We start from the raw sequence: 43,809 nt of genomic DNA, 5'->3' as shown, positions 1-43,809 counted from the left end.
GTTGTCTTTCGGTATGCCTTACGGTTTTCCACAGCACCATAGCACCCCCCACCCCCCCCCCCCCCCCCCCCCCCCCCCCCTCCCTCCCCCCTCCCCCCCCCCCCCCCCCCCCCCCCCCACCGCGGGTGTCGACGGAACAGGGTTCAAAGGGCCCTGAGGCCGTCCAGGAGTTGCCGGCCGCCGGGGCTGCCGAAGCCGGTGCACGGGTCCCAGCCGGGGCCCGAGGCGAACGCGCCGTTGCTCCCGTTCGTGACGTCCCGCAGGACGCCCGACGCGAACTTCGCGTACAGCAGCGGGTTGAGGAAACCGACCTGGGCGCCGAGTCCCTGGTTGATGCGCGCGAGCAGGGCGGACCACATCGGGGCGGCGGCGCTGGTGCCGCCGATCTGGGTGAAGTTCACGCCGTCCACGCTCGGGATGACCACGCCGGTCTGGGGATCGGCCAGCGCGGACACGTCGGGCACACCACGCCCGCGCGCGTGGGGCGGGTTCACCGAGGGCGGTACGCCCGCGCCGGCCTGGTACGCCGGCATCGGGAACACCTTGCTGATGCCGCCGCCCGTCCGGCTGCCCGGGCCGTCGTCCCAGACGGTCTCGCTGACGACCTGCCCCTGGCTCGCCACCAGGCGGGTGCCGCCGACGCCGACCACGTGCGGGCTGGAGGCGGGGAAGTCGGCGTGGGCGCGCTCGTCGAAGGCCTGGTCGCGGGAGCCGTCGTCGCCCGAGGCGCAGCAGATGCTGATGTTCTTCTCGGCCGCGTTGGCGAATGCCGCGTCGACCCGGGAGATCGCCGCGTTGGTCCACCGGCTGCCGAGGGTCGGCTCGGCGTTGCCGTAGCTGGAGGAGATCACCGAGGGCTTGTTGACGGTGTCGTTGACGATCCGGGTGATCACGTCGACCCAGCCCTGCTCGGTGAACTTGCTGAAGTAGACGACGATCTTCGCCTTGGGTGCGAGCGCGCCGACGATCGCGAGGTCGAGCATGATCTCGCCCGTGGTGTCGGGGGTGGCGAAATCGGCGTCCTGGCCCGGCTCGTTCCCGGGTGTCCCGACGCCCGGGACCACCACGTTGGTGATGTCCGGCATGGGCCGGTGCAGGACGTTGACGAAGTAGTTGCGCAGCGCATCGAGTGAGTAACCGCCGGACGGGACGCCCGGTGTCGTCTCGCCGTTGAAGGCGAGGACGGCGATGCACTGGCCGGCCCCGTCGGTATCGGCGGGGTAGGCGTACGGTGCCTCGAGCTGGGGCGGGAGGAAGGCGCCCGGTTGGATCACCGGGGTGGTGTGGGCCACCGGGATCCGGTCGGCGGCCCGGCGGATCAGCAGGCGGGAGCCGATCGGCCGGTCGTCCAGGCCGAACACGCCGGTGATGATGTCGCGCATCTCCGCGGGCACGCAGATCATGCCCTCGCGGCCACGGTAGGTCCGGGGGTTCTGGTCGGCGTCCTGGTAGCGGTAGCGGGCGAGGGTGACCTGGAAGGCGTCCGCGACATCCTCGGTGGTGCCGGTCAGCTGGATGCTGCGGGCCAGCGGGTTCTCGTTGGAGACGGTGAGGCGGTGTTCGGCGGCGAACGCCTCGACCGCCTTGAGGTCGGTGTCCAGCCACCGGTGGGTCGCGGCGTACTGGTCCTCGGTGGGGACGGCGCGGCGGGTCGGCGGCTGAAGCGCCAACTCGTACACGTCGGGCCGGGGCGGCGCGTCGGGGTCGCGCCGCAGGTAGACGGTGACGGTCAGGGGGGTACGTGAATCGGCCGGTCCGATGGCCCGCGCCCCGCGGAGCGGAACGCGGGCGCTGTCCGGCAGCGCCACGTAGTGGCTGCTCGACATGATCGCTCCAGCGGTCGGGTCGGAGTTCGTGGAGCTCGGGAAGGGCGCGACAGGGGCCGCCACCCTTCGACTGTCTTGACGGTCTTTACGGCGCACATTTATGTCGTATACGTACACCGTCCCTCCTGGGCCTGCCCCGAGTCAAGGGAGCGCGGACGCGATCGCCGGCTGCGTCCGACTCGCCGGACGGGTAGGCGCCGAAGCGCCGGGCGTGCGCATCGGCGACCCAGGTAGGGGCGGAGAGCATCGACCGGGCATCGGCGGAGCCGGCACGCATGCGCCAGATGGAGGCGGGGCCGGCCGGGGCTGCAGTGGATCCCCCCGCGTGTACGGGTCGGTCGTAGGCCGTCGAAGGCATGGCCCGGCGACCCCGCGGAGCGTCTCTCCTGCCGGACCCTCCCGGTTCACCCGGGCAGAAGGAGTGCCGGCCGGCGCCTGGCTGCGCGGAACCGACGGGGCGGACCGAGCTTCTCCTGGCACGCTGCCGACCCCCAGCGCTCCACGTGGGACCTCCACAGGTGTTCGGACTCGCGCCGGCGGGGTTCGGCTGTCGCTTGGAAGCTCGGCGCTGGCCGCCACCGCCCGGACGGCCCCGCGCGGCCGCCGGTGGGGCGCCGTCGGCCGCGCGGGGTGTGGCCGTCGGTCAGCGGAGGACGCCGTGGACGGCCTCCGGGTCGGTGGGCGCGAGGGGGGTGACGGCGGTGGCGGTCTTGCCGGTGAGGGCCGGCGGCGGGGTCACGTACACGGGGTCGGGCTCGGGCTCGGGGGCACAGGTCTTGGCGATGCGGCCGCCGCCCTTGGGGAGGCTGCCGTCGCGGAGGTAGGCGGTGAAGGTGTCGTCCAGGCAGGCGTTGCCGTGGAAGAGGATCTCGTGGAAGCTGCCGCCGGTCTGGATGACCAGCTTCGAGCCGGGCAGCGCGTCGTGCATGGCGAGGCCGCCCTCGTACGGGGTGGCGGCGTCCTCGGTGGCCTGGAAGAGCAGGACGGGCGGCAGGCCCTTGCCGGTGATCTTCGTCCGGCCGGCCGGGTTGCCCTGGGAGGGCCAGAACATGCAGGCCGCGTTGTACCACATGTTGTTGTACGTGTAGAAGGGTGCGACGGCGTTGACCTTGGCCTGGTCCTTCTTCCAGAACTCCCAGTCGCGCGGCCAGGCGTTCTCGGTGCACTGCGCCGCGTTGTAGGCGGGGAAGGCGCCGTCGTCGCCGCCGGGCGCCGCGTAGCGGTTGTAGGCGATGTTCAGCGGCCGGGTGTCGTGCTGGGTGAGGTAGGCCGAGAGGACGGTGGCCATCCGGGGCCAGCGCAGGAAGTTGTAGCCGCCGCCGTAGAAGGTGTCCTCGAACTCGGCCGGGCCGATCTTCCCGGCGGCCGGGGCGGCGTCCACCGGGTCGGTGCGCAGGGCGGCCTCGACCTGGTCGTAGGCCTTCTTGACCGCGGCGGTGTCGGTGCCCAGGTGGTAGGTGGAGTCGGCCTTGGCCGTCCAGGCCGCGAAGGCGTCGAAGCGGCGCTGGTGTTCCTTGTCCTGAAGGATGTTGTGGTCGTACCAGCTGATGGTCGGGCCGACGATGCTGTCCAGCACCATCCGCCGCACGTGCGAGGGGAAGAGCTGGCCGTACGTGGAGCCCAGCGAGGTGCCCCAGGATCCGCCGTAGAAGTTGATCTGGCGGACGCCGAGAGCCCGCCGGATGCTGTCCATGTCGCGCGCGTTGTCGACGGTGGTCATGTGCGGCAGGAGCCACGACCAGTCGGCCGCGCAGTTGGCGGCGTACCCGGCCGCCTTCGCCAGCCAGGCCTTCGACGTGCCCTGGCTCGGCTGGTAGTCGGGGCGCTCGCCGTCGAAGTAGTGGGCGTCGCAGACGACATGGGGATCGCTGCCGTTGGTGCCGCGTGGGTCGAAGCCGATCCAGTCGTAGGTCGAGGCGACGTCCTGCGGGATCTGCCCGGAGATGTAGGCGGGCATCCACAGCCCGGAGTCCCCGGGGCCGCCGGGGTTGAGCAGGATCGGGCCCTGCTGCTTGTCCCGGGGTGCGGTGGCGGGGAGGCGGTTCACCTTGATCTTGATCTTGCGGCCGTGCGGGTCGGCGTAGTCCACCGGCACGTCGAGCATCGCGCACTGAAGCGCGGGCGTGGCGGCGTCGTTGCAGGAGCTCCAGACGAGCTTCCCCTGGCCGACGTCCTCGGGGGCGGGTGTGTCGGATGCGGCGCTGGCGGACGCTCCGCCGAAGGCGACGACGGCTGCGGCCGCCGAGAACAGGGCTACGGCTTTTCTCATGAGGAGCATAATGTGATATGTGCAATGGCACATCCAGGGGGCTGGCGGGACGTTACCAAGCTGTGACTGCGGGGGAGTCGGGGTGCCCGGGGTCGGGGCCCGGCCACCCCACGCCATGTCAGGCCGGAGTGCCGCAGGCGGTGGTGCCGCAGCAGGCGTCCGGAGCTGCGCCGCTCCTGCCGAGGGTGTCGGCGTCGGCCTTGACCACGTAGACCTCCCAGGGCTCCTGGCCGGGGCCGGTCACCCAGACCTTGTCCTGCAGCGCGAAGCAGCAGGAGGTGTCGGCCTCCTCGAAGGTGGCCAGGCCGGACTCCTTGAGCCGGGTGGCGGCGGCGGTGACGTGCCCGGTGCTCTCGACCTCGACGCCGAGGTGGTCGAGGCGGGTGTCCGCGCCGGCCTCGCCCTCGATGAGGACGAGCTTGAGCGGGGGCTCGGTGATGGCGAAGTTCGCGTAGCCGGGGCGGCGCTTGGCGGGCTCGGCGCCGAACAGCTTGGAGTAGAAGGCGACGGAGCCTTCGAGGTCGGCGACGCGCAGGGCGAGCTGAATGCGGGACATGGCGGTCTCCCTGATCGAGAGGTCTTGTTTCGACATCTGTCGATACAGCGAGCTTGCCTCTTCGCTTAGATGGCTGTCAACATAGACGCATGTCGAAATCAGAGCTGGTCGTCCTGGGGCAGGACGACACCGTTGCGTGCTGCTCGCCGATGGTCCGCGAGCCGCTGGGCGAGGAGGCCGCCGTCGACCTGGCGAAGACGTTCAAGGCACTCTCCGATCCGGTGCGGCTGCGGCTGCTGTCACTGATCGCCTCTCATGAGGGCGGCGAGGCCTGCGTCTGCGACCTGACCGGCCCGTTCGACGTGTCCCAGCCGACCATCTCCCACCACCTGAAGGTGCTGCGGGAAGCGGGTCTGGTGGGCTCCGAGCGGCGCGGGACGTGGGTCTACTACTGGGTGCTGCCCGCTGCCCTGGCCAAGCTGTCCTCCCTGCTCCAGGCCCCGGCCGGCAGCGCCGCCGTGGCCGCCGGGGAGGCGAGATGACGGGGACGGCGCCGCTGGGGCGCCGGGCCGCGGTCGAGTTCGTCGGCACCGGAGCGCTGGTCACCGTCGTGGTCGGCTCCGGTATCCAGGCCACCCGGCTGTCCCCGGACGTCGGCGTGCAGCTGCTCGCCAACTCCCTGGCCACCGTGTTCGGCCTGGGCGCGCTGATCGCCCTGCTCGGCCCCGTCTCCGGCGCTCACTTCAACCCCGCCGTCACCCTGGCCGCCTGGTGGGCCGGCCGGCGAAGCGGGGAGGGGCCGAGCCTGCGCGAGGCCGCCGCCTACGTCCCGGCGCAGGTCGCCGGGGCGGCCGGCGGAGCGGTGCTGGCCGACGCGATGTTCGCCGAGCCGCTGGTCCGCTGGTCCACCCACGACCGCTCGGACCCGCACCTCCTGCTGGGCGAGGTGGTGGCGACCGCCGGCCTGGTCCTGCTGATCTTCGGCCTGGCCCGCACCGGCCGCGCCCACTTCGCCCCGGTCGCGGTCGCCTCCTACATCGGCGCGGCGTACTGGTTCACCTCCTCCACCAGCTTCGCCAACCCGGCCGTGACGGTCGGCCGGGCCTTCACCGACACCTTCGCAGGCATCGCCCCCGCCTCGGTCCTGCCGTTCGTCGTCGCCCAGCTGGCCGGGCTGGCCGTCGGTGTCGCCCTGGTCGCCGTGCTGTTCGGCCGCCCCGTGCTCGTCGCTGTGGAGGACGTCGTCGTCCCGCACGGTGAGCACCACCCGGCCTCCTCCGGCCGCTGACCCGGCCCGCCCTCCTGCCCTCCCCCCGTTGAAGGGACCCGCTCGTGAGTACTCCCGCCGTCCCGTCCGTGCTGTTCGTCTGCGTGCACAACGCCGGCCGCTCCCAGATGGCCGCCGCCTTCCTCGCCCGTCTCGGCGGGGAGCGGGTCGAGGTCCGTTCGGCCGGCTCCGCCCCTGCCGACACCGTGAACCCGGCCGTGGTCGAAGCGATGCGCGAGGTCGGCATCGACATCTCCGCCGAGGTGCCCAAGGTCCTCACCGGCGAGGCGGTGCAGGCGGCCGACGTGGTGATCACCATGGGCTGCGGCGACGCCTGCCCGTACTTCCCCGGCAAGCGCTACCTGGACTGGGAGCTGGAGGATCCGGCGGGCCAGGGCGTGGACGCGGTCCGACCGATCCGCGACCGGATCGGGCAGCGCATCCGCGCCCTGCTGGCCGAGCTCGGCATCGAGGCCGCCGAGTGACGGGCGCACCGGTGACCGTCGCCGCGATGCTCCCCGCCCACGCCGAGCAGGTCCTGGCGATCTACCAGGCCGGGATCGACGGCGGCGACGCCACCTTCGAGACGACCGCCCCCAGCTGGGAGGTGTTCGACGCCGCCCGGCTCCCGGAGCACCGCCCGGCCGCCGTCGACGGTGGCGGCCGGGTGCTGGGCTGGGCCGCGGTGGTGCCGGTCTCCGGCCGGTGCGCGTACACCGGGGTGGTCGAGCACTCCGTCTACGTGCACCCCGAGGTCCGGGGCCGAGGCGTCGGCCTGGTCCTGCTGCGGGCGCTGCTGGCGTCCACCGACGCCGCCGGCATCTGGACCGTGCAGTCCGGCATCTTCCCGGAGAACACCGCCGGCCTCGCCCTGCACATCAGGGCCGGATTCCGCGTGGTCGGAACCCGCGAGCGTCTGGGCCGCCACCACGGCCGCTGGCGCGACGTCGTGCTGGTCGAGCGCCGCAGCCCGACCGTCGCCTGAGAACCCTCTACGGCTCGCCGTCATCCTCCTGGCGGATTCGGCACGGGATTTCGCCGGCCTTTCCGCCCGGTGGGTGCGGGGGTTCGCTTTCTTCGGTCGCGATCCGCGGGAACTCCGGCACCGTTCCGGTACGCAAGGTCTCCGGGATGGTGCGGCGGCGATGGGATCCGCCCGTGTTCCGGGAAATGCCGGGCCGGTCAATCGTATGCACACCATGGGGCGGGAAATCCTGCGCGGAAATCACTCTCCGTCGCCACGTGATTGCTCATCGAAGTCGCTGGAGTCGCAGGGGTCCGCCCTGCTGGACCTCGCCTCGTTCACATGTCAACCACACATCCTTGAAGCATCATCCTCAACATCCATTGTGGCTACGCATGTTCGAAGGTAGAGTCCCGGCTCGCCGAGCACCGACAAGGGCTCGCACGGCATTCTTTGGGGCGGGCATGACAAATAACCGCAACATCAACGGGGCCACTTCCGACCTGATTGACGCGTTCACGGAAACCGTGGGCCGATTTTCTGCACGACCGGCGATTGTCCACCACGGACACGTCCTGAGCTATCGCCAACTCGGCATGTTGGCGGGCGCGTTGGCCGAACGGCTGGGTGCCGCTCCGGGCGTGGTCGCCGTGCCGGCGGTCCACACACCGGCGACGGTGGTCGGGCTGCTCGGTGTGCTGGCGGCGGGCGGCGCGTACTGCCCGGTCGATCCGGCCATCCCGCCACAGCGCCGGCAGGCGATGCTGACGGCGGTGGGGTGCCGCACCGGACTGGCCGCCGCCACCGGCCCTGACGACCGGTACGGCCCGGACGGGCCGGCCCTGGCAGTGCCGCTTCTGGCGGGGCCGCTTCTGGACGGGTGGGGCCTGGAGCCGGGCCTGGACGGGCCGGCCCTGGGGCTGGTCGGTCTGCCGCGATTAGCCGGTCCCGACTCGGCGGATCCGATGGCCGGGCCGCCGGCGGGCGAGCCGCGCCGGATCGATCCGGAGCAGCCGGCCTATCTCCTGTTCACGTCGGGTTCGACCGGGCAGCCGAAACCCGTCGTGACGCCCCGCCGGGCGATCTCCGTGGCCGTGGCGTCCCTGCGCGAGCTGTTCGGGCTGACGCCGGACGACCGGGTGCTTCAGTTCGCCTCGCTGAACTGGGACACCTGCTTCGAGGAGATCCTCCCGACCCTCACCGCGGGTGCCACCCTCGTCCTCGACGCCGAGGCGCACTCCGGCTCGTTCCCCCGGTTCCTGCGGATGGTCGAGCGTGAGCGGATCACCGTCCTGGACCTGCCGACCGCGTTCTGGAACGAGCTGGTGCTCCACCTCACCGAGGAAGGGCAGGCGCTCCCCGGCTCCGTCCGGCTGGTGGTGATCGGCGGCGAGGCGGCCAACCCGGCCCGGCTCGCCGACTGGGCCGCCCTGGACACCGGCCGGATCCGGCTGCTCAACACCTACGGGTCCACCGAGACCACGCTGATCACCCATGCCGTCGACCTGCACGGGCCGCGGGCGGCCGAGCGGGCGCGGCCGTGGGCGGCCGGCGACCGGGTGCCGATCGGCCGGGCGCTCCCGCACATCCTGGAACGGATCGGCGAGCAGGACGAGTTGATCGTCGGCGGGCCCGCGGTGGCGCTCGGGTACCACGGGCTGCCGGAGGCCACCGGGGCGCGGTTCGCCGTCGTCGACGAGGTCCGCTGGTTCCGCACCGGCGACCGGGTGAGCCGCGCGCCGGACGGCGTGCTGACCCACCGGGGGAGGCTGGACGGCGAGCTGAAGGTCCGGGGCATCCGGGTGGACCCGGCCGAGGTCGAGGCGGAGATCGCCGGCCACCCGGGCGTCACCGCCGTCGCCGTGACCGGGGCGACGGTGGCCGGCCGATCGGTGCTGGTCGCGTACGTGGTGCCGCGTCCCGGCGCCACGGCCGGCACGCTCGACGCCGACGTCCGCGCCTACCTGCGCGGCCGGGTGCCGGGCCATCTCGTGCCCAGCCGGATCACCGTCGTCCCCGAACTGGTGCTCACCGCGAGCGGCAAGGTCGACCGGGCCGGCTCGCACCGCCGCCACGCGCCGCACGGACCGGGCTCCGGCCGGACACCCGGAGCCGCCCCGGTCCCGGCAGTTCCGTCGGTTCCGGCGGTCTCGTCGGTTCCGTCGCAGCACTAGCCAACGGGACGGGTTCGCCCCTGCCCGCCCCGACGCGGCCGGCCGGGGCCCGGTACGGGCGAGGGCGGGGCACGCCCCCCGCACGCCCCGGCCGGGCCTCTTGCCAGGCCACCACCAGGTGCCCCACGGGCGCACCCACAGGTCAAAGGAGAGCACTGATGACCAGCGTTGACACCACGTCCGCCGACGCGGAGGGCGTGGCGGTGATCTTCCGCCGCGTCCTGGAGAGCGCCGACGTCGCGGCGGACTCGGACTTCTTCCTCCTCGGCGGCGACTCCCTCATCGCCACCCGGGTGCTGAGCGCCGTCGCCCGCACCTACGGGGTCGAGCTGTCCTTCGAGGACTTCGTGCTCGCGCCGACCCCGGCCGGCCTGGCCGAGCTGATCGCGTCCGCCGGATGAGCGGCCGGAGACGCGCCACCGTCGCCTCCGCCGTCGTCGTCGGGGCCGGGCCGGCCGGGCTGACCGCCGCGGCCGGGCTCGCGGCCCGCGGGGTCGAGGTCACCGTGCTGGAGGCACGGGACCGGGTCGGCGGTCGGACGCACGGGATCGAGGTTTCCCCCGGCGCCTGGGTGGACGCCGGGGCCGCCTACCTCGGCGACCGGCACACCGAACTCCTCGCCCTCCTCAAGGAACTGGACCTCGGCACCACGCCGACCACGATGCTGGGCGCCAGCCGCTTCGCGCTCGGCAGCGACAGGGGCGGAGACCCGGGCGGCGACCGGGCCGGCGACCGGACCGGCGGCGGGCACGCCACCCGGGACGGCCGATTCCCGCCGCTCAACGCCGTGGCGCTCGGCGACCTCTTCGACCGGCTCGCCGAACTCACCGCCGCCGTACGGCCGGACGCGCCCTGGCTCACCCCGGACGCCGAGCGGCTGGACACCCTGACGGCCGCCGACTGGGCCGAGCGGGAGCTGTCCCACCCGGACGCCCGGCTCTTCTTCCCGCTCTTCCTGGGCGAGATGATGGCCGCCGACCCGGCCGACGTCTCCGTCCTGCACATGGCCTTCTACCTCCGCTCGGGCGGCGGTCTGCGGTATCTCAACGCCTTCGAGGGCGGCGCCCAGCAGGACCGGGTGGCCGGCGGCGCGCACCTGCTCTGCGAACGGCTGGCCGCCCGGCTGGTCTCCTCGCCCCGCGGGCGGCTGCGGCTCGGCGAGCCGGCCCTGACGGTCCGCCAGGTCGAGGACGGTGTCACCGTCCGTACGGCGCGGGGCGAGTACCGGGCGGACGTCGCGGTGGTCGCGCTGCCGCCGCTGCTCGCCGACGCGCTCGAACAGCACCCCGCGCCGGCCGCGCCCCGCTCCGGCGAACGGACCGGACGCGGCTGTGCGGTGAAGGTCCACCTGGTCTACCCGACGCCGCTCTGGCGCGAGCACGGGCTCTCCGGCTGGTCGGTCAACGCCGAGGGCCCGCTGCTCTCGACGGTCGACGACTCGCCGGCCGGAGCACCGACCGGCGTACTGACCGGCTTCGTCACCGGCGCCGAGGCGCACCGGTTCGCCGCCCTGGACGGGGCGGAGCAGCGCGCCGCGGCGGTCGCGCAGGCCGCCCGGCTCTTCCCGATGCTCCCCGATCCGATCGGCTTCCACGTCACCGACTGGGTCAACGAGCCGTACAGCATGGGGTGTTATGCGGCCCTCCTCGGGCCCGGTGACTGGCTGCGGCTCGGGCCGGCGCTGACCGCCCCGCACGGCCGGGTGCACTGGGCCGGCACCGAGACCAGCACCGAGTACTTCGGGCTGCTGGAGGGTGCGGTCCGCTCCGGGCGCCGCGTGGTCGCGGAGATCCTCGACTCCCAGGCCTGAGCACCTCGCCGACCGATCACCGCGGGCCGGTCACTGCCCGAGGCCCGATCACCGCGGGCCGGGTCGCAGCCCGCGGCCCGAGCATCCGCGGCCCGAGCACCCCCGGCCCGATCACGGCCCGGCCCGGTGGCCGTTCCGCTCGACCGCCCCGCGCCGCACCACCGTACGTCCGGGCAAGGACGGCGGAGCAGCAGTCCGGCACCACCACCGCACGAACCCGTCCGCCGAGCACCAGATCTCCCACACCACCAAGCCCGTCCGCCCGTTCCACGAGAACCCGGCCACGGGCCACCCCCCAGGAGACGCCATGAGCGACCAGAGTTCCCACCAGAGTCCCGTCGCGCCCCTCGCCGCCCGCGAGCGGCTGATGACCGAGCCCGACCTCGGCGCCGGCAACTTCCTCGACCACGCCATCGCGGTGAACCCCCACCGCGCCGTCCCGTTCGCCTACAGCCACCACACCGACCACCGCGGCGCCGTCGTGCTGCGCGGCCACAGCCTGCTCGACCTCGCCGCCCTGCGCGACCGGTACGCCGCCTGGTACCACGCCAACGGCGTGCGCCCCGGCGAGCCGGTGGCCGTGGTGATCGGCGAGGGGCTGGAGCCGCTGCTGCACTTCCTCGCGCTGAGCGCGCTGGGCGCCGTCCCGGCCCTGGTCAACGACGCGATGCGGCACGACGTGATGGTCCGCTACCTCAACCACGTGGGCGTGGTCGGCGTGGTCGCGGACGACACCACCCGCCTGGCCGCCGCCTACCGCCAGGACCCGCAGCGCCGGCCCCGGTTCCTCGCGCTCGCCGCCGAGGTGCAGGCCTTCGACGCGGACGCCTCCGGCGGGCTCCCGGCGGTGTACCCGTACCGGCACGCGGCGGACGACGTGGTCGCGCTGATCCACTCCTCCGGTACCACCGGCACGCCCAAGTCGACGATGCTGGCGCACCGCCAGTTCTGGGACGGCAAGCAGCCGCGCATGCTGCGGTTCCCGGCGGAGCCGTACGACCGGCTGATGTCGCTGATGCCCCACACCCACGCGGGCGGCCTGAGCTACTTCCTCACCGCGACGCTGCTCGGCCTGCCGACGGTGGTCATGGCCGACTGGCGGCGCTCGGTCGTCGAGCCGGTGATGGAGGCGTTCGAGCCGACCATGGTGGCCTCGTTCCCGCGCACCTTCGTCGAACTCGCCACCGGGGAGCTGCCGGTGAAGGGCGCCGCCAAGGTGCACTCCTGGTTCAACACCGGTGACAGCGCGCACTACGGGCACATCCGCCGGCTGGTCCGGCTGGGCGAGCGCCCGGCCGGGCTGATCCGGCCGTGGCTGCTGCCGAGCGAGAAGGCAGGGCAACCTGCCCTCCCCGGCTCGCAGTTCGTCGACGGGCTGGGCTCCTCCGAGATGGGCATGGCGCTGTTCGGCCAGGTGACCACGCCGGAGACCGTCCGGGACGACCGCTGTGTCGGCAAGCCGCTGGAGGTGGTCCGCCGGGCGGCCGTGCTGGACCAGGACGGCGAGGAGGTCCCGGACGGCGCGGTCGGGCTGCTCGCGGTGGACACGCCGTCCCGCACACCGGGCTACTGGAACAACGCCCGCCTCACCGGTAGCTTCGAGCTGGCCGGCTACTGGCTGACCGGGGACGTCGCCCGCCGCGACGCCGAGGGCCGGTTCTACCACCTCGACCGCACGGTGGACGTCATCGACACCGCGGCCGGGCCGGTCTACAGCCTGCCGATCGAGGAGGTGCTGCTCGCCGACTGCGCCGAGCTGGTGCGGGACTGCTCCGTGATCGGTGTGCCGGGCACGGCCGGCGAGGGCCAACGGCCCGTCGCGGTGGTCCAGTTGCAGGCGCAGGCCGAGGACGCGCGGGCCGAGGACGTCCTGGAGGCCGCCAACAAGGCGCTGGCCGGGGCCGGTCTGGTCGCGCTCGCCGCCGTCCGCATCGCCCGCACCGCGGAGGAGTTCCCGCTCGGGCCCACCGGCAAGGTGCTCAAGCGCGAGCTGCGCACCCGCTTCGCCACCCTCTTCACCGGCCAGTAGCCGCCCGGATGGACCGCCCCGAACCCCCGGTGCGCACCCCGCCGCAGCAGCCGTACCAGTACGTCCGGACGACGCCGGTCGAGCCGGACTGGCGCCGGCTGCCGGGCTGGCGCGACGTGACCGAGGCCCAGTGGCGCGACGCCCAGTGGCAGCGGGCGCACTGCGTCAAGAACGCCCGGCAGCTGCGGGCCGTCGCCGGCGAGCTGCTCACCGACGCCTTCTATGAGCAACTCGCCGCCGACCAGGCCGAGTTCGCGACCATGCCGATCCTGCTGCCGCCGCAGATGCTGAACACCATGGCGGCGCAGGCCCCGACCGAGCCGCACGCCTTCACCGAGGCCTTCCTGGCCGACCCGGTCCGCCGCTACATGCTGCCGGTGCACGCCGACCGGCACCCGCGGTGGCCCAGCCACCCGAAGGCCGAACGCGACTCGCTGCACGAGGCACAGATGTGGGTGGTGGAGGGCCTGACCCGCCGCTACCCCACCAAGGTGCTGGCCGAGCTGGTCTCCACCTGCCCGCAGTACTGCGGCCACTGCACCCGGATGGACCTGGTCGGAACCTCCACGCCCCAGGTCACCAAGGCCAGGCTGGTGCTCCGGCCGGCCCACCGCCAGGAGCAGATGCTCGACTACCTCAAGCGCACCCCGGCCGTGCGCGACGTGGTGGTCTCCGGCGGCGACCTCGCCAACGTGCCCTGGCCGCAACTGGAGTCGTTCCTGCTACGGCTGCTGGAGCTGGAGTCGGTCCGGGACATCCGGCTGGCCAGCAAGGCGGTGGTCGGCCTGCCGCAGCACTGGCTGCAGCCGCAGATCCTCGACGGCGTGCACCGGGTGGCCGCGCTGGCCGCCCGGCGCGCCGTCAACCTCGCCGTGCACACGCACGCCAACCACGTCCGGTCGGTGACCCCGCTGGTCGCCGAGGCGGCCCGGGCGCTGCTGGACGCGGGCGTGCGGGACGTCCGCAACCAGGGCGTGCTGATGCGCGGCGTCAACGCCACCCCCGAGGACCTGCTCGACCTCTGCTTCGCCCTCCAGGGGGAGGCGAACATCCTGCCCTACTACTTCTACCTCTGCGACATGATCCCCAACGCCGAGCACTGGCGCACCAGCGTGCACGAGGCGCAGCGGCTCCAGGAGGCGATCATGGGCTACCTGCCCGGCTACGCGACGCCGCGTCTGGTCTGCGACGTGCCGGACCTCGGCAAACGCTGGGTGCACCAGGCCGTCGGGTACGACCGCGAGCGCGGCATCTCGTACTGGACCAAGAACTACCGCACCGAGGCGGAGGTCCGCGAGCCCACCGGTGAGGACCGGCTCGGGCGCCGCCACCCGTACTACGACCCGGTGGACACCCTCCCGGAGGCCGGCCGCCGCTGGTGGGCCGACCTGGCCGGCCGGGCCGGCCCGGCCGCGCCCACCGGGTCCCCCGGAGCCAACGGCCCCACTACGCGCGCCGCACACCCGCCGACCCCACGGACCACCCCGGAAGGAGCACGGTGAACCCCACCGGCCTCGCGAACGACCCCGGCCCGCTGCGCCGGATGTGCTGGATCTTCCCCGACCGCGAGTCCACCCGGATGACGGCGACCTGGCACCACTTCTTCTGGGACCTCTACGCCGAGACCGCCGAGGAGCTGGGCCTCACCTGGTGCCGGCACGCGCCGGACGCGGTCACCGTGGACGCCACCGACCCGTCCCGGCCGCTGGTCTACGTCGACGAGGAGCCGGTGACCCCGCAGGACACCCTCTTCGTCACCGCGCTCTACTCGCTGCCGTACCAGTCGATGGACATCTTCAACCAGTACGCGCTCTACGCGGTGCTCGAACAGGCCGGTTTCTACCTGCCGTTCCCGCCGCAGGTGTCGCTGATCGGCAACGACAAGCTCGCCACCGTGCTGCACCTCGCCGACTCCCCGGTGCCGCCGATCCCGTCGGTCCGGATCGGCACCGGCCGGGACATCAGCAAGCACCAGTACGAGGTCGCCCTCGGCAACCTCACCTACCCGGCCATCGTCAAACCGGCCGGCTGGTGCGGCGGCGGCGGGATCAACCTGGCCCGCGGCCCGGAGGACATCCGGGGCCTGGCCAGCCTCGCCCAGGGCGGCGACACCACGCTGATCGCCCAGCCCTACCTCGGCGACGGCACCGTCGACTACCGGGTCTACGTGGTCGACGGCGAGCCGTACGCGGTGATGAAGCGGATCCCCGAGCCGGGCTCGCCGGTCGCCAACGCCAGCCGGGGCGGGGCGATGGAGTTCCCGCCCGTGCCCCCCGAACTGGCCGAGGCCACCGCCTACTTCGCGGAGAAGCTGGCGATCCCGTTCTTCTGCGTCGACTTCCTGTACGACGGAGAGCGGTACTGGTTCTCGGAGCTGGAGCCGGACGGCGTGATCGCCCCGGACTGGTCCGACCCGGACCGGACCCTCCAACGGGCCGTCACCCGCGCCCGGTTCACCGCCTACCGGGACGCCCACGCCAAGTGGCTCGCCAACCGCACCCCCACCACCCCACGGACGGACCCCCGATGACCGACACGTTCTCCCTGCCGCCCGGGGCCGCCGAGCCGCACCTGCCCGTCGCCGCCCGGGCTCTGGAGCGGCTGCGGACGGTGCCCGCGCTGGCCCCGCGCTACGCCGGCCTGCCCGGCACCATCGGCACCCTCGACGAGCTGGCCGCCCTCCCGCCGCTGCTCAAGGACGACCTGAACGTGGCCCTCGCCCACCTGGAGCCGCGCGCCGGGACGGGCGCCACGTGGCTGTTCCAGAGCGGTGGCTCCACCGGCGCCCCCAAGGTCGGCTACGCGCCCACCGGCTTCTACATGGCCGGGGTGCACGCGCACTGGCAGCCGCTCGACCGCGACGACACCTTCGTCAACGCCTGGGGCGCCGGCCGGATGTGGGGCGCGCACTTCCTCGCCGCCGCGCTGGCCGACCTGGCGGGCTGCCGGGTGATCGCGCTCGGCTCGGTCACCCGGGAGGAGTACGGGGACTGGCTGGGTTTCCTCGCCGACCGGCGGGTCACCGCCATCGGCGGGACGCCCAGCGTGCTGCGGCTCTGGTTCGCCCACGCCCGCTCCGCCGGGCTCGAGCTGCCGGCCCTGCGCAAGGTGCTCTGGCTCGGCGAGGCCTGGCAGCCGCAGCTGGCGGAGGACATCGCGGCCGTCGCGCCGCAGGCCCGCCGCTGGGGCATGTTCGGCTCCACCGAGACGTGGGTGGTCGCCACCAACACCCCGGACTGCCCGGCCGACACCTTCCACCCGCTGCCCGAGCAGCTGGTGCACGTGGGCCCGGACGGGGAGCTGGACTTCACCACCCTCAACCCCGAGATGCTCAACCCGGTGCTGCGCTACCGCACCGGCGACGCGGGCGAGCTGACCACCTGCCCGTGCGGGCGGCCTGGCCGGGCGATGCGGGTGCTGGGCCGCCGGGACAGCGTGGTCCAGGTGCGCGGCCTCGGCCTGCACGTGGACGAGCTGGTCGCCCGGGCGGAGCGCGAGCCGGGGGTCTCCCGGGCGCAGGTGGTGATCAGCGAGAACGGCGGCCGGGCCACCGGCGTCGACGTCCTGGTGCTCACCGGCCGGGGCGTCGCCGTGGACACCGACCGGCTGCGCGCGCAGCTCCTCTCGGCGACGTTCACGCTGAGCACCGCGTTCCAGCACGACCCGGAGAACCTCCGGGTCCGCGCGGTCGACGAGCTGGTCAGCAACGACCGCACCGGCAAGACGGCCGGCTTCGTGGTCCGCGCGGCCGACCAGGACGCCTCGTGAAAGCCCGGCGCCCGGCCGACCTGGGGAGCGGCTTCAACCTGTTCTGGGCCGGCCAGACGGTCAGCGTGGTCGGCGACCGGATCACCGTCTTCGTCGTGCCCACCCTGATGATCTTCGTCCTGCACGCCTCCGCCCTCCAGGTCGGTGTGGTGGCGATGGCCCAGTACCTGGGCATCCCGCTGCTCGGGCCGGTGGCCGGCGTGCTGGTCGACCGCTGGAACAAGCGCTGGACGATGCTGGTCTGCGACCTGGTCCGGCTGGCCGCCGTCGCGGTCATCCCGCTGGCCTACTGGCTGGACTTCCTCTCCACCCCGCTGCTGTTCGGCTGCGTCGCGATGATCAGCGGCGCGACCATCTTCTTCAACGTCGGCTATCTGATCGCCGTCCCCGCCGTGGTGAAGGAGGACCAGATGGTCCGCGCCTACTCCCGGCTGGAGGGCAGCGGCTCGGTCGCCGAGGTGGCCGGCCCCTCGATCGCGGCGGGCCTGTACGGCGCGCTCGGCGTGGCCGCGCTGCTGGTGGACGCGGCCAGCTACCTGGTCTCCGCCGCCTGCTTCCGGTCCATGAAGCCGTGGGGCGGGCGCACCGTGGTCGAGGGCACGGTCTGGGAGCGGCTGACCGCCGGCTTCCGGATGAACTGGGCCGACCCGGTGCTGCGCCGGGTGGTGCTGGCGGCCGTCACGCTCAACTCCGGCGGCCCGGTCTTCGTCACCGTGCTGCCGGTCCTCGCCTACCGCGGTCTGGACGTCTCGGTCGGCGTCCTCGGCGCGGCCATGTCGGTCGGCGCCGTGGGCGCGCTGGCCGGCGCCGTGGTCGCCCCGCGGATCAGCGAACGGTTCGGCCTGGGCCGCACGCTCGCCTGGTCGCTGCTGCTGCACTGCCTGGTCGGGCTCGGCGTCCTGGCCGCGCCCGCACTGCCGGCCGGGCCGGTGATCGCCGTGACCATGGGCTGCTACGGCTTCTTCATGTCCTGCATCAACGTGTGCAGCGCGCCCACCCGGCAGTCCCGGATGTCCGCCGAGCACCAGGGCGTGATGCACGCGGCGTTCCGCACCGTCACCTGGGGCGTGATCCCGCTGGCCGCGCTCGCCGGCGGTCTCGCTGTCTCGCTGCTCACCGGACCCCTGGGCATCCGGGACGCCGCGCGCTGGACCATGGTCGGCGGCACCCTGCTGGCGGCCTGCTCCTTCCTGCCCGCGCTCGGCATCCAGGCCCGGCTCGACGCGGCCGCCCGTGAGCAGAGGGAACCCTCCGACACGGCGCCGGAGTTGACGGAGACCGCGCGGTGAGCGGGCGCGTCGTCCTGATCACCGGCACCTCCTCCGGGATCGGCCTGGCCACCGCCGTCGCGGCCGCCCGGGCCGGGTTCACCACGGTGGCCACGCTGCGCGACCCGGCCCGTGGGCGGGCGCTCACCGAGGCGGCCGAGCGGGCCGGCGTGACCCTGGACGTCCGCCGGCTCGACGTCACCGACGCCGACTCCGTGACCGCCTGCGTGGACGGCGTGGCCGAGACCTACGGACGGCTGGACGCGGTGGTCAACAACGCCGGCATCTCCAACTGCGATCCGACGCTGGAGATGTCCACGACGGCGGCGCTGCGGGCCAACCTGGAGGTGAACTTCTTCGGCGTCATCGCCGTCAGCCGCGCCGCGATGCCGCTGCTGCGCGCCTCGGCCGGCCGGCTGCTCACCGTCGGCAGCGTGCATGGCGTGGTCGGCCAGCCCTTCAACGAGGCCTACTGCGCGGCCAAGTTCGCCGTCGAGGGGTTCATGGAGAGCCTCGCCCCGGTCGCCGGCGCACACGGCGTCCGGGTATGCGTCGTCGTCCCCGGCTTCGTGCCGGACACCGGGTTCGGGGTCTTCCCCGACATCAACCGCACGACCATCGAGGCCGCCTCCGGCCCGTACGCGCCCACCTTCGCCGACTACCTGGCCTGGGTCGGCGGCCAGGGCTGGGAGGCCGCCGGGCAACCCGCCCGGGAGGTCGCCGAGGTGGTCGTCCGGACCCTGCGCGCCGAACGGCCCGCCTTCCGCGTGCCCACCAACGCCTGGGCCGCCGCGTACCTGGAACAGAAGCTCGCCGACCCGGACGGCGCCGCCGTCCAGACCCTCGCCCGTACCTGGATCGGCCGCCCCGACCCCAGCTGACCAACCGTCAGGAGTGTTCGTGCCCGCCAAACCGCTGCCGGAGCTGATCGACTTCGCCCGGCGCAACTCCCCCTTCTATGCCGAGCTCTACCAGGGCCTCCCGGCCCGCGTCGAGCACCTCGACCGGCTCCCCGTCATCGAGCAGACCGCCTTCTGGGCCGCCAACTCCTGGCCGGACAACCGGCTGCTCACCGGACCGCTGTCGGACGCCGGCGTCTACAAGACCGGCGGTACCACCGGCGTCCCGAAGTTCTCGCCCTGGTCGCGCACCGAGCACGCCGACTCGGTGACCGCCTTCGGCGCGGGCCTGGTGCAGGCCGGTCTCAGGCCCGGGCACCGGGTGGCGAACCTGTTCTGCGCCGGCGAGCTCTACGGCGGCTTCCTCTACATCGAGAACGCCCTGCACCACGCGCCGGTGGACAACGTCCGGCTGCCGGTCGGCGCCGCCCCCGACGCCTATGTGGCCGCCCTGATCGAGGACTTCGGCGTCGACGTGCTGGCCGGCGAGCCGATGAAGCTCAGCTCGGTCGCCGAGTACCTGGTCAGGCACGGGAAGACCGCCGAGCGCATCGAACTGCTGCTCTTCGGCGGCGACCTGCTCTTCGCCGACCTGCGGCCGATCCTCTCCCGCGCCTTCCCCAAGGCGGCCGTCGCCTCGATCGGCTACGCCTCGGTGGACGCCGGGCTGGTCGGCGCGCCGGTGCCGGGCGACGACGTCCGGGTGCACGAGGCGTTCCCGAACCGCACCGTGGTGGAGCTGGTCGACGACGTGACCGGCGAGCCGGTCACCGCCCCCGGGGTGCCCGGCCGGGTGGTGGTCACCAACCTGTTCCGCACCCTGATGCCGATCCTGCGCTACCCGACCGGCGACCGCGCCGAGTGGGTCGACGTCGAGCGCGGGCGGTTCCGCCTGGTCGGCCGGTCCACCGAGGGCGCCCGGGTCGGCACGGTGGCGATGCCGACCGAGGAGATCCGCGCCGTCCTGGTCGCCAACGACCCGGACCAGGTCATCTCCGGCATGCAGCTGGTCCAGCGGCGCTGGGACGGCAAGGACGGCCTGATCCTGCGGCTCGGCTGCACCGAGGAGCCCCCGCCGGGCCTGGGCGAACGACTGGTCGAGGCGGTGTACCGGGCCCGGCCGCTGTACCCCGACGAGGTGGCGGCCGGCGCGGTCCACCACCTCACCGTCGAGTGGGTGCCGCGCTCCGGGCTGATCACCAACCCGCGCACCGGCAAGCTCCAGCAGGTCGTGGACGAGCGTCCGCCGGCCTGATCCGGCGCGCCGCGCCCCGGTGGCCGGGCGGGGGTCGCCCCCGCGCCCGGTCAGCCGGCGTGCGGTTTCCCGGCGAGCATCACGCTCTGCCCGCGGAACTCCGCGATCACCTGTTCCGCGGAGTTCCGCACCGTCACGTCGTATATCCCGCTCCGCCCGGACCGGACGCGTTCCACGGCCTCGGCGGTCAGTTCGTCCCCGACCGCCGCCGGGGCCAGGAAGGTGACCTGCGCGGCCTGGGCCACCGTCACCGGGCCGTAGCTGTTGCAGGCGTAGGAGAACGCCGCGTCGGCGAGCAGGAAGAGGTAGCCGCCGTGCGCGATGCCGTGGCCGTTCACCATGGTCGGAGCCACCGTCATACGCATCCGCGCCCGCCCGGAGGACACCTCGTCGAGCGCGATGCCCAGCCCCTGGCAGGCCTCGTCGCGCTCGTACAGCGCGGCCATCCGCGCATTCCTCCCGGCGAATTCCACTGCTTCCGTGGTGTCCGCGCCCATGATTCCTGCTTTCCCCCGGGAACAGCCCGAAACGGCCGGTCCGACCTGCCTCCGTATTGCACCCGCATTACACCGAGCCCCGCGACGGGCTGTCAACGGTCCACCGGGTGAACGGAATCCCTGCCGGCGGCCGCTGCGGTCCCGCCGAACGGAATCTGCGGTGCCGGAGCCCGCGTCACTGGCGCTGCGTCACCGGGCCTGCGTCACCGGGCCTGCTCACCGGGTCGGCCGGGCCCGCCGGACGGTCAGCATGTCCTGGGTGTGGCCGATGACGTACGTGCCGTCCGGTCGGGCGAAGTGCTGCCGGACGTAGGCGGTCAGCTCGGCACGGTCCGGCAGCGGGTCCATGGCGGCCAGGTCGGCCACGTTCACCATGAACTCGGCGACGTCCACCGCCTTCTCCAGGCGGTCGGTGCGGTACCGGAGGTCGAGCGTCTCCAGCGCGTGCTCCTGCGCCGGCTCCTGCTCGCGCAGGTGATCGGCCAGCGGCCGCAGGTCGTAGCGGGCGCCGGTGAAGTGCGCGGCCATCCGCATGCACGGGCTCTCCGGGTTCTGGAGCATGACCAGCAGGGTGCCGCCGGGCGCCGTCCAGTCCAGGATCCGGCCGACCGTGCGCGGCCAGTCCTCCTCCGGGACGTAGTACAGCACGTGCGAGAGGTGGACGAGGTCCGCCGGCTCGGGCGGCTGCGCCCGGTCGATCGGCTCCGGCAGGACGAGGGCGTCGGGGCACACCAGGCGGAGCTTCTCGCGCATCGCCGCGCTGGGTTCGACGGCCACCGTGCGCTCGAAGTACCGCCCCAGGTACGCGGTGGTCCGGCCCTCGCCCGCGCCCACGTCCAGCAGCACGCGACGGTGCTCCAGGCCGGCAACGACCTCGCCCAGCCGGGCGTGGGTGAGGGGCTTCTCGTCGGTGCCCGCGAGGAACAGCTCGAAGGCACGGCGGTAGGCGGCACCGCTGACGTCCAGCACCCGCAGCGGACCCGACTCCGCAGTCCTTGTCTCCACCGGGCAACCCCTTTCGACGGCCGGCTTGGCCCGGCCAATGCACCGAGGCCGGGCGCCTCCGGCGCGCAGGGACGTTCCTGCCCGCGTGTCGCGGGGCGGGTGCCGGGGTGTCAGCGGTGCGGTACGCCGCCGACGAAGTCCTTGAGGGCGTCGAGACGGGTCCGGCGGTCGGGCGGGTAGCGGCGCAGGGCGCGTGCGGCCTTGCGCGACTCCGCACGGTAGCGCCATCGTGCCCAGGGGGACGTCGGTTTGGCCAGGCGCAGGACGCCGACCAGCCCGACCAGGGGGACCAGCAGGCCGATCACGCCCATCGCCGTCTTGCCCTTGAGGATCGTGCCGACGCACAGGGCCAGGTTGACCAGCAGCACCCCGGCGAAGACGAGCTGGTCGGCCGTGCCCGACCCGACGTCGGAGAACGGGTTGAACCCGGCGACCAGCAACAGGCCGACCGCCGCCGCCAGGAACGCCGCATCGACCGATTTGCGGCCCTCCTTCGCCCAGTAGACGTCCTCCAGGTGCAGCCAGAGCGCGTACTCGTCGACCGTCAGGGCGGCACCCGCGCCGAACAGCACGGCCAGGATCTGCGCCCCGGGAGTGTCCGGCCGGTACGAGAACTCGATCGCGCCGGCCACCAGCATCGCGAGGATGCCGTACACCTCGTGGTGCACGTGGGTGCCGCCGACCTCGACGTTGCGGAACGGCCCACGGCCCGCCCGGATCAGCCGGGTGACCGCCCGGGTGCCGCCGAAGGTCAGGATGAACGCGCCGACCATCCAGAGACCGACGCCCTGGTTGGGGATGGTGATGACCACGTTGATGTCGACTTCCGTGTGCCGCACGGTGGGTCCCGTCCCGTCAGCCGTGGTGCGCCGGCACCCGGAGCAGGTCGCGCACCGTGGCGGAGGGCATGTAGCAGCGCAGCAGGGACAGGCCGATCCGGGGCAGGTCGGCCTCGTCGCGGTAGAGCAGGAACATCGGCTCGTAGCGCGGCTGGAACTTCGCCTTGAAGGAGTGCAGGGAGCGGAACCCGTAGTACGGCTCCATGGCAGCGCCCAGCTGGTCGAGGATCCGGTCCAGCACGGTGGGTGCGTGGGCGGGGCCGGTGCGGGCCAGCGGCGCGCCGGAGAGCGACAGGTAGCGCGCGCCGTCCTCCCGGAGGGCGAGGCAGCTGGAGGCGATCATGAACTCGACCACCGGCCGGAAGCCGTCGCGGCGGCGGCGCATCATGTCCAGGGTCCAGCCCTGTGGCTCCCCGTCCGCGCCGAACACCGGCATCCAGGACGTCACGCCGTGGAGGCGCTCCTCTCCCTCCATGGCCAGGCCGACCCGCATCCGCGGATCCATGGCCTCCTCCACGCCGCCGAGCGTGAATCCCATCTCCGGGAGGCCCATGTCGCCGACCCACTCCTCGGAGATGCCGCGGACCTGGGAGAGGACCGGACGGGGCTGCTCGGCGAGGGAGACCAGCCGGTACTCGACGCCGTCCTTCTTGGCGCGGTTGAGGGCGGTGCGCACGTCCTGCCAGGCCTTGCCGCGGAATTCGAGGCCGGGCAGGTCGATCACGGTGTCCTCGGCGACCTGGACGGACCGCCAGCCCAGCGCGTCGGTGGCCTCGGCGGCCCGGGTGGTGGCGGAGAACAGGCACGGGACCAGCCCCGTGCGGTCGCACATCTCGGCGAAGCGCGAGATCGTCCGGGCCCGGTCGTCCGCCGCGCCCACCGGATCGCCCAGCGCGACCGCGACGCCCGCGTGCGCCCGGTAGGCGATGTAGCTCCCGCCGTCGTCGTCGGGGAAGAAGTAGGAGTTGTCCGGCCAGGTCGTCATCCAGGAGAGGTTCTCCCCGCCCCGGTGCACCAGCAGGTCCGCGGCCCGGGTCCGAGGGTCCCCGTCGGCCGACGGTGCCGGCGGCCGGGTGCCGGCCGCGGGGGCCCGGCGGCGGGGGCGCCGTGCCCGGAACGCGTCCCGGCCGGCGATCAGCACGACCAGTTCGGCGGTCCAGACCACCGAGGTGGGGACGAACACCGCGGCACCCGTGACCGTGACCTGCTCGTCGAGGGCCTTGCCGATCACGTACACGACCCCGACGAACAGGCCCAGCAGCGCGTTCAGCGCGCAGAGCAGCACCGTCCAGCGCCAGGCGGTGCGGCGGCCGCGGCGCAGCCCGTTGATCAGCAGCCCGATGAGCGCCAGGGAGAGCAGGACCTGCCAGCCCGGTCCGCCCAGCCCCCTGGTCTCCCCGACCGGGCTGCGGCCGGGGGCCAGCCAGACGACCAGCAGGATCGCCGCGATCAGGAGCAGGCCGGCCACGGCCAGCAGCCGCCACTCCCGGCGGCTGAGCCGGCCGGAGGTCCGGGCGGCTCCCGGCACCCGCAGCCAGTGGGTCGCCGCCAGCCCGCCGGTGACCGCCAGCGCGTGCTCCAGGTCGTCGAGCCCGCCGACGTACAGCAGTGAGACGCCGGCGTAGGCGATCAGGCCGAGCCGCAGCCGCTGGCGCCACGGCGAGGCCAGGGCCGCCGAGGCCACCGCGCCCGCGCAGAGCGCGCCCGCCGAGATGCCGACGTCGACGGTGCCGGCGAGGTCCTTCGCCCAGGTCCACGCGGTGTGCCGCAGGGCGAACAGCAGCAGGGCGGCCAGGAGGACGGCGCCGAGCTGGCCGGCGGCCGTCACCGCGGCGGTCCAGCGGGTCCCGAGCCGTGCCTCCGCGAGCCCGCAGAGCAGGAGGACGCCGACGAGCACCGGGAGGTAGTCGATCGGCGTCGCGCAGAACAGCGGCCCGGTGACCAGGGTCCACCAGCGCCCCGTCTCGAACGAGGGCAGGCCGTACGCGACGTCGGGGTACCACGACCGGTCGGACACCGCGTCCCAGAGCCCGCCGACGGCCAGCCCCAGCAGCAGGATCACCGCGGCGGTGGCGAGTGTGAAGGGTAAGCGCCGTACTGCGGCGGTGACCGCGGTCAGGGCGTCGTGCCGCCACCGCGGCTCTGATTCTCCCGGCACCTCGCACCTCCGCACGGCGTGGCCGATCTCACCCCCACCTCGGGCCCGGAGCCTCCTTGCTCAGCGTATCCGGATTCGGCGACCGGGGCCGGGCGAGGAGACCGGGCCCCAAGCGGGCCGTTCGCGCGGGACGACGGCTGGACGAAAAGGAGTCATGTGCCCCCGGTTCTTGACATGTGCGCGTCATCACGGCTTAACCTGTGACGCGCTACCGATCGGTAGCCTCAGCGTAGACCCGGACAGCGGAACAGCGGAACAGCGCGAGGCGCTCCAACTCACCCACGGCCTTGCGGGTGCTGTGCGGGAGCTTTCCATCCCCTCAGGTGCACCACGATGCATACCGGAGTGTCGATGACGCCCAGCTTTCCGCTTTCCGACCTCGTCGTCGGGATCACGCCGTTCCACGAGCCGGACGCCGGCCTCGCCGAGGCCCTGTGCCGGGCGGGAGCGCTGGGCGTGCTCGATCTCGGGACCGGGGGTCGTCGGGCCCGCGAGGAGTTCGACCGGCTCCGTGAGCGTGTCCCCGGGCGGTTCGGCGTCAGACTGGCCCCGGGCTGCGGCCTTTCGGTCGGTGAGCTGCGCAGACCTGACGGCAGCGGCCCGCACACCCTGGTGCTGGCCGTCGGCGCACTGGAGGCCGGTGACGGCCCCGGCCAGGACCGGGGCGGGTTCACCGGCCTCCGCCTGCTGGTCGAGGTGACCGATCTGCGGCAGGCGCTGAACGCCGTCCGCCGTGGTGCGGACGGCCTGATCGCGCGCGGTAGCGAGAGCGGCGGACCGGTCGGCGAGCTGAGTACCTTCGTCCTGCTGCAGCAGCTCCTGGGCGCACCCGGGATCACCGTGCCGGTGTGGGCGGCCGGTGGCATCGGCCTGCGCACCGCGGCGGCGGCGGTGGCCGGTGGTGCCGCGGGCGTGGTGCTGGACACCCAGCTGGCCTTGTTGGCCGAGTCCGGCGCGTCCGAGCAGGCCGCGGCCGTACTGCGTTCGGCGGACGGCTCCGAGACCGTGCTCGTCGACGGGTGGCGGGTGTTGCGGTGGGGTGGGCCCGGCGGTGGGAGAACCGAACTGACGGCAGGTCAGGATGCCTTTCTGGCCGCCAGGTTCGCCGACCGCTGGGAGACGGTCGCGCGGAGCGTCCACGCCGTGCGCGAGGCGGTGCGCGGCGTGGCGGCCGGCGCCGGCGCCGCACTGCTCGGCACCGGCTCGCCGCTCAGTGGCGCGTTCGGCACCGCGCTCCCGGTCGCGCAGGGCCCGATGACCCGGGTCAGCGACCAGCCGGGTTTCGCCGCCGCGGTGGCCGGGGCCGGCGCGCTGCCGTTCGTCGCCCTGGCCCTGGCGGACGGGCCGCAGTCCCGCGAGCTGCTCTCCCGTACCGCCGCCGAGCTGGGCGAACTCCCCTGGGGAGTCGGAGTGTTGGGCTTCGCCCCGGAGAAGGTGCGGGCCGCGCAGCTGGCCGAGGTCCTGGCCGCGCGGCCGAGCCACGCGGTGATCGCGGGCGGACGGCCCGCACAGGCGCGAGCCCTGGAGGAGGCCGGGATCCGGACCTTCCTGCACGTGCCCTCGCCCGGGCTGCTGCGGCAGTTCCTGGCGGACGGTGCGCGCCGGTTCGTCTTCGAGGGCTCGGAGTGCGGCGGTCACGTCGGGCCGCTGCACAGCTTCCCGCTCTGGGAGGCCCAGTTGGCGGTCCTCGAGGACTTCCTCGACGCGACCCCCGGCCGTACCGGTGAGCCGGCGATCGAGGTGCTGTTCGCGGGCGGCGTGCACGACGAGCGCTCGGCCGCGATGGTGGCGGCCCTGGCCGCACCGGTCGCGGAGCGCGGCGTCCTGACGGGCGTGCTGATGGGCACGGCGTACCTCTTCACCGAGGAGGCGGTGGCGCTGGGCGCGGTGCGGCCGCAGTTCCAGCGCCAGGTGATCGCGGCCCGCGGCACGGAGCTGCTGCTGTCCGCCCCCGGGCACGCGACCCGCTGCGTGCCCAGCCCGTTCACCGCGGAGTTCCGCCAGGCCCGGGAGCGGATGCGGGAGCAGGGCGTTCCGGACCGCGAAGCCTGGGAGAAGCTGGAGCAGTTGAACGTCGGCCGGCTGCGCGTCGCCAGCAAGGGGCTGGAGCGCGTGGCGGGCGGGCTGGCGCCGGTCGACGAGCAGGGGCAGCTGCGGCGGGGCATGTTCATGGCCGGACAGGTCGCGGTGCTGCGCGCGGCCACCACGACGCTGGCCGAACTGCACGGCGCGGTGACGGCGGGCGCGGCCGGCTTCCTCACCGTGCGGGCCGCCGAACTGGCCGGCCGGCTCGGCGGGGAGGGCGCCCCGGCCGGGCGGCCGAAACCGCTGGAGATCGCGGTGGTCGGCATGGCGGGCATGTTCCCGCAGGCCCCCGACCTGCCCGCGTTCTGGGCCAACGTGCTGGCCGGTGTGGACGCGGTCACCGAGGTGGCGCCGGAACGCTGGGACCCTGCCGTGTACTACGAGGCCGACGGCGGTCCGGGCTGTACACCGTCCAAGTGGGGCGGCTTCCTGCCCCGGATCCCCTTCGACCCGCTGAGATACGGCCTCCCGCCGTCCGCGCTCGGCAGCATCGAGCCGGTGCAGCTGCTGGCACTGGAGGCGGCCCGGCGCGCACTGGTGGACGCCGGCTACGACAGCGGCGCGGGCGACGCCGGCCGCGGCTTCGACCGCTCGCGCGCCGGTGTGGTGTTCGGCGCCGAGGCCGGCAGCGACCTGTCCAACGCGGGCGTGCTCGGCTCGGTGCTGCCGTCCTACCTGGGCCGGGTGCCCGAGGCCCTCGCGGAGCAGTTGCCGGGGCTCACCGAGGACTCCTTCCCGGGCATGCTGGCCAACGTCATCTCCGGGCGGATCGCGAACCGGCTGGACCTGGGGGGCGCCAACTTCACCGTGGACGCCGCGTGCGCGTCCTCGCTCGCCGCGCTCGACGTGGCCTGCAAGGAACTCACGGCGGGGACGGCGGACCTGATGGTGTGCGGGGGAGCGGACCTGCACAACGGGATCAACGACTTCCTGCTCTTCGCCTCGGTGCACGCGCTCTCCCCGACCGGGCGGTCGCGGCCGTTCGACGCGGCGGCGGACGGCATCGCGCTCGGCGAGGGGGTGGCCTGCCTGGTGCTGAAACGCCTGGCGGACGCCGAACGGGACGGCGACCGGGTGTACGCGGTGGTGCGGGGCATCGGCAGCGCGAGCGACGGCCGCTCGCTGGGCCTGACCGCCCCACGGCCCGAGGGTCAGCGCGCGGCCCTGGAGCGGGCCTACCACGGCGCCGGCCTCGCGCCGTCGGAGGTCGGCCTGGTGGAGGCGCACGGCACCGGGACGGTGGTCGGCGACCGGACCGAGCTGACCACGCTGACCGAGGTCTTCACCGAGGCCGGCGCGGCGCCCGGCAGCTGCGCGCTCGGGTCGGTGAAGTCGCAGATCGGGCACACCAAGTGTGCCGCGGGGCTGGCCGGTCTGATCAAGGCGTCGCTGGCGCTGCACACCGGAGTCCTGCCGCCGACGCTGCACGTGGACCGGCCGAACCCGGCCTGGCAGGCCGGCCGGAGCCCGTTCGTGTTCGGTGCCGAGCCCCGGCCGTGGGCCACGGCGCCGGCCGGACGCGTCGCCGGCGTGAGCGCGTTCGGCTTCGGCGGCACCAACTTCCATGCGGTCCTGCAGGGTTACGACGGGCCCGCGCCCGTGCACGGTCTGCAGGGGTGGCCGGCCGAGCTGTTCCTGTTCCGCGGGGCGGACCGGGAGCGGGCGCTGCGCGGAGTCCGCGCGATCCTGCGGCTGGCCGAGGCCCCCGGTGCACCGTGGCGGCTGCGCGACCTGGCGATGGCCGCCGCCCGGCGGGCCGCGGGCGGGCACGGACGGGTGCAGGTCGCGGTGGTGGCCGCGGACGTCGCGGAGCTGGTCGGGTTGCTGATCCGGGCGCTGGACGGGGAGCACGCACCGCAGCACGGACTCCATCAGGCGGACCCGGCCCTGGACGCGGCCCCGGACCCGACTCCGGCCGCGACCCCGGACGCGGCGTCGGACCCCGCTCCGGGCGGTGGGCCGGTGGGCGAGGTGGCGTTCCTCTTCCCGGGTCAGGGCAGTCAGCGGCCGGGCATGTTCGCCGAGCTGTTCACGGCGTTCCCGGCACTCCAGCGGCACCTGCGGCTGGGCCGGGAGCACGCCGGCCTGCTGCACCCGCCCGCCGCCTTCACGGCCGAGGCCCGTGAGCGACAGCGGGCCGAGCTGACCGACACCCGGGTGGCGCAGCCGGTGCTGGGCATGACCGGCCTCGCCGCCTACGAGGCGCTCGCGCTCGCCGGGGTGCATCCGCAGCTGGCGGCCGGGCACAGCTACGGCGAACTGGTGGCGCTCTGCGCGGCGGGCGCGCTGGCGGCCGAGGACCTGCCGGAGCTCAGCGCCGAGCGGGCGCGGTCGATCCTGGGGGCGGTCGGGGTGGCCGCCGCGCCCGGGGCCGCCGCCGACGCGGGGACGGACCCGGGAACGATGGCGGCCGTCGCGGCCGGAGCCGCCGACGTCGAGCGGGTCCTGCGGGAGGCCGGAACGGCCGGCCGGGTGGTGGTGGCGAACCACAACGGGCCGCGGCAGACGGTGGTGTCCGGGCCGACCGCGGAGATCGAGGAGGCCGCCGGCCTGCTGCGTGCTGCCGGGTTCGGGGTGAAGCGGCTGCCGGTGGCGTGCGCCTTCCACAGCCCGCTGGTGGCGGGCGCGGGCGAGCGCTTCACGGCCGCGCTGGCCGACCGGACGGTGCGGGCGCCGGAGTTCCCCGTCTGGTCGAACCGCACGGCGGCCGCCTACCCGGCGGAGCCCGCCGCGATCCGGGCCGAACTCGCGGCACAGATCGGCGCGCCGGTGCGCTTCGCGGCACAGATCGAGGCGATGTACGAGGCGGGCGCCCGGGTCTTCGTCGAGGCCGGGCCGGGGACGGTGCTGACCAGGCTGGTCTCCGAGGTGCTCGGCGACCGGCCCCACCGGGCCGTCCCGCTGGAACGGCGGCGCACCGGTCTGCCGGGCTACCTCGACGCCCTGGCCGAGCTGGCCGTCGCCGGTGTGCCCGTGCACACCGACCGGCTGTTCCGCGGACGCGACGCGGTGGACGCCGGCCGTGCCGAGGCGCCGCGCCGGCCGGGCTGGACGGTCGACGGCCAACTGGTCCGCACGGCCGCAGGAGAGACACCGCCCGGTGCACTGGCACCGGCCCGACTCGTACCGGAGGCATGGGTGACCACGCACGAACCACGGCGCGACGACCCGCAGACGCTGATCGCGGACTTCCTGAGCAGCAGCCGGGAGCTGATCGCGGCACAACGGGACGTGCTGCTCACGTACTTCGGAGCGGCGGGCGCGGCCCAGGCGCCGGAACTCCCGGCACCGGTGGCGCAGGCCGCGGCACTGCAGGCGCCGGCGCTCCCGGCCCCGGCCGCGTGGCCGCCGTCGGTGCAGGGAACGACGGTTCGGCCGACGGTCCCGCAGCCGTCCGTGACGGAGCCGCCGGTGCCCGCCCCCGCCGGTGCGCCCGCCCCCGGACGGCTGCCGGTGGACCCGCCGGCCGTCGGCGCCGCTGCCGTGCCGACGGCGGCGGAGCTGCTGGCCATGGTGATCGAGGTGATCGGCGAACGCACCGGCTACCCGGCCGACATGATCGAGCCTGATCTCGACCTCGAAGCCGACCTCAGCATCGACTCCATCAAGCGCACCGAGATCATCGGCAGACTGGTCCGCCGCCTGGCCGGCCCGTCCGGTGTTGGCCCGTCCGGTGCCGGCCGTCCCGACGACCGGATGGCACTGGGCGACGAGGAGGTCGAGCACCTCGCCCGGGCCCGGACGGCGGCGGCCGTCGCCGACTGGCTTGCCGAGCGTCTCGGGGAGGCGGAGGCGCCGGCCGGTGCCCCGGGCCGCGACGCCGCGGGGGAGGCCGAGCCCGCTGCGCCGGCCGACGGACGGACGGGCGGCGAGGTGCCCGAGCCCGTCGCCGCCGGCTCGCAGGCGGCCGGCGAGCCGTACCCCGCCCGCCGCGACGCGGTGACCGCTGCCACCGGTGCCGGCGGCCCGGACGTCAGGCCGGTGCCCGACGGCCACGAGCCGCTGCGGCTCCGCGTCGAGCCGGTCCCGCTCCCGGAGCCCGCCGAGCCCGGCCGCACCCTCGCGGGCCGGCGCTTCCACCTCCTCGGCGACGACACGCACGGCATCGCCGCCGCCCTCACCGCCCGCCTGAACGCCCTCGGCGCCGAAGTGGCCTCCCACGACGCGGCGTACGAACTGTCCACCGCGGACGGCCCCGTGGACGGGGTCGTGCTGCTCGACCCGCTCTCGCCCGAGGGCGCCCCCGTGCTGCCCGCGGCCGTCCCCGCCCTGCAGGCCGCGCTGGCCCGGGCACCGCGCTGGCTGCTCGCCGCCCGGGCGGCCGACGGCCCGGCGACGGGTCCCGCCGCGACGGGCCACCCCGCGACACCCGCGGGGACGACACCCGCGGGGACCGCGCGTGCCGAGGGCCTGCGTGGTCTGTTCCGCACGCTGGCCGCCGAGTACCCGCACCTCTCCGCCCGCCTGGTCGAGCTCGACCGGACCGACGACCCGGTCCTGGCCGCCGAGCTGCTCGCCGCGGAGCTCCGGGCCGCCGATCGCGAGCCGGTGGTGCTGCGCACCTCCGCGGGGCGGCGCGGCCTCACCCTGCGCGAGTCGGGTCTCGGCGTGCTCGGCAGCACCGGCGCCGGCCCGGCCGGTGACGGTGTGGCGGAGGCCGAGGCACTGGGCCTGGACCGCGACGCCGTCGTCCTGCTGGTCGGCGGCGCCCGGGGGATCACGGCGCGGTTCGCCGCCACCCTGGCGGCCGCGAGCCGGTGCCGACTGGAGCTGCTCGGCCGCACCGCACCGCCGGAGGGCCCGGAGGACCCGGTCACCGCGGCGGCCGGCGACCGCGCCGCCCTGCGCGCGGTGCTCGCCCGCGGTGGCATGCCGCTTCCGGAGGTGGACGCCGCGGCGTCCGGGCTGCTCGCCGGCCGGGAGGTCGCGGCCACCCTCGCGGAGCTGGACGCGTTCGGCGCCCGCGCCGCGTACCGGACGGTGGACGTGGCCGACGCGGCGGCGCTGCGCCAGGCCGTCAAGGAGGTCCACGCCGAACACGGCCGCCTCGACGGAGTGGTGTACGCCGCGGGCGTGATCGAGGACAAGGTGTTCGCCGAGAAGAGCCCCGCCTCGTTCGGGCGGGTCTTCACCACCAAGGCCGAGGGTGCCCGCGCCCTGCTGGAGGCGCTGGCCGAACTGCCGGCCGGCCCGCGGTTCACCGTGCTCTTCGGCAGCATCGCGGCGGTGCTCGGCAACCGCGGGCAGGCCGACTACGCGGCGGCCAACGACGCGCTGGAGGGCCTGGGCGCACGCTGGGCCCAGCAGACCAGCCACCGCGCGCTCACCGTGCACTGGGGGCCGTGGGCGCCGTCCGGCCGGCACGGCGGCATGGTGTCCCCGGAGCTCGCGCACAGCTACGCCGACCGTGGGGTGAAGCTGATCGCGCCGGACGCCGGCTCGCTCGCCCTGCTGCGCGAGCTCGCCTGGGGCGAGCCCGGCCTGCGCTCGGTCGTCTACACGGCCTCGGGCTGGTGACGCGGTGACGGACCGTCAGCCACCCGCGGTGGCCGTGGTCGGCATGGCCGTCCTCCTGCCCGGCGCACCGGACCTCGCCACCTACTGGCGGAACCTGGTGGACGGGGTGGACGCGATCACCGACGTCCCGGCCGGGCGCTGGGACGCCGAGTACTACGACCCCCGGGCGGCCGCGGACCCGGGCCATGCGGGCGCGGGCGCACCGGACAAGGTGTACTGCCGGCGCGGCGGCTTCGTGGACGAGCTGGCCGAGGTGCAGCCGACCCGCTTCGGACTGGTGCCGAACTCCGTCGCCGGCACCGAGCCGGACCAGCTCATCGCGCTCCAGGTCGCCGCCGCGGCCGTCGAGGACGCCGGTGGCCCGGACCGGCTGCCGGACCGCGACCGGGTCGGCGTGGTGCTGGGGCGCGGCGGCTACCTGACGCCCGGGATCGCCCGCCTCGACCAGCGGGTGCGCGGCTCGCACCAGCTGGTCCGCACGCTCCGCGAGCTGCTGCCGGAACTGACCGACGGCCAGCTCGACCGGGTCAGGACGGCGTTCACCGAGCGGCTGGGCCCGGACCGGCCGGAGGCGGCGATCGGCCTGGTGCCGAACCTGGCCGCCTCCCGGGTCGCCAACCGGCTCGACCTGCGCGGGCCCGCGTACACGGTGGACGCCGCGTGCGCCTCGTCCCTGATCGCGGTGGACCAGGCGGTCGGCGAGCTGGTGAACGGCCGGTGCGACGTGGTGCTGGCCGGCGGCGTGCACCACTGTCACGACGTGACGCTGTGGAGCGTCTTCACCCAGCTGAAGGCGTTGTCCCCCAGCCAGCGGATCCGTCCGTTCCACCGGGGCGCCGACGGCATCCTGATCGGCGAGGGCACCGGCGTGGTCGTCCTGAAACGCCTTGCCGACGCCGACCGGGACGGCGACCGGGTGTACGCGGTGATCCGTGGCACGGGGGTCGCCGGCGACGGGCGCTCCTCCGCCCTGGCCAACCCCGACCCGGGCGGTCAGGGCCGGGCGGTTCGGGCGGCCTGGCGCTCCGCCGGGCTGGACCCGGCCACGCCCGGCGCGGTGGGACTGCTGGAGGCGCACGGCACCGCGACTCCGGCCGGCGACCTGGCCGAACTCCGGACGCTGGCAGAGGTGTTCGGGCCCCATACGGCCCGGGAGCCGCGCGCCGTCCTCGGCTCGGTCAAGTCGATGATCGGCCACACCATGCCGGCCGCCGGGATCGCCGGCCTGGTCAAGGCGGCCCTGGCGGTCCACCACGGGGTGCTGCTGCCCACCCTGCACTGCGAGGACCCGCACCCGGCCCTGGCGGCCACGCGCTTCGCCACCATCGGCACGGCGCGTCCCTGGGAGGGCACCGACGGTCCGCGCCGTGCGGCGGTGAACGCCTTCGGCTTCGGGGGCATCAATGCGCACGTCGTACTGGAACAGGCCCCCGGCGCCGGTGCCGTCCCGCCGCCGGCGACAGGCATCGCGCGGACGGCCCGGCCCGCACCGGGCACCGCCTCCACGAAGGTCGTGGAGCCCGAGCGGGTCCTGCGCCTGGCGGCCGACACACCCGAGCAACTCGCGGCGCTCATCGGCGACGACGCCACCGGCCCGGCGGCCGCCGGCCTGCCCGAGCCCGGTCCGTCGGCACCGTCCTGCCGCCTGGCCGTCGTCGGTCCGACGCCGAAGAGCCTGGCCCTGGCCCGCCGCGCGGTCGCCCGCGGCCGGGCCTGGCGCGGGCGCGGTGACGTCTGGTACGCGCCGCGGCCCCTGCTCGGACCGGGCGGGGGGCGGCTCGCGTTCCTCTTCCCGGGCCTGGAGGGCGAGTTCGCGCCGCGGGTGGACGATGTCGCCGACCACTTCGGGCTGCCCCGGCCGGCCGTGGGCGATGCCGCCCGGGTCGGCGACATCGGCCGGCACGGCGCGGGCGTGGTCACGGTCGGCCGCCTGCTCGACCGCGCCCTGGGCCGGATCGGCCTGCGGCCCGACGCGGTCGCCGGGCACAGCGTCGGCGAGTGGACCGCGATGATCACCGCCGGCCTGTACTCCGGCGCCTCGGTGGACGCGTTCCTGGAGTCCTTCGACCCGGACGCGCTGCACGTGCCCGGCCTGGCCTTCGCCGCGCTCGGCGCCCCGGCGGACCACGTCCTCGATGCCCTGGCGACGCTGCCCGGCATGGCCGAGGTCGTCCTGTCCCACGACAACGCACCGCAGCAGGCGATCGTCTGCGGCCCGCAGCAGCCGGTCACCGAACTGGTGCGGTGGTTCCGGGCGCGCGGGGTGCTCGGGCAGGTCCTGCCGTTCCGGTCCGGCTTCCACACGCCGATGCTCGAACCGTATCTGGCACCGATCCGGGCCGCGGCCGAGCGGTTCGACCTGCACCGGCCGACCGTACCGGTGTGGTCGGGGACGACGGCCGCGCCGTTCCCGACGGCGGAGGCCGAGGTGCGGGAGCTGTTCCTGCGACACCTGCTGGAGCCGGTACGGTTCCGGCCGCTGGTCGAGGCACTGTACGCGGCCGGCTTCCGGGCGTTCGTCCAGGTCGGCACCGGACAGCTGGGCTCGCTGGTCGGCGACATCCTCCAGGACCGGGAGCACCTGGCGGTCGCGGCCAACTCGGCCCAGCGCGACGGCCTGGCGCAGCTGCGCCGAGTGGCGGCGGCGATGTGGGTGGACGGCGCCGAACCGGACGCGGCCGCCCTGCTGCCCGCCCGGACGCGGAGCCGGGCCACGGCGCGGGAGCACCCGGCGGTGCCCCTGGACCTCGGCAGCGCCCTGGTCTCGCTGGACCGCGCCACGCTCGACGGACTGCGTGCCGAGCTGACGCCGGCGGCCCGGCCCGCGGAGACGCTCGGCGACCTCGGCCGGCGCTTTCCGCCGGCCGCCGGCCTGGACGCGCTCCTGCGCGAGACCGAGCGCACCGCGGTCGAGCTGTTCGGCGCGGCCGCCCGGATGCCGCACACGCCCCCGCCGGCGCGCCCGTCCGCCATGGCCCGCACCACCACGCTGCACCCCACTGCCCCGCGCCTCACCGCCCCGGACCCCGTCACCCCGAACTCCGTCACCCCGGCCCTCGTCACCCAGCCGGCGGCCGCACCGAACCCCGCACCGGGCCCCGCACCGAGCCCCCGGCGGCACGTCCTCCCGCTGCACGTCTCGCTCGACGCCATGCCCTACCTGTCCGACCACTGCTTCTTCCGGCAACGCCAGGGCTGGCCCGATCCGACGGACCGCTGGCCGGTCGTCCCGGCCACCACGATCGTCCACCACCTCCAGGAGGCGGCCGAGCGGATCGCACCGGGCCGGATCGCCACCGGCGGGCGCGACCTGCGCTTCGGCCAGTGGGTACCGGCCGCCGAACCGCTCGACCTGGCCATCACCCTCCAGGAGACCGAACCGGGCCTGTACAGCGCCGAGTTCGGCCACTTCGCCCAGGGCGCCGTCGAGGTGGCGGACCGCTACGCACCGCCGCCCGCGCCGTGGCCGGTCCCGGTGGCCGAGGAGCAGGTGCCCGAGCTGACCGCGGCCGGCCTCTACCAGGAACGGTGGATGTTCCACGGCCCCGCGTTCCAGGGCCTGACCGAGCTGACCGCGATCGGCGCGTCGCACATCCGCGGCGTGATCACCGCCCCCGCCGCGCCGGGTGCGCTGCTGGACAACGTCGGCCAACTGCTCGGCTACTGGATCATGGCCACCCGCACCGAGCGCACCGTGGTGTTCCCGGTCGGCATCCGGCGGCTGCGCACCCACGGCCCGGCGCCGCGCGCCGGCACCGAACTGCACTGCCACATCCGGATCACCGCCCTCACCGACCAGGTGCTCGAGGCCGACGTCCAGCTGCGCCCCGCCGGTGGCCCGGTCTGGGCGGAACTGCACGGCTGGCAGGACCGCCGCTTCGACAGTCACCCCGAAACCCGCCCCGTCGAACGCTTCGTCGACCGCAACACGCTGTCCCGGCCGCAGCCGGCCGGCTGGGTCCTGCTGTACGAACGCTGGCCGGACCTCGCCTCGCGCGACCTGATCATGCGCAACCACCTCGGCGCCGCCGAACGGGACCAGTACGCCCGGCAGCCGCCGCGCGGCCGCCGGGCCTGGCTGCTCGGCCGGATCGCGGTCAAGGACGCGGTGCGGCGCCGGCTGTGGGAGCACGGTGAGGGCCCGGTCTTCCCTGCCGAGATCGAGGTCAGCAACGACGCGGCCGGCCGGCCGGTGGTGGCGGGCGTCCACGGCCGGACGCTGCCGGAGCTCGACGTCTCGCTCGCGCACTGCGCCGAGGCCGCGGTCGCCCTGGTCCGCCCGGCCCGCGACGGCGTCGGCATCGACATCGAGGAGGTCGTCGACCGCCCGGGCGAGACGCTCCAAGTCGCCCTCGGCCGGGCCGAGTCGGAGCTCCTGGCCGCCTGCCGGGCCCGCGGCGGCCAGAGCGACGGCGACGGTACCGGCCCCGGCAACGGCCCCGGCAACGGCCGCAGCGCCGGCCAGAGTGACGAACACGGCAACGGACACACCAACGGCCACAGTGACGGACACAGCAACGGACACGGCACAGACCACGGCGACGCCGGCAGCGGTCGTGCCGACGAGGCCGGCGACGGGGCACTCTGGTTCACCCGGTTCTGGGCGGCCAAGGAGGCCGTCGCCAAAGCCGAGGGCACCGGACTGCGCGGCCGTCCACGGGACTTCACGGTGGTGGCGGCCGAACCGTCCACCCTGCTGGTCGAGACCGCCGGACCCGCCGGGCCCCGCCGCCACCGCGTGCACTGCACCACCGTCACCAGCCCGCCCGGCCTGCCCGGGCGGCGCTACGTGGTGGCCTGGACCGCCGGGCCGGACGACGGACCCCGGCCCGGGCCCCACGAGCAGACCGGACACACCGACCACGACCCCGAAGGGACAACAGCCCCGTGACTGTCAGCGAGCAGACCGTGGACCACACCCCGCCGACCGCCCAGCAGGTCCTCGGCGAGATCACCGCCATGCTGGCCGCGCTGCTCGACGAGTACGGCCTCGACGAGGCCGAGGTCACCATGGACACCCGGTTCACCGCGGACCTCGAACTGGAGAGCATCGACCTGGTGACCCTCGCCGGGCAGCTCCAGGCCCGCTGGGGCGACCGCATCAACTTCGCCGAGTTCGTCTCCGGCATGGAGCTGGACGAGATCATCGAGCTGACCGTGGGCCGGCTGGTCGCGTACGTGGTGGAACGCCTGAGCCCGGCCGAGCGGGGCTGACCGTGCCCTTCCTCGACCTCGAAGGGCTGCGCTGCCACGTGCAGCGGCTCGCCCCGTCCGACGGCCGCCCGCCCGCCGCCACCGCCGTCCTGGTGCACGGCCTGCTGACCGACAGCATGGCCAGCCACTACTTCACCATCGCCCCGACACTCGCCGCGGCCGGGCTGGACGTGCTGATGTACGACCAGCGCGGCCACGGCCGCTCCGGCCGGCCGCCCACCGGCTACCGGCTGGAGAGCTTCGTGGACGACCTCGCGCTGCTGCTCGACCGGTCGGCCGTCACCCGCCCGGTGCACCTGCTCGGCAACTCCTTCGGCGGCACCGTGGCCTTCGGCCTGGCCGTCCGCAGACCCGCGGCGGTGGCGAGCATCCTGGCCATCGAGTCCGAACCGGCCTCCCGGGCCTGGTCCGTGAAGCTGGACGGCATCCTGCGCCGGGCCGGGACCGAACTGCTCGACGAGGCCACCCTGGCCTGGGTCGCCGACCGGCGCGGACCGCACACCGCCAGGCTGGCCCGCTCGGCCGGCCGGCTGCTCGCCGCGACCTCGCTCGCCCGGGACATCCCGGCGAGCCGGCTGCCGGGCGAGGCGGAGCTGCGCACGATCCGCTGCCCGGTCCTGGCCGTCTACGGGACCGAATCGGATCTGGCCGAGCAGGCGGCCTGGCTGGACGACCTGCTGCCGGACTGCCGCAGCACCTTCGTGCCCGGGCACGATCACTCGGTGCTGGTGGAGAACCCCGTCGTGGTGGGCGAGCTGGCGCTGGACTGGCTGCGCGAGCAGGGCGTGGAACTGCGCGGCGAGCCGGCCGCCGTACCCGCCGGAGCACGCGGCGACGACCACACCGTGCTCGCGCCGGGACGGACCCGCCCGTGAGCCGCTTCCTCTTCGTCGTCCCGCCCCTCGTCGGCCACGTGAACCCGGCCGTCGGGGTCGCCGCCGAACTGGCGCGGCGCGGGCACACCGTGGCATGGGCCGGAGTACCCGGCCTGATCACGCACCTGGCCGGACCGGACAGCGAGATCCACCCGTGCGCCACCCCGCCCCGGACCCCGGAGCGGCCACCCGACCTGCGCGGGCCGGGCGCGCTGAAGTTCCTCTGGCAGGACTTCCTGATCCCGCTCGCCGAGGCGATGGCACCGGGCGTCGCCCTGGCGTGCCAGCGATTCCGCCCCGACGTCGTCGTCGCCGACCAGCAGGCCCTCGCCGGCGCCCTCGTCGCCGAACGGCTCGGCCTGCCCTGGGCCACCTCCGCGACCACCTCCGCCGAGCTGACCGGCGCGCTCGACGACCTGCCCCTGGTCGCTGCCTGGGTCCGCGACCTGCTCACCGGCCTGCGCGGACGGATCGGCGCCCCGCCAACGGCGACCGACCCGCGGTTCTCCCCGTACCTGGTGCTCGCCTTCACCACCCCGGACCTGACCGGGCCCGTGACCGCCGGCAGCGGCCCGGTCCACTTCGTCGGCCCCTCGATCGCACCCCGGCCGACGACCCCGGCCTTCCCGTGGCAGTGGCTGGACCGGGACCGCGCCACCGTGCTCGTCACCCTCGGCACGGCCAACGCCGACACCGGCGCCGCCTTCCTCACGGTCTGCCGGCAGGCGCTCCGGGCCCGTGCCGCCGGCCTGCAGGCCGTGATCGTCGACCCGGCCGGCGTGCTCGCGGACCAGCCGCCCGACCCCGACCTGCTGTCCCTGCCCGCCGTACCGCAGCTGGACCTGCTCCCGCACACCGCCGCGGTGGTCTGCCACGCCGGCCACAACACCGTCTGCGAGGCCCTCTGGCACGGCGTCCCCCTCGTGGTGGCCCCGATCCGCGACGACCAGCCGGTGATCGCCCACCAGGTCGCCGAGGCCGGCGCCGGCGTGCGGATCAGGTTCGGCCGCACCGACCCGACCCGGCTCGGCCAGGCCGTCGACACCGTGCTCGGCGACCCCGCCCACCGGGCCGCCGCCCGCCGGATCGGCGACTCCTTCCGCGCCGCGGGCGGCGCCGCCGCAGCCGCCGTACGGCTCGAAGCACTGACCACCGCCCGCCACCTGCCGGACACCGGCACGCCGGCCGTCGCCCCGCCCGGCCCCGCCCGGTTCACCGCGCCGACAGCCGAACGGAAGGAGCCCCGATGACCACGCAACCGGCAGCCCGCTCCCGGCAGGCCGCCGTCGCCGGCCTGCGCCCCGCCTACCAGAGCGAACTCGCCGACGGTACCGACCGGTTCTTCGAACCGCGCCGCACCGACTGCCCCTGGTGCGGCTCCCGCCTCCTCCGGCTGCGGCTGCGCACCCGCGACCTCCTGCAGTACAAGCCCGGCACCTTCGTCCTCGACGAGTGCGAGGCCTGCGGCCACGTCTTCCAGAACCCCCGGCTGACCGAGGCGGGCCTCGCCTTCTACTACCGCGACTTCTACGACGGCCTCGGCGAACAACGGCTCGGCGCCACCCTCGGCACCCGCAGGAGTACGTACCGCGGCCGCGCCCGGTCGGTTCTGCCGTTCACCGCCGCACCCGGGCGCTGGCTGGACGTCGGCACCGGCCACGGCCACTTCTGCGAGACCGCACGCGAGGTCTTACCCGCCACGGTCTTCGACGGCCTCGACCTCAGCGAGGGCGTCGAACTCGCCGAACGCCACGGCCGCGTCACCCGCGGCCTGCGCGGAACCTTCCCCGGACAGGCCGGCCGGATGCCCGGACAGTACGACGTGGTGAGCATGTTCCACTACCTCGAGCACAGCACCGAACTGCACCGGGAACTCGCCGCGGCCCGGCAGGTGCTGCGCCCGGGCGGACTGCTGCTGATCGAGGTCCCCGACCCGCAGAGCCGCTACGCCCGGCTGCTCGGCCGCTGGTGGCTGCCCTGGCTCCAGCCGCAGCACCTCAACCTGGCCCCGGCGGCCAACCTGCGTCACCGCCTCGACGAACTCGGCTTCACCGTGCTGCTCGAACAGCACACCGAGCCGCACGACCCCGTCGACCTGCTGGCCGCCTGCTGGCTCCTGCTCGATGCGCTCGCCCCGCGCGAGGACGCGCCGTGGCGCGCAGGACGCCCCCCTGGCCGGCTACGGCGGGCGCTGCGCGCCGCAGTGTTCGTCGCGGGCGCGCCCGCCCTGCTCATCGCCGCTCTGGCGGACCGCCTCCTCGCCCGCGTCGCGGGTCCGGCGGGCCTCTCCAACGCCTACCGTCTGCTGGCCCGGAAGGACTTCGGCGGCGACCTTGAGCGCCGAGGTCAGTAACGTCGGCCGTCAAAGCCGTCACAGCTCGGGAGCCGCAGGGCTGAAGAGAGCTCACCGACTCTGACTGCCGGTCCGGCTGCCCGTGCCGGCCGCCACCGGGGTAAGCGGCCTGCAAGGGCTACCTCCCTCGTAGCCACCTCCTGCCCCGGGATCGTTCCTGCCAGTACGTGAGTGCCTGCTGGGTGGTCGCGAGGTCGGGATGGTCTGGGCGGAGGACACGCAGTTGCTCGTTCAGCAGGTCGGAGAGGAGGGTCACTGCGCCGCGAGGGTCGCCGGACTGGCCGCGCCAGCGGGCGAGGGCGGCGCGGGTGCGGAAGATTGCGGACCGGTCGGTGTTGGTGGCTACCGCGTACGGGTTGGACCACGTGTCCCGAGTGCCCTGGGCGATCTCGTGCGACTCCAGGCGGAGTTGGTCGTTGAGCAGGTCGGTCAGGACGGTCACGGCCCCTCGTGCGTCGCCCGACTCGCCCAGCCAGTGGCCGAAGCTGAAACGGGTGTCGAAGGTGCCCGAGTTCTCCGGCCCGCGCGTGCAGAACTGCTCGTTGACGAGCTGGCGGTACACGACCACTGCCCCGGCCGCGTCTCCCGCCTTCCCCTGCCACTCGGCGGCGTCGCGGCGCAGAGTGAAGTCGGGCGGGCCCGTCCGTCCGGCGACGGCCGCGATGTAGCCGTCATCGGCGAGCAGGTCGCGATAGACGCGTGCGACGCCCGGCAGGTCGCCGGCCTGTTCGAGCCAGTAGGCCAGGCGGTAGCGCAGCTCGGTGACCTCCTCGACCAGGCGGATCCGCTGGGCGGGGTACAGCTCGTACTCCGGGGCCAGCAGGGCCAGTTGATCGTCGATCATCCGACGGTACTCGGTGATCGCGGCAGCGAGGTCGCCGGATTCCGCCCGCAGCCGCGCGATCCGGCCGCGCAGCTTCGTCACGGACTCGTGCCGGGCTCCCAGCCGGTCGGCCGTCGTCGGCAGCAGCGCCACGAAGTAGTCCAGTGCGGCCTGTGGCCGGCCGTCGTCCGCCAGCGTGTCGCCCACCCGGAGTACGAGGTCGTGCAGCTCCTGACCGGTACTCCACCCGTACCGAAGCTCGGGCTCGCCGGAGCCCAGCATCATGGCCGGGGCATTGCGGGTCAGCGCCTCGACGTTGGAGCGCAGCACGTCCGAAGGAAAATCGAGGGCGCGCGAACGCAGGTGCGGAGCCCGATCCCTCGGGGGAACCAGGAAGAACGTCATCGAGTTCGCCTGGTCCGCCGACGCCCGGGATGCGACGAAGAGCAGGTTGGCGGCCACGTCGGCCAGCTCTGCGGCCCGGCTCGCGGGCACGCTCTCGCGGACGGCTCGCTGCACCATCGGGTGGACCCGCACCGACCGGTCCTGGTCCGCCGGGTCGTAGTCGAGCAGGCTCCACCGGTGCAGCAGCGCGAGCGTCTCGTCGGCGCGCTCGTCCGGCTCCGCGTCGTCTGCCGGGCGGTCGGTCCGCTGCCGGTCGAGGTACCTGACCGCAGCGATCAGCACGGCAGCCGGGATGCCGTCGGAAGCCAGCGGCGCCGCCAGTTCCAGCAGCATCCGCGCCGTCCCGGCCGGCGCCAGGGCGTCGGCGCGCTCCAGCGCGAGGTCCCAGGCGTATGGCAGCGGCAGGCTCTGCTCGTCCGGCAGTCCGCCCGGGTCCGGCACGAGGTCGGCCAGCCGCCGACCGTCGTCGCCGAGCAGGCGCAGGTAGTCGGCGCAACTCAGACCGGTGCTGCCCACGTAGGCGGCCGCCTGCGCGAGCGCGAGCGGCAGGTGTCCCAGCTCGCGGGCGAGCGCCTCCAGTTGCTCAGGCGGCTCGACCCGGCCGGACGCGGCGAGCACCGCCGTGAGGTAGCCGAAGGCCTCGGCGGAGCTGAACGACGGCACGGTGACCACCTGTCGGCCAAGCCCCTCGCGGGCCAGGTCCCGGCGCCAGGTGGTGACCAGGGTCCGCCCCAAGGGCTGGTCCGGCGGCCAGAGGCCGCGCAGGTCGTCGGGGTCGACCAGACCGTCCAGGACGATCAGCCGGCGAACCGTCTCGCCGGCCCCGCCCGGCCGGAGCCAGGCCAGGAACTCCCGCGCGCCCTGCTCCGGATCGGCCGGGTCACTACCGGTGATCTCGGCGATGGCCCGGGCGTAGGCGGTCAGGATCGCCGCGCGGCTGCCGGCGGCGACCCAGACCAGCAGGTCGAGTTGCCCGGCCTGCCAGGCAGTGCGGGCCTCGTTCGCGGCCAGCTGGGTCTTGCCGGCCCCGGCGGCGCCGACCAGTATCCGGCAGCGCGCAGGGGCGTCGGGAGTATCGAGAACGGCCCGGCGCTGGAAGCAGTGCGCGGTGTTCGGGACCGCCCCGACCTGGTGCGGCCAGGCGGCCGGGGCATGTCGGCCGGCGTAGTAGGCCACCTGGCCGGCGTGGCCGACGGCGAAGCTGTGGTTGCTCGCCTGTACCCCTGTGAGCGGCGGCGGTGGCGAGGTTTGTGACGGGCTTGGCGTGGCCGGTCCATTCAGCCCTGGAACGGATCCGGCACCTGAGGGTGGCCGATCTGCACGCCCCCATGGATCACACCGGCGGCGACCGAGCCTTCCTTGGCGCTGATGTGCACGTTTCCGCCGACCGCCATCCCGCCGTCCCCGGCCGACACCTGGGCCTGGGTCGCGCTCTCAGCCAGCAGCTCGCGCAGCGCCTCGCCGGCGCGCTCGCGCTCGTCCTCCGGCAGGTCCTCCAGGAACGCCTCGAACCGGGCCTGCCAGGAGGCCTCCTGGCGGATCCGGAGCCGCTCCAGCTGCCCGCCCTCAGCTGCCGCGAGCTCGGCGGCAGTGCGACCCAGCCGCTCCAGCTCGGCACTCTCACGCTGGGTGTTCCCCCGCCCGAACCAGGCGGCCACCCGGCCTCGGAACCCCTCCCATGCCTCGGTCCCCGCCGCGGTCATCACCGCCGTCCCACCGGACATGGCCAGCGCGGTCAGTGCCTCGGACAGCATGCGCAGTCCCCCCTGTCGACAACCGTGACCCCGACCGTACCGCGAGCCGGGTGCCGTGCCCAGGCGGATATTCACGCAGATACGCAGGCGAGCAAGGATAAGTGACCAGCCGTCAGCAATACCTGCCAAATCGTCGTCCTGAGGCGCCGAAGTCAGTAGGTGCTTGGAACGCCGCGACGCCGCTGTCCCGGACCGTGGGTGTTCGGTCGGGTGCAGCGGCGTTGTCGTGGGGGTGACGTCGGGTGGACGTCGGGGCGGC

29 protein-coding genes are annotated in these 43,809 nt (G+C 74.5%); 20 read left to right on the top strand and 9 right to left on the bottom strand.

Annotation, left to right across the window (positions count from 1 at the left end; translation table 11 throughout):
- Window positions 1–143: 143 nt before the first annotated feature.
- The 3 genes from ACZ5WK_RS37670 to ACZ5WK_RS37660 all read right to left on the bottom strand — a co-directional run bounded on the left by ACZ5WK_RS37670 (window position 144) and on the right by ACZ5WK_RS37660 (window position 4,651).
- Window positions 144–1,826 (bottom strand): S53 family peptidase, encoded by a 1,683-nt coding sequence (locus ACZ5WK_RS37670; protein WP_465554648.1) that lies wholly within the window; start codon window positions 1,824–1,826, stop codon window positions 144–146.
- Between the two features lie 643 nt (window positions 1,827–2,469).
- The gene (locus ACZ5WK_RS37665) at window positions 2,470–4,095 is read right to left on the bottom strand and encodes an alpha/beta hydrolase (protein WP_465554646.1); all 1,626 of its coding nucleotides are present in this window, start codon (window positions 4,093–4,095) and stop codon (window positions 2,470–2,472) included.
- 118 nt (window positions 4,096–4,213) lie between these two features.
- Window positions 4,214–4,651 carry an ArsI/CadI family heavy metal resistance metalloenzyme gene (locus ACZ5WK_RS37660; RefSeq protein WP_465554644.1) on the bottom strand — a complete coding sequence of 146 codons (438 nt, stop codon included), beginning with the start codon at window positions 4,649–4,651 and terminating at the stop codon, window positions 4,214–4,216.
- An 89-nt stretch (window positions 4,652–4,740) separates the two neighbouring features.
- On the opposite strand from ACZ5WK_RS37660, the gene ACZ5WK_RS37655 reads away from it, so the two are divergent.
- From ACZ5WK_RS37655 to ACZ5WK_RS37590, 14 genes are all read left to right on the top strand, one after another.
- Complete coding sequence (locus ACZ5WK_RS37655; RefSeq protein ID WP_465554641.1) at window positions 4,741–5,133, top strand: ArsR/SmtB family transcription factor; 393 nt, start codon at window positions 4,741–4,743, stop codon at window positions 5,131–5,133.
- Window positions 5,130–5,879: an aquaporin gene (locus tag ACZ5WK_RS37650; protein WP_465554639.1), complete on the top strand. Its 750-nt coding sequence runs from the start codon at window positions 5,130–5,132 to the stop codon at window positions 5,877–5,879. The genes ACZ5WK_RS37655 and ACZ5WK_RS37650 overlap by 4 nt, the downstream gene beginning before the upstream one ends.
- Window positions 5,880–5,923: 44 nt before the next feature.
- Entirely contained in the window at window positions 5,924–6,343 is a 420-nt protein-coding gene (locus ACZ5WK_RS37645) for an arsenate reductase ArsC (RefSeq protein WP_465554637.1), read from the top strand.
- Window positions 6,344–6,369: 26 nt separating this feature from the next.
- Entirely contained in the window at window positions 6,370–6,843 is a 474-nt protein-coding gene (locus ACZ5WK_RS37640) for a GNAT family N-acetyltransferase (protein WP_465554649.1), read from the top strand.
- 146 nt (window positions 6,844–6,989) lie between these two features.
- Window positions 6,990–8,996 (top strand): AMP-binding protein, encoded by a 2,007-nt coding sequence (locus ACZ5WK_RS37635; RefSeq protein WP_465554635.1) that lies wholly within the window; start codon window positions 6,990–6,992, stop codon window positions 8,994–8,996.
- 158 nt (window positions 8,997–9,154) lie between these two features.
- A complete protein-coding gene (locus ACZ5WK_RS37630; RefSeq protein WP_396320424.1) occupies window positions 9,155–9,397 on the top strand; it encodes a phosphopantetheine-binding protein in 243 nt (80 codons plus the stop codon).
- Window positions 9,394–10,806 (top strand): flavin monoamine oxidase family protein, encoded by a 1,413-nt coding sequence (locus ACZ5WK_RS37625; protein WP_465554633.1) that lies wholly within the window; start codon window positions 9,394–9,396, stop codon window positions 10,804–10,806. Before ACZ5WK_RS37630 ends, ACZ5WK_RS37625 begins: the two co-directional genes overlap by 4 nt.
- Before the next feature lie 307 nt (window positions 10,807–11,113).
- Window positions 11,114–12,835 (top strand): class I adenylate-forming enzyme family protein, encoded by a 1,722-nt coding sequence (locus tag ACZ5WK_RS37620; protein WP_465554631.1) that lies wholly within the window; start codon window positions 11,114–11,116, stop codon window positions 12,833–12,835.
- Between the two features lie 8 nt (window positions 12,836–12,843).
- A complete protein-coding gene (locus ACZ5WK_RS37615) occupies window positions 12,844–14,337 on the top strand; it encodes a KamA family radical SAM protein (protein ID WP_465554628.1) in 1,494 nt (497 codons plus the stop codon).
- On the top strand, window positions 14,334–15,365 hold the full coding sequence (locus ACZ5WK_RS37610) for an ATP-grasp domain-containing protein (protein ID WP_465554626.1): 1,032 nt from the start codon (window positions 14,334–14,336) through the stop codon (window positions 15,363–15,365). Before ACZ5WK_RS37615 ends, ACZ5WK_RS37610 begins: the two co-directional genes overlap by 4 nt.
- Window positions 15,362–16,603, top strand: a complete 1,242-nt coding sequence (locus tag ACZ5WK_RS37605) for a phenylacetate--CoA ligase family protein (RefSeq protein ID WP_465554624.1) — start codon at window positions 15,362–15,364, stop codon at window positions 16,601–16,603. The genes ACZ5WK_RS37610 and ACZ5WK_RS37605 overlap by 4 nt, the downstream gene beginning before the upstream one ends.
- Window positions 16,600–17,892, top strand: coding sequence for an MFS transporter (locus ACZ5WK_RS37600; protein WP_465554622.1), 1,293 nt, complete (start codon window positions 16,600–16,602; stop codon window positions 17,890–17,892). The genes ACZ5WK_RS37605 and ACZ5WK_RS37600 overlap by 4 nt, the downstream gene beginning before the upstream one ends.
- On the top strand, window positions 17,889–18,752 hold the full coding sequence (locus ACZ5WK_RS37595; protein ID WP_465554620.1) for an SDR family NAD(P)-dependent oxidoreductase: 864 nt from the start codon (window positions 17,889–17,891) through the stop codon (window positions 18,750–18,752). Before ACZ5WK_RS37600 ends, ACZ5WK_RS37595 begins: the two co-directional genes overlap by 4 nt.
- Window positions 18,753–18,771: 19 nt before the next feature.
- The gene (locus tag ACZ5WK_RS37590; RefSeq protein ID WP_465554618.1) at window positions 18,772–20,025 is read left to right on the top strand and encodes a phenylacetate--CoA ligase family protein; all 1,254 of its coding nucleotides are present in this window, start codon (window positions 18,772–18,774) and stop codon (window positions 20,023–20,025) included.
- Window positions 20,026–20,075: 50 nt separating this feature from the next.
- Here the strand turns inward: ACZ5WK_RS37590 and paaI are convergent, their stop codons facing one another.
- From paaI to ACZ5WK_RS37570, 4 genes are all read right to left on the bottom strand, one after another.
- On the bottom strand, window positions 20,076–20,471 hold the full coding sequence (paaI, locus tag ACZ5WK_RS37585; RefSeq protein ID WP_396320565.1) for a hydroxyphenylacetyl-CoA thioesterase PaaI: 396 nt from the start codon (window positions 20,469–20,471) through the stop codon (window positions 20,076–20,078).
- A gap of 267 nt (window positions 20,472–20,738) precedes the next feature.
- Window positions 20,739–21,527 carry a class I SAM-dependent methyltransferase gene (locus tag ACZ5WK_RS37580; RefSeq protein ID WP_465554616.1) on the bottom strand — a complete coding sequence of 263 codons (789 nt, stop codon included), beginning with the start codon at window positions 21,525–21,527 and terminating at the stop codon, window positions 20,739–20,741.
- A gap of 110 nt (window positions 21,528–21,637) precedes the next feature.
- Window positions 21,638–22,366, bottom strand: coding sequence for a hypothetical protein (locus ACZ5WK_RS37575; protein WP_465554614.1), 729 nt, complete (start codon window positions 22,364–22,366; stop codon window positions 21,638–21,640).
- Window positions 22,367–22,382: 16 nt separating this feature from the next.
- The gene (locus ACZ5WK_RS37570; RefSeq protein WP_465554612.1) at window positions 22,383–24,524 is read right to left on the bottom strand and encodes a bifunctional lysylphosphatidylglycerol flippase/synthetase MprF; all 2,142 of its coding nucleotides are present in this window, start codon (window positions 24,522–24,524) and stop codon (window positions 22,383–22,385) included.
- A 351-nt stretch (window positions 24,525–24,875) separates the two neighbouring features.
- Here ACZ5WK_RS37570 and ACZ5WK_RS37565 point away from each other — a divergent pair, with 351 nt between their 5' ends.
- The 6 genes from ACZ5WK_RS37565 (at window position 24,876) to ACZ5WK_RS37540 (ending at window position 40,568) form a co-directional block, all read left to right on the top strand.
- On the top strand, window positions 24,876–32,126 hold the full coding sequence (locus tag ACZ5WK_RS37565) for an SDR family NAD(P)-dependent oxidoreductase (RefSeq protein ID WP_465554610.1): 7,251 nt from the start codon (window positions 24,876–24,878) through the stop codon (window positions 32,124–32,126).
- A 4-nt stretch (window positions 32,127–32,130) separates the two neighbouring features.
- Window positions 32,131–37,017 (top strand): beta-ketoacyl synthase N-terminal-like domain-containing protein, encoded by a 4,887-nt coding sequence (locus tag ACZ5WK_RS37560; protein WP_465554608.1) that lies wholly within the window; start codon window positions 32,131–32,133, stop codon window positions 37,015–37,017.
- 68 nt (window positions 37,018–37,085) lie between these two features.
- Window positions 37,086–37,340: an acyl carrier protein gene (locus ACZ5WK_RS37555; protein WP_396320564.1), complete on the top strand. Its 255-nt coding sequence runs from the start codon at window positions 37,086–37,088 to the stop codon at window positions 37,338–37,340.
- Between the two features lie 2 nt (window positions 37,341–37,342).
- Window positions 37,343–38,215 carry an alpha/beta fold hydrolase gene (locus ACZ5WK_RS37550; protein WP_465554606.1) on the top strand — a complete coding sequence of 291 codons (873 nt, stop codon included), beginning with the start codon at window positions 37,343–37,345 and terminating at the stop codon, window positions 38,213–38,215.
- On the top strand, window positions 38,212–39,465 hold the full coding sequence (locus tag ACZ5WK_RS37545; protein WP_465554604.1) for a glycosyltransferase: 1,254 nt from the start codon (window positions 38,212–38,214) through the stop codon (window positions 39,463–39,465). The genes ACZ5WK_RS37550 and ACZ5WK_RS37545 overlap by 4 nt, the downstream gene beginning before the upstream one ends.
- Window positions 39,462–40,568, top strand: a complete 1,107-nt coding sequence (locus tag ACZ5WK_RS37540) for a class I SAM-dependent methyltransferase (protein ID WP_465554602.1) — start codon at window positions 39,462–39,464, stop codon at window positions 40,566–40,568. The genes ACZ5WK_RS37545 and ACZ5WK_RS37540 overlap by 4 nt, the downstream gene beginning before the upstream one ends.
- Window positions 40,569–40,686: 118 nt before the next feature.
- On the opposite strand, the gene ACZ5WK_RS37535 is transcribed toward ACZ5WK_RS37540, so the two are convergent.
- Window positions 40,687–42,972, bottom strand: coding sequence for a tetratricopeptide repeat protein (locus tag ACZ5WK_RS37535; protein ID WP_465554600.1), 2,286 nt, complete (start codon window positions 42,970–42,972; stop codon window positions 40,687–40,689).
- A gap of 101 nt (window positions 42,973–43,073) precedes the next feature.
- Window positions 43,074–43,550, bottom strand: coding sequence for a hypothetical protein (locus ACZ5WK_RS37530; RefSeq protein ID WP_465554598.1), 477 nt, complete (start codon window positions 43,548–43,550; stop codon window positions 43,074–43,076).
- Between the last annotated feature and the right edge of the window lie 259 nt (window positions 43,551–43,809).

The sequence above is a fragment of the Kitasatospora sp. NPDC032757 genome, from assembly GCF_055579305.1.
The sequence above is the reverse complement of the archived record's forward strand: the minus strand, read 5'-3'. Positions and strand labels throughout refer to the sequence as shown.

Bases quoted from the DNA above. Each gene is read 5' to 3' on its own strand.
- ACZ5WK_RS37670 (WP_465554648.1), bottom strand. From the start codon at position 1,826: ATGTCGAGCAGCCACTACGTGGCGCTGCCGGACAGCGCCCGCGTTCCG.
- ACZ5WK_RS37665 (WP_465554646.1), bottom strand. From the start codon at position 4,095: ATGAGAAAAGCCGTAGCCCTGTTCTCGGCGGCCGCAGCCGTCGTCGCC.
- ACZ5WK_RS37660 (WP_465554644.1), bottom strand. From the start codon at position 4,651: ATGTCCCGCATTCAGCTCGCCCTGCGCGTCGCCGACCTCGAAGGCTCC.
- ACZ5WK_RS37655 (WP_465554641.1), top strand. From the start codon at position 4,741: ATGTCGAAATCAGAGCTGGTCGTCCTGGGGCAGGACGACACCGTTGCG.
- ACZ5WK_RS37650 (WP_465554639.1), top strand. From the start codon at position 5,130: ATGACGGGGACGGCGCCGCTGGGGCGCCGGGCCGCGGTCGAGTTCGTC.
- ACZ5WK_RS37640 (WP_465554649.1), top strand. From the start codon at position 6,370: ATGCTCCCCGCCCACGCCGAGCAGGTCCTGGCGATCTACCAGGCCGGG.
- ACZ5WK_RS37635 (WP_465554635.1), top strand. From the start codon at position 6,990: ATGGTGCGGCGGCGATGGGATCCGCCCGTGTTCCGGGAAATGCCGGGC.
- ACZ5WK_RS37630 (WP_396320424.1), top strand. From the start codon at position 9,155: ATGACCAGCGTTGACACCACGTCCGCCGACGCGGAGGGCGTGGCGGTG.
- ACZ5WK_RS37625 (WP_465554633.1), top strand. From the start codon at position 9,394: ATGAGCGGCCGGAGACGCGCCACCGTCGCCTCCGCCGTCGTCGTCGGG.
- ACZ5WK_RS37620 (WP_465554631.1), top strand. From the start codon at position 11,114: ATGAGCGACCAGAGTTCCCACCAGAGTCCCGTCGCGCCCCTCGCCGCC.
- ACZ5WK_RS37615 (WP_465554628.1), top strand. From the start codon at position 12,844: ATGGACCGCCCCGAACCCCCGGTGCGCACCCCGCCGCAGCAGCCGTAC.
- ACZ5WK_RS37605 (WP_465554624.1), top strand. From the start codon at position 15,362: ATGACCGACACGTTCTCCCTGCCGCCCGGGGCCGCCGAGCCGCACCTG.
- paaI (WP_396320565.1), bottom strand. From the start codon at position 20,471: ATGGCCGCGCTGTACGAGCGCGACGAGGCCTGCCAGGGGCTGGGCATC.
- ACZ5WK_RS37565 (WP_465554610.1), top strand. From the start codon at position 24,876: ATGACGCCCAGCTTTCCGCTTTCCGACCTCGTCGTCGGGATCACGCCG.
- ACZ5WK_RS37555 (WP_396320564.1), top strand. From the start codon at position 37,086: ATGCTGGCCGCGCTGCTCGACGAGTACGGCCTCGACGAGGCCGAGGTC.
- ACZ5WK_RS37540 (WP_465554602.1), top strand. From the start codon at position 39,462: ATGACCACGCAACCGGCAGCCCGCTCCCGGCAGGCCGCCGTCGCCGGC.
- ACZ5WK_RS37530 (WP_465554598.1), bottom strand. From the start codon at position 43,550: ATGCTGTCCGAGGCACTGACCGCGCTGGCCATGTCCGGTGGGACGGCG.